Origin of the sequence: Phaeovulum sp., assembly GCF_041596715.1 — a bacterium.
Classification (GTDB): Bacteria; Pseudomonadota; Alphaproteobacteria; order Rhodobacterales; family Rhodobacteraceae; genus UBA6213.
The window spans coordinates 1-50,810 of record NZ_JBFHIA010000001.1 but is presented as its reverse complement, the minus strand read 5'-3'; the positions used below and the strand labels follow the sequence as shown (position 1 = coordinate 50,810).

The following is a 50,810-nucleotide window of genomic DNA, read 5'->3' as shown; positions in this document are numbered from 1 at the left end:
CAGCGGTGGCGCAAAAGCCGGGGCGAAACCTGCGCTTGCCGATCGGGCAGGGCCGCGAAGCTGCAAGCCGCGCCTCGAGCTGCAGCACCAGGTCGAGACGGCCCGGCGCTGGGCGGCAGCGGTGGCGCAAAAGCCGGGGCGGGGTGGTTCACCGAAGTTGAAGCAGGCGCTGAAAAACGCTGTTACCTTTGTAACCTGTAACCATACTTTGTAACTATAAGTTATTAAAAGGTAATATATCCTATGGCAGGTAACAAAAGAGGTAACACGCGCTCGCCGCGCTGTTACCATTTGCCGAAGTAGACGGGCGGGAAAATATGACCTATTCCGCGTTCTGCGTGGCGAAATCTCGTGAAAATCACGATCCCCTACGCGCGGAAAATAGGCCCGAAAACATGGGGTTACAGATAAATAGCGGTGCAGAGAAAAAAACCTCTGCCTGAGAGGGGCGCGGGTCTAGCGGCTCGAGGGCTCGGGACTTTGGACCTACCCCCCCCCCTTGACGCGCCCGAGGCCGATGCGCGCCAAGGTGGTCAGAACGAGGTCCAGAAACGATGCCAAACACCGCCGATTGTGCAATTGAGCACACTTTAACGGCGCGGCGCATTGTTAAGGCTTAGTTAATCGGTAAGCCATTGAAAAAGCATGCGCTTTGCCGCCCCGTATACGCCTTAACACCCGGAAGGACCCACAACGTTGCTAAGCGTCAAGAAGCTTAACCGCGCGCCGCGTTGATACTGTTAAGCCGCCGCCCGATCGCAGCCGCAGAGCCGGGATGCCTCATTCTTTCAAGGCACCGTTAGGTCAAAGGCGAAGCGCTGCGCCCAGTGCAACCCGCGCGACAGGTTCCCTGCCCATGCCGGGGCGCGGGGGCAAACCGCATCAGGCGGCGCCCTGAGCTGCAGGACCAGGGCGAGGTGGCCCAGCGCTGGGTAGTGGTGGCAAGGGGCCAGCACCGCTGCAGGCAGCGCCTCGAGCTGAAGGACTGAGGCGAGGGGGCCAGCGCCGGGCGGAATGGAAAGAGCCCGGCAGCATTGCCGGGCTCTAACGCCGCATGTTTCAACTTGCTCCGCTCTGCCTCAGCGCGCCGTGAGTTCCTCGAGATTCTTCACCTTGTCGTTGATTGCGTCGATCACGCCCATAAGGGCAGACCCAAAGCTTTTTAGGTCAGGTGCGGTAATGCCAAAGCCCGCCAAATCTTCCTCGAAAGACAGAAGCGCGTCGACTCGGTTTCTAAGTAGGCAGGTGCAGTTATAGACCGCGTCCAGGTGATCCTCGATCACTTCGGGCGATGTGGCTACAACTGATCCGTGCATACGGAGCGGGTTTGTGTAGGCGTTCATTTGTTTGTCCTTCCAGGTCATCGTGGGCGGTAGTCAGGCCGCAGCGCGGCGCAGTTCGTCATTCAGCTCGCGCAGCGTGTTCCAATCATTACCGCGCAAAGTATCTTTGCACTCGAAAGAGTAGATTTCGCGGCGGATGGTCTCGGCAGCGCGCGCGGGGCGTGCGAAGCGAGCGGCGACTTCCGATGCCACGCGGGCGGCCACTTTCACATTGTCCCATACGACGCGCAGTGCCCGCGAGAGCACCGACCGCAGGGGCTCGCCATTCCCTTTGAAGCGGCGAACGATTACCCATGCTTCCGTCATGATCTTGGCGCGGTCGATGGCCATAGCAGTTGCCCTTTCTCTTTCGATAGATTATCTATAGCATAGGACAGATCACCTATCAATAGGTTTTCTATCTGTTTGCGTAGATTATCTATGAAAGTGTCTGCAATGAATGGTGAGCAAATACGCGCTGGGCGTGCCCTTCTGGGATGGTCTGCCGCCGATCTGGCCGCAAGCGCGGGAATCAGTTATCCGACCATGCAGCGGATCGACGCAACGCGCGGGCCAGTTACCGGGCGCTACGAAACGATTGAGGCAATCCGCCTGGCCCTTGAAGCCCAAGGCATTCAGTTCCTTGAAGGCGGGCATGTTTCGGCCGGGCCGGGCGTGGCATTTGCTGCGAAGGGCAACACGCCATAGAACCCAACCCGCGCGCCTGGCAAAGTGGCGCATGCTGCAACCTCGCAATGGCGTCCTGCTTTATGGCAGCTTGACCCCATAGGCGGCAAACGCCCGCGCCTCTGCCTCTTCCCGAGTTAGCCCGCCGTCAAACTCCATGATTGCCGCGCGCTCTTCGGCTAGATCGCGTGCAAGTTCCGGGTCATTGCGCCAATCATCGGCACCACGCGGCAGCGGGCCAGCCGCGCTGGGCGGAGCCTCGGGGATCTTTCCCAGGCGCGAAAACACCCGGCCCAGCGCCGCCCAGTCTGGCCCCTGCTTAGCCATCGGCGCTAGCCTCTTCGCCCAAGAGCGCCGCAAGGTTCAATTGGTAGAGACGCAGCGCCGTCTTTTCGCTTGGCACCTTGAAAGGTTTGGTGAGAGCCGAAACCGTGGCCCCCTTCTGACTTATCTCATGGCGAACGATCACGCCCAAATCCGCCAGCCCGGCAAGAACGGACTTGAGATCGAGGCCCGCAAGCAGCTCGCGCATGCCAGAAGCGTGAAGGTAAAACACCGGGGCGGCATCGGGCATTTCTTCGTCGCCGCGCTGCACGTAGCCCAGCGCCTTCGTTATGACGGCCCGGCGCGAGTCTGGCTTCCATGAAACAAACCGGCTGTGCCCGTCAACCTCAACAGCCTGCCTGATCCGCGCCCGCGCGTCTGCCACTTCGCCCGCACCACTGCCGCCGCGTTCGCCCAGATAGTCACCGAAGCAACGCAACACTGCCTCTGCCGCCATGCCTTCTGGCCAGCCAGTGATGCCTATAGACGAAGCCAACTCACCTGCCGCAGCGACAAGCGCAAACCGATCGGCCACGCGCCGCACTTGCCCGTCAGCGCTGGGCGGCAGAGCCGCTGCGACGAAGCCCCGGCGAAGCTCGGCAATGCCGTCTCGAGTTGCGGCAGGGTCCGCTACGATCTGGCGAAGGAAGGCACGGGCAGGCGTTCCAAAGCTTCGCCCGACTGCCGCTTTGAGCGACTGGGCGAAGGCCGCTGCATTCTCCGCGCCGTGAATGTCCTCGAACAAGCCCAAGCCCGCGCCAGCATCGCCCCGAAGGTCGATAACCCGCACTTCCATGCCAGCGGCTATTCGGCCGCCGCTTTCCCTGATCTTGTCAGCAAGCCCCATTTCGCCGCTCGAAAGGAATAACAACCGCCACTCATGGCTCTTCCGCGCCTGCCCCTCGCGCCCAGCGCGCGCCTTTCCAACGCCATTGCCTAGCATGTAGGCGGCAGCTCCTGCCGCCTTCGATTCCACTTGGCTAAGTTCATCCAGGCACAGGCAGGCGTCATCGTGCATCGCCGCCAATGCCTCTAGCGCGTTGTCAGTTGTGCGCCAGCTCTGCACGTAGCCGCGAACACCACCGCCGCCCCATACAGAGCCCGCCACAGCCAGCGCCGTTGATTTGCCAGAGGAAGATCCGCCCCGGAAGTGGAAGCCGCCGCCATCCTCGCCTGTGAGCGCCAGAAGGGGCGCCGCGAAGGCTGCAGACACAGCCAGCACCAGGCGGGAATTGCCCATCGCCAGCGCTGCAACACTGTCGCGCCAGTCAGCTAGCGTTCCGGCAACGTTCAAGGCGTGCTCGAGCTTTTCGACACTCTGCAGGATCACCATTTCGGCGCTGGCCTCAGCACTTATGGTTTCATCGGGGAACACATAGGCCGCACCGTGCCAGCCGATACTTGATACACAGCGGGCGCGGGCGTCAGGCTCTGCCGAAATCAGATATTCAAAGAGCCAGTCGCGCCATTTGCGCCCAGCGCTGGGCACGGGCTCGAAACCCAGCCGCAAAAGCTCAGCCCGGATGCCTTCACCCGATCCGGCAAGCAAGGCAGCGGGCATCGGCCACAGGTGGCGCACCCCGTCGCAGTCAACCACCTCAAGCAACCTGCCGTGATCCTCGCCCTCTGACGTTCTGGTGCGGGCGAGAATGTTGACTTCGGACCCAAACGCCACCCAGCGTTTGCGGGTCGCGCCGTCTTGGCCTTCGGCTTCCACCTCTCGCCAGACTTGCCCACCTTCAACCTTGAACGGAAAGGGCCTGGCACGTTTGCGCTGGGCCTTCCCGGTCTGCCCAGCGCCGCCTTTCTTCGCTTCTGCCGCCTGTTTCGCCTCTGCCACCTGTGCGGCAATTTCGGTTTCGCCGCTCATGCGTCACCCCGCAGAACATCGTTGAAATCGGCGCCCGCCGCTCGAGGGGCGATGATCGAAACCGCCCGGCCTTCGGCCTCAAGTCTGGCCGCAGTTGCCTCAGCGGCAGCAAGCCCGGCATCGTCGTGATCGGCGGCGATTATCACCACCTCTGCCTAAGGCAGCGGGGGCAGGATCACCGCCTTAAGGCCAGAGGTCGAAAGCGTTGCCCATACGGTCAACCGCGACGCGCGTGAAACTGAAAGGCTCGTTTCAACCCCTTCGGCCAAGGCAATCACCCGCCCGTCAGGACCGAAGCGCACGGCACCGCCCGCCGCTGGCCCCAGCATCATCTTTGCCGGGCTCACGTCCGCTTTGCCTGACCCGTCAGGCCGAAGAAACGTGCGGTGCACGCCCAGCGCCTCGCCCTTTGGCCCTCTGATCTGCACCAACATGGCGGGCAGGTGTAGACCGCTAGGTGTGTGTAGCGCACCGGGGTGAAAGCGCAGCGTGTTGCGCATCTTGGCAAAGCGCAGGCCATGTATGCCGCGCGCCTCGAGGTAGCTCTGAGCTGGGGTGCCCTCGCAGCTCACGCCCGCTGCGAATAGGGCATGGGCTGATTGCAGGCGCTGGGCTTCCCTTTGGCGTTCCTCGGCCCGCCGCCGCTCTGCCTCTGCCGGATCGGGCGCGGCTTGGCGCTGGCCGCGGCCCTCGATAAGTCCGAGGCGCTGCAACTCAGGCAGCACCGCACAACCGCTCTTGTGGCAATGCACCAGCAAACGCCCGGCGCTATCGGCAATGGACAAGGCGCGCTGATCGCGCCGCCCCTCGGGCTGGCATATCGGGCAGGGGGCAAGGCCAGAGTTGCCGTGCCAGTCACCACCCAGCGCCCGCGTGATGGTTTCGCCCTCAGTCATGGCGGCGCTCCGCCTTGGAAGTCGCGACGGCTTGCTCTGGGTCCACCGAATCTGGGTCACGCCTCGATTGCTTTGCAGACCGATCGAGCGCCGCCAGAATATTGACGGTATTCCTTAGGACCAAGCCAACTTCGGCAATCAGGTTGTCTAACTTTTCCTCATTGCCCAGCGCCAGCTCGTAAGCATCATGCGCCACACCATCAGCCACCTCGACGTGATACCTCACGGACTTGCCTTCCCATCCCTCTGCCGTCATTGCCGCACCTCTTCCGAGGTGGAGTTGACGCGCCGGGCTGCAATCCAGTCGCGCAGATCGGCCACGCGATAGCGAACCGATCGGCCGATTTTCACCATCGGCGGGCCATCGCCGCGAACGGCCGAAACCTCGAGGAAACGCTGGGTCAGGCCGAAGTGGGTTTGCACCTCGGCGCGGGTCATAAGGCGTTCGTCTGTTAGTGTTTGTTGCATCATGCAAGCTCCGTTTGTGCTTCTGCACTTACGGGCATGCCGCAGCTTTCGCCCCGCGTCATTTCCCTTTAACTGGGCTACTTTCGGGGAAGTTTTGTTAAGCTAGTCGAACACGCTCAAAGGCTCGAGCTGCTCGGGTTCCCAATAAGGCTCTTTCTCATTGATCTCATCGAGAAGTTTGCGAATGCGCTTTTCCGCTCCACCCTCAGAATACTGGCGGATTAGCCCCTTATCCCTCTGCCAAGCAGGCAGACGCCACTCACTTTCTTTCGGGGTTATGACCCTGAAGCAGAGAAGGGATTGCCTTATCGCCTCAGCTTCAGAGAGCTTCTCGCCGTTCAAGTAAGCATCGCGGAGCAAACACCAAGCACGTGTTGTCGCGTCTTGGGCAGCATCCGAATACCCTGATCCTTTAGGGCGCTGGGCAGGTCGCGGAGCTTCGCAGGCAGGCGCTACATAATTCACGAAATGGTAGTGCTCAGGGCGATTCGGCCAGTGATAGGAAAGAGGCCAAGCTTGGTTCCGAAGCTGCTCAGTCGGGGCAGTGTGCCAAGCATACCAGCGCTCAAAGAGGCTTCTGCATTCCTCCAAATCCACACCTTGGTTGAGCGCTATGGGGCACTCTTGGTCTATGGGTGGGGAAAACTGGGCCACGATCGGGATAACATGCCAAGTCACATTGGGGCGAGGGTGAAGATCTTCCGCAAAGTATTGGAAATCTCCGAATCGCGCGTCCCTCGCCGCTTCAATGGCACTTTCTGAGGCCCCCAACACGTCAAGCTGGCTCGCCAGATTCCGTGCGGCAGAGGCCGCATTTACACTGGATGCGCTTGGCTTCAAATCCGGCGCGCGCTCAAAGAGGTCAGCTATCCGCGCCGCAACATGATCTGAATACGGGCCAGCACCGATGGCGAGCCTAGTATAGGCATGATAGAGCGCGCTGCCCCAAGCAATGATGCCCCGAATATCGTCCAAGGGCAGCCGATCGGCCCATTTCTTCGCACTCATTCCGCGCCCCTCGCAAGGCACTCGCACAGGAAAGACGCGCGGCAGCGGGGTGCGAGTTCGCCCGCGTTCGGGGATCAACCTAGCCGCGCGGCACAAGGATAGACCTTGGCACCGCGAAAAAGCAAGGCGCAACACTATATGTTGTGTTCGGAGGTTGCGCGAATGGGGCCGATTTGAGGCGTTCTCTGCAAGGCTTGACCCCGAGGCAGACTTGCACCAGCTTGCGCTGGGCTTCACTCGAATGCATTACCACCGTAAAAAGGTAACAAGCCCGCGTTTTCTGTTACCTGCACACAATCAGATTGTTACCTTAATAAGCGAGCTTTGTCAGTTAGTTGCGCCATTCGGTAACAAGGTAACAGAGGTAACAGCGTTTCAGGGTATAGAGAGAAAGAGCAAACGCGAGAGACCGACAGAGGCACCACAATATGTGGTAGCTGCCCAGCGCCCGGCGGCTTAGCCTTTGCGGTGCAGCGGCACAATTTCCGCGCCGCCTTCCGGTCCTTTCAGGTGCCCGGCCAGAACCCCGCCCACCTGGTCAGCAGCGGCTTTCAATGGATCGGTGGCAAGGTGCGCATAGCGCGCGGTTGTCTTTACATCGCGGTGCCCCAGTAGCGCGCCGATCACCGGAAGGGATGCGCCGCCAGCCACCATGACAGAGGCAAAGGAATGGCGCAGATCATGAGGCCGCACGTCCGGCAGGCCCGCCGCCGTGCGGATCACACCCCAAGGGCTTTTCAGGTTCACTAGCGGCACCTCTGGGTCGCTGTAATCACCGCCCTGGATCACGTAGCCCTTGCCGCTCTCGGGCATATCGAGCCCGCGCAACACCTCGAGCGCAGCCGGGGGCAGCATCAACGGCTTTCGGCCAGTCTTGCTGTCGGGCAGGTTTGCGCGGCCCGCCTGCCAATCTATCCATTCCCAGCGCAGCCCAAGGATTTCGCCGCGCCGCGCGCCCGTGAAGATCAAGAGGCGGATTGCAGCCACGGCTGACTTGCTCACCCGCACGGCCTTGGGCTTGCCGCCCTCTTCAATCACTAGCTCGCCCCGCTCTGCTTTCGCCAGGACTTCGCCCAGCGCGGCAAATTCAGCAGGCGACAAGAACCGCTCACGTGAAGTTTCCCGGTATTTCTCCACCTCGACGCAAGGGTTCGAGTGGCGGTCCCGGTAGCCCCACGTTTCAGCCAGGGCAAATGCCTTGGAAAGCGCGGAACGCGCCCGGTTTGCCGTGGTCGGCGTCTTGGCAAGGCGCGAATGAAAGCGGGCCAAATCCGCTGCGGTCACATCAGACACTTTCAACTTTGCCAGCGCATCTTTGCAGATCACCCGATTCACAAGGTCAATGACAAATGCGGCGGTGCTTGCCTTGTTCCTCACCTTCACATGACTTTCTAGGTATTGCGCCATGAGCTCGGCCACAGTGGGGGCCTTGCGCTTATCGATCTTGTCGCCCGCCGGATCGCCGCCCGCCGCCACTTCTGCGGCCCAGCGCTGGGCGGTTTCGCGCGCTTGATCTGGCGTCACGGCACCGTGGGTTCCGATAACGCCCCAGCGCACTCGGCCTGCCCGACCGCCGCCAACACGATACTTCAAGACATAGGTTCGGCTGCCAGTAGGCCCAACGCGAACGCCAAAGCCCGGCACTTCGGTATCCCAAGCAACGTAGCGGGTGCCCGTAACCTTGAGAGCATCGACCGTGCGCTTGGTGAGCTTCACGCCCTCTGACATATCAACTTCCCCTCGGGCTACCACCGGGCTACCACCGAAACGGAAACTTGGCGCAACCCCATGCAAGGAAGATAGGAGCCTATCAGCAATGAAACAAGGGGAAATGTGGCTTGCTGCTATCCGATGCAATTGCAGGAAATACAGCAACCCCAAGACTACGAATCTGAGGGCCGGGCGTTCGAATCGCTCCGGGTGCGCCATTTACGAACAAAACTGGGCACTCCTGCGGGAGAGGCCCCGCCGCCCATTACCAGCCTTTCCAAAATCGTTCTTCGTCCGTGGATACGGATTTCTGTGTCATCGACGTCGACATTGTCGATCATGGCGCGGAGATAGGAGCGGCGGAACGGGATAGGGCCGTTCTGGATATTATCGCGCATGATGGTCGTGAAGGCGGCGATCTTGTCTTGCGTGATCCGGGCCTCGGGACGCAGTTCTATCAGTGCGCGGTCGAGGGCGACCTGGGCGATGTCGCGCTCGGTCTTGATCGCGGCTATGCGGTCTTTGAGGGTGTCATCGGTGGGGTCGGCGATGCCGTTTTCGATGGCGTCGTAGAGGCGCTTAAGGCGCGCCTCTGTGTCGCTGAGGTTCTTTCTAAGGTTGGTGATGCGGTCGGTATAATCGGCGCTGCGGCTGGTCTGGCGTTCAATCAAGCCAGTCAGGAGCTTTTCGACGCGGTGGGGCCTAAGGAGTTGGTTTGCAATGCGCTCGGTGACGATCGTGTCGAGCTTATCCATTGGGACTGAGCGGCCCTTACAGGCGCTCTTGCCCTTCTGGGCGCATGTGGCACACGCGTAGTAGCGATAGCGACCGGACTTGCCGGTTCTCAGCGTCATGCCGCCATGGCAACTGGCACAGGTCGCAAGGCCGGTCAGCAGAATGGGACCGGTTACAGTGCGCGGTGGGGTAGCTTTGGGGTTTCGGGCCTTGAGTGCAGCCTGCAGATTGTCGAAGGTCTTGGCGTCAATGATCGGCTCCACCGCGACCATGATCTGCTCGGCAGCCGGCTTGTCCTCCTTGGTCTTCCAGATTTTGCGGTTGAAGCGGTATTCGCCCTTATAGACGGTGCTGGTAATTAGCTTATGCAAAGGGCCAATGCCCCATTGCGCGCCTTGGCGCGTGCGGTAGCCATGATCGTTGAGCCAGGTCGCGACGGCTTTGACACCCATGGGGCCGGTCGTGCCGTCGCCGGTGGTGAAGAGTTTGAAAATCAGCCTAATAGTCTCTGCTTCGACGGGGTCGACGACCAGACGCTTTTTGGTCTTCGAGCCGCGTTGCTCGGCGGCGACAACCTTGTAGCCATAAGGGGCTCTCGCGCCGTTCCAGAAGCCCTGGCGGGCATTTTCCTGCATCGCTCGCAACGTATGCTTGGCGTTTTCCTTGGACTGATATTCATCAAAAAGCGCAAAGACCTGCCGCACCATGACGCTCATCGGGTCATCCCCTAAATCCTGGGTGATGCTGACCAGACGCACATTGTGCTTTCGCAAGCGCCGGACATGGTACTCCAGCGCGAAGTGGTCGCGTGCGAAGCGACTGAAGGAGTGGACGAGAACCACATCGAATGGCGCGCCGTCGGTCGTGGCCATATCGAGCATGCGCTGAAGCTCAGGTCGGCGATCATCCGTGCCGCTAGCACCGGGCTCGACATACTCCGCAGCGACCGTCCAACCCCGCGCCTCGCAGTAGGCAATGGCCTGCCGCCGTTGATCGGGAATAGAGAGATCATGCTCGGCCTGCCGCCCCGTCGAGACACGCAAGTACAACGCCACCCGAGTCTGCGCATCGGGAAGATTGTTGTTGAGCGTGTCCAGGGTCATGGCGGGTTATCCGATCATGAAGTTTGCCAGTTATCGTTGGCCGATCTTTGCGGCTCTTTCGAGTCGGTTTTTGAGGCGTACTTTAGCATGGCGGAAAGTTCGCTCATGAGGAACGACTCAAGGACATCCAGTTCGGCATCTGTGACCGGAAAGTCATCGCCGAAATCATCGAGGACGAATTGCTCGCATGCCTCGTCAGGAGTTTGACCGGCTGGCGGTAACAGAGTCCTGCGATCGCTGGACGATTGTCCGCGCATCGATCAAATCCTCAATATATTGGAGAGAAGGAACCGGCGGCAGGTGGTGCCGCCAGTTATTGCTCAGTCATCATTCGCCGGGCGCAGATGATGATGCGGATGCTTGGCGTAACCGCGCTCGCGGCAGACGGCTTCCATCGTGTTGCAGTAGGTCGCGTAGGCGAACTCGTACGACTGCTCCCGCGTGCCGGGGAAAGTCCCGCCTCCCATCATCACGATCCCTACAGCCTGGAACATCGCGTAGATGTCAGTTTCGCTGATGGGCTTGGTGCTGTTGGCGCTCAAATACTCCATCGCCCAAATGACAAACTCCTCTGGCATTCGGACGGGCACAAAAACATCCAGTTCAAGCGGGGGATGGTCCGGTCTATCTTTCATTGCGATCTCCATCATTTGGTGATGGGATCAATATGAAGGCGATGCCGCGCGCTAAGCCGCGTGGAAACCACGAGGTTTGCTTTAGCGGGTTCATGCTGGAGCCTTCGCGTATGGAGCGGAGGTGACAATGTCAGAGACTGACGAGTTCGGGCGACATGAAGTACTGCACATGGCCGCGTTCCTGGCGCGGATAGTTGCCAGCGAACTCGCCGAACATCCGCAGGTCAAAGCCAACCCGGAATGGCTCGCCCTTGCCGATGAAGCCGGGCGATCCCTTGAGACCCTTTATCAGGCCGTCGGTGCCGTTCATCTGGATCAGGACGGGTCCTGACCCGTCTCACACATTTAAGCTTGAGCTCGGCACCGCCGCGCCGGGCCCGGCCTAGAAACGTGGGGCAAGAGCCTGCTGCTTCTGCCGGATCATCCGGCGGATGGCATCCAGGCCTGCAACCGCGTGGCGGTGGGCCTCTGTGCCCGGCTGGGTCTGCGCCAGCGCGCATTGAACGTGATGCTGCATGACGTGCAGGTCAGCCAGAGAGCGACTTTGCAGATCGGCGATGGTGATTAGACGAGACATTGTATTCCTCCTTCGTTCGGAGGCCCCGTCCATCGGGGCCTTGCGGCCCCGGACACACAGCATCATCGGGGGATGGTCCCGGTGGACGGGCTGGAGAAAAGAAGAAGATGAAGGAAAGGCACGGCGTTGCCTAAGGCGGTGGGGATGGTCGTGAATGCTGATTGTTTAGGCATGCGGATCAGTTCATAGCGCTGGAAGCCGCAGACTTCTGCGGTTTTTCCGGGTTTCAAATTTGCGGAATGTGGGCTGAAGACGATATAATGGAACTATATTGAGTACTGTTTTTATTACTGATTTTTATGTGGTGGATATTGGCAATGCAGATCAGATTGCTGGGCGAAGTCAGCTTCGCCGAAATGCGTCAGGCCCTTTTCGAAGCTCTCAATGAAATCGAGGACGAGTTTGCGATCCGCTATTCGCGGGGCGCGGTTCTGTTCATCAACCCCACGGACGGTCTCGACGAAAATGTCGTCGCGCGCCGGCGGGGACGTGTGATTTCCAAGGTGACGAAAAAGGGGCCGTATCGCTCGGCTGCGGACGAATATTGCCCCTGAGCTGATTGATATGGCTGGGAGGGACGGATGAAAATCCCGCATTACATCGGGCTGGAGCAGGCCCGCCAGGTGTTGGCAGAGATGGGCGTTGAGCTGAACGCTCGACAGATGAAGCGGGCGGCAGACAAGGACGCGACAGGGCAGCGCCGACTGCCATTCTTCGTCGACCCGATCGAGGGCACACTGAAGATCGAGAAAGATACGTTAGTCGAAATATACAAGCGACTGCAAAACAAGGCAGAAAATGAGTTCAGAAATAGAGATTGACTTAGCGAATCCGCATTTGCTTAAGTGATTACTTATTAGACTTCTTACAGATTTATGTATTTATGGCAGATATACGCAAGCGCACAGGCAGTAAAGGAACGACGTATCAAGTTCGTTATCCCGACCCCGGCTCGAAAACGGGCTACGCCTACGCGACCTTCGAAACGGCAAAGGAAGCGCGCGCCTTTCGTGAGGATTCCCGCATGAGGACGAGCAGCACGCCCCGGTCGCGTGAAATCGACAGCGTGGCGGATGCGGTTCAGAAATGGCTGGATATCTGTGAGAAGGAAGGGCGCGATGGGCGCGATCCGGTCACTGAGTACACAATGGTGGGCTATCGACACCGGGCGGAGATTATCAAACAATACAGTTGGCCGAAGTCGATCCACGCCCTGACAGCCCCCGATATCATCGCCTTCCGCTCTTGGCTCTTACAGAGCCGCAGCAGGGACCAGGCCCGCAAAGTCCTGTCGTCGTTTCACTCCCTGGTTCTGGAAATGGTAAATCGGGGCGTGCTCGCGCATGACATCGCCTCAGGCGTGGGTATTCGCGGCGGCTCCCGTTATGACGAGCCGGTCACGGTTCCGTCGGAAAAGGAAGTTCGTGATCTGCTAGCGGCGGCGGACGAGCTTGCCAACTCGCGCAATCGACAGACTGCCCGCACCTGGCAGCGTTATCGCCCGATGCTGTACCTTGCTGCAGATACCGGGATGCGCCCACAGGAATATCTCGTGGCGGCGCGGGGGAACCTCAGGGATGGAACGATCGAAGTAGACCGCGCTCTTGACGGCGGCGGTCACAAGATCAGCGTCACGAAGTCAGCCGCAGGCCGGCGCGTGATCGATCTCAGCCCCGAGACCTTCGATATGGTCATGCACTACGCAGACGAACTCGCCGCCACGAACAAACATGATCTGCTGTTCCCCACATCGACAGGGAAATGGCAAAGCGTGAAAAACTGGCGTCAGCGCGGTTTCGCCGCTGCCTGCGAAAAAGCGGGCCTGATGGAAGTGACAGAGAGCGATGACGGTGATGAAATCATCAAGCCAAAGTTCAAGCCGTACGATTTACGTCACTTCTACGCGTCGATGCTGATCGAGCAGCGCGTCAATCTGAAGATGATCCAGTATCTCATGGGGCACCGCGATATTCAGACGACGTTAAGTGTGTATGGACACCTGATTGAGCGTGCAGAAATTCGCGCAGAACGCTCAACGGGGCTAATTGCCAGAATGACCAAAAATCCATGTGGCAAATTTGTGGCAAATCCTCTGTAAGCCGCAGAAACCCTAGGGTTTTAATTGGCTTCCGAAACCAAGGGTCGCAGGTTCGAGTCCTGCCGGGTGCGCCATAAATAAATCAAAGACTTACACGATTCTTATGGGAAGAAAACGGTCCGAAAAGCGAAACTTGCCACAAAATATCAGTCCGCTGTAACCCGCAGAAATCCTCGATTGTCCGGCTTGGTCTTTGTCGGCTTGTGGCGAGTTTGTGGCAAGACCACTTGAAGTTTATGGGTATGTTGAGGCCCGTTTGCTGCCGTTATTACCGTTGCTTCACGATAGCGGCGCGGGCCTGTGCCAGTGCTTTTAGCTCGGACAAATGATCCAGGCTCAGATCTCCCTTGATAACCCGTAGTGCCGTAATTAGCGTCTCTTCAAGATCATTCGAAAACGAGCTCTGTCCCACAAGGTGATTGACCAGCCAGGCGGCAAGGTCATCATCCAGGCTTATCATCACCATCTGTTGGGGTTCCAAGTAGCCTTTGGCGGCCGCTGGCCAGATAGCCTTCTTCCTTGTTGGCAGGTCTTTCCATGTATCAAAGTTCATGGCTGTGCTCCCGTGGCCTGGTTTTGCCGATACTGACGTTTTTCGTTTGGTGACACGAGTCAGTTTGTAGCGCCCCCGCATGCGCGGGTCGGGCTCTACGCTGCGCCATTGGCTTGCCCCGAGCCGCTTGCGCGTCTCGGCCATCCGGTGACGATCCCTGGCGCAGAAGTGGCGCGCGCAGCTTTTCAAAGAAGATAGGGCCTGCGGTCCGCCGCGCACGATGTGCGCAGCACCTAAGAGAGTCGGGGCCTGCGGCCCCACAGCCGTCAAGACCAAGCCCTGCGCTTTGGCTGCGGGCGCTGCCGGGGCGTTCCCCTGCCTTCCGCGCCCCGAAGGGGGCTTGTGCAGGCCGGGTGATCCCCCTTTCCCCGGCAGCGGTCCTGACCGCCGATCCCCCGCTCATTGCCGCTTTGGCTAGTCGGGTTGCATGCGCAACCCGTTTCCAAAGGAGAAAGGCAAATGACTTCCGATATTTATCAACGAGTGACCGACCAGATCGTGGTGGAGCTGGAAAAGGGCGTCTGCCCTTGGCTCAAACCATGGAGCGCCGAACATGCCGCCGGGCGGATCACGCGCCCGCTGCGCTCTAACGGCATCGCTTATCGCGGGATCAATGTTCTGATGCTGTGGGCGTCTGCTGTGGAGAAGGGTTTTGCCGCCCCGTTGTGGCTGACTTACAAACAGGCGCAGGAGCTGGGTGGGCAGGTCCGCAAGGGGGAAAAGGGATCGCCCGTTGTCTATGCGAACACCGTCACCCGGTCCGAAAAAGACGAAAGCACCGGCGAGGAGACCGAGCGCGATATCCCATTCATGAAGGGATACACCGTCTTCAATGCCGAGCAGGTCGAAGGATTGCCCGCGCATTTTTACGCGCTGCAGGAGCCGGTTCTTGATCCGGTGGCACGGATTGAACCGGCGGAGCGGTTCTTTGCCAGCGTTGGCGCGCAGATCACGCATGGCGGGGATCGGGCTTGCTATAGCGTGGCGCTCGACCGGGTGCAGATGCCGCCCTTTGAAGCCTTCCGCGATGCGGAAAGCTATTACGCCACCCTTGCGCATGAACTGACTCACTGGACCCGGCACCCTTCGCGGCTGGACCGTGATTTCGGTCGCAAGCGCTGGGGTGATGAAGGTTACGCCATGGAGGAACTGGTCGCCGAACTGGGCGCGGCGTTTGTTTGTGCCGATCTAGCTTTGACGCCGGAACTGCGCGCCGATCATGCCGCCTATATCGCTTCATGGCTGGAAGTCCTGAAGGGTGACAAGCGCGCGATCTTCAGCGCCGCCGCGCACGCGCAGCGCGCTGCCGATTTTCTGGCGGGCACGCAAGCAGAGTCAGAGAGCACCGCCATGGCAGCCTGAACATAAAACCGCCCGGACTTTCGGTCCGGGCGGTTCCCCTGGCGGCATTTTCCGCACCCGCATAGCGGGCGCTGGACTTAGTGAAGGGTCGAAGACGCGGGAGTCTCCAGGTCGCCGGGCTGATGACCCCACTGATCGGCGGGATCAATCGGCGCACCGCGCCCCTGCCGCAGGCGGGATTCGATGATCTCACCGCAAGCCTGCAGCCGTGCCACCACCGCAGACGCTTCTTTGCGGCTATAGACCGTCACGAGGTCATGGCGCTGGCCGAGATATTCCAGGCAAACGATGAAGGAGTCGCCATAGTAGGGCTTGCGAAACAGCACCTTGCGCTTCATCTGCGCTTTCTGCCGTTCAAACTCGTCCTTCAGCTTCTCCATCGGCGCATAGTCGTGCTGCAGGATGCCGAAACGATGGGGAAGCTTACGGTCGAAACAGACCCAGTGGCCATCCTGCCAGATGGCGATATGCTGCCCGTCGAGGCGCAGCTTTGTCGTCTTGCGCCACATGTCGCGCAAGCCGGGCCGCGCCCCGTAATAGAGGCCAAGGAACAGGGCCGTCGCCGCCCAATGTGCCCAATCTAGGACTGGCGCGTTCAGCGTCAGCCCGATCAGGATTAAAGCCACATAGAGGCTGGTCAGGACGTCCGCAATATCGGCCGCCCACGCCCGCCGTGGCGTCAGAACTTTCACGGTGACATGATATCCTCCCTGTCCATCGGTTGCAGATATTTCGCGGGTCTGCGGTTCACCTTCGAATGGCTGCTTCAAATTCTCCATTGTTCTCATCCTTTCAAATCAGCTTGCGCTTTGACTGTTCTGAAATGAAAGTAAGGCCTGTCGCGCTCGTAAAACCGCGCGCAAACCGCGTCCGTAGAAAGCGCATCTGATGGAGTACACCGATCCGGTCCTGCGGCGGCTACGGGACCGCTTGATCCGCTACCGCAGCGAGGCGCGCACCAATGGGCGCAAGCGCCCTTGGCACCGCGTGGCGATGGATATTCTCGACGCAGAATCCGTCTCTCCCGCCTATAACGAGAAAGAAGGAAGCTCAGAGATACTGGGCGAGGCACTGCGCCGGTTCGCCGCTGGTCTGCAGACGCCGACTGTCGAGCGGCTTGACGCCATCACCGCCTTCCTGACCGAGCAACATTATCTGAGCAAAACCGATCTCGGCGAAGCGCAAGCGCCTCTGGACGCTGCCCGACAGCTCGCGGCTTTCTTCGGGGAGGCTGCGCCGCGCCACCTGCCGGCACGCGACGCGCTATGCGGCCAGTTCCTGGCCGTGCGGACAGACGGCGGGCGCAAGAAATACGTTCTGCTCGACGTTTCGCCGGTCGGGAATAATGCCCTGCAGGTTGAGGAGACAGAGCACAACACCAGTGCGGTCACTCACACTCGCAATCCGGCGGAGTTGCGCCGTTTCTTGAAGGTGGCCAGCACCGCGATGGAAAAGCGCGATGGCTGGATGATTGAAGCCCCGCGCGGCCAGGTCATCATCTTCATTCGTGACCGGCTCAATGGTGAGGCCAACGTCTATACCGTCGTCGCCGATGACAGAGAGGCTGGGGGCGCGAACGCCGCGCATAATATGCATATGCTGCGGCCCGTGCCGATTGCAGGCGGGGCACGGATCGTGCCGTTAGGTCGGCAGGAGAGTGCGGAGGCTGAAACCCCGGTGCCGGGCTTTCTGAGTCAGATGATCTGGCATTTTAGTCGGCAGGAGGAAGCCTGAGATGGCGACACCGCCCGGCCCTAACCTTGTCATGCCGGACTCGTTTCTTGAAGCTGTGCGCCAGGGAAATGCCGAGCGCATCGCCGAGTGGCTGGAGGGTGGCTACAGCAAGATCAACTATCAGGAGGCGGGGACCGGCATGACCGCCCTGCATTACGCCGCCGCCCGTAATGCCGTGCCCATTATCAAACTCCTTTTGCGCACCGGGAACTGCGATGGGCGGATACGCGATCGTATGGGACGCACTGCGGCGACCCTCGCCATCGAGGTTGCCGACAATCCTGTTCTTGGCCGCTATCTCTACGACCTTCAGTTCAAGCAGATACCGGAGAGGCAGCCCGACGAGGATGCAGGGCGGCGCGCGCGCTAGTCCGCATCAAACTTGCAGGCAAACACGGCATGCAGCGGACTGCTCGTATCGAAATATTCGACACGTTGCAGCATCATCGGGTGGTGGCCCGCCCAGATGATTAGCTGCCGCTTAAGCCGGTCACTGCGGGCGAACTGGCGGCTCACCTCTTCGGGGGTCAGTAGCGGGTGCAGCTCGATACTGGTCGAGCGCCCGGCCAGGCCCATAGCGCCTTGTTCTGGGCTGACCTCGCCGTCGCGCGTGACGCTGACGGTGGTCTTGCCGAGCCTGCCGGACACATACTCCATGGTCATCATGTCGTTGTTGCCGAAGAACTGCATGACACCGGCATTGCCGGCAAAGGTCTCCCAACGGTCGCCATACAGCGCCTTGCCCTGACCCCAGTCCTGCAGAAACACCCAGAGCTTTACATCGAAAGAAGCGATCTGACCGGCCGCATCTTCGAGCTGCCGCATATGACCCAATACCGGAAACTCATCGAGACAGACCAGCACGGGTGCCGCCGGTTTCACGCACGTGCGCTCCATCGCGTCAATCAGCTGATTGACGAACAAGCGCAGCCAGCGATTGCACAGACCCATCCGTGTGGCGGGAAGGCAGAGATAGAGGGTCGCGCTGGCAGTGGCAGATTTTAGATCAGAGAGATCGAAATCATGTCCTGACAGCACGCTGCGCATCGCACGGTAGTCCAGAAACTTAGTGTGGCGACGCGTGGTCGACAGAACGCTCGCGCGTTCATTGACCGGCTTCTCGTAAAACTCGCGCGCCGCGCTTTCGATCGCGTTTGCGATGTCAGCTTTATCGGCGTCGTCCTGCAAGCGCTCCGCATTGGCGAACATCGCCAATTCTAGCGTGAAACCGTCTTCCTCACCTTCATCGCCCAATAGCGCGTCGCGCAGCAGGCTGCGCACAGCGATCAGCGTGCGCTCGCCTTCGAACTGCGGCGCAGTGGCCACATGCAGGATAAGACCTTCGAGAAAGTTGCGCGCGCTTTCGTCCCAATGCGGGTCTTTGCCCGCCGGGACGATCAGCGCATCCGCGATCATGCCCGCATCCTCGATGATCGTTTCGCTGTCGGGCTTTAAAACCGCCAGCGGATTATAGCGCTTGCGAAACCTGGCCGCATGCGGTGCACAGGTGTTGAACGGGTCGAGGACAAGGATGGTCTGTCCTAGTTTTGCCCGGCGGCGCGCGGTCAGGTTGGCGAGCTCACCCTTGGGATCGAGCGCCAGAACAGAACCGGGATAGAACATCAAATTGCCGACCAGCGTGACCGACTTGCCGGTGCGCGATCCCGCCACCGTCATCATATGCCGGTTATCTTCGATTCCGATCAGCTTTGAGCCAAGTGCTCCGACCATGATCTTGCGACCAGGATTTGCCGGGTCATAGGCAATGGCCGCATGGTGCGCGAGCTTGGCCGGTTCCAGCCAGCGCGCCTGCGGCACCGTCTGCTGGTGCAGGAAGCGAGTGGACACGCCGCGTGCGATATCGCGGGAGAAGTCGGTAAAGAAGTCGTCCATCGGCGCCATCCTTGTTTGGAGATGCTCCGACTATCGCAGGGCTTCGCGCTTGGATTCCGCGCACAAACCGCGTCCATCGGGACGAGGCCGAGAGGTGGTCGCCGTAATGATCCCAGCGGACGCTGCGGCCACACGACCGGTGGCCGTCTCTACTTCATGTGGCTTTTGCGCAGGAGTGGTGGACAGGGCTTGTCTGCGACCGGGATGAGCATGCCTGAAACGCTTCGACCTTTCGCTTTGGGATTTCCCTCGACTGAACACGCCAAACCTGATCGGGCGCGCACCGGGTTCAAGGCCCTTCGGCCCCTGGGGTGATACGCGGGTGTCCCCGCCTTTCGGCAAACCTGCAAGGCGGGCGATCCCCCTCCCGCGTATCGGCCGTGAACCCGTCGCTTCTCCGCCCGCTCCTAGGTGAGGCGTGTCGAGGAAAACCCAAGCGAAAGGAGCTTACATCATGGCACGCAACAACACCCCGAACCGCAAACCGGCCCGCGAGTCCCGCACCCCGGCGTTTATAGCCTGGCACGTCGACGAGAAAGGCGAGAAGTCCTTCTGGACCCGCATCGGCGCCGCCTGGGATCACAAGGACGGCGAAGGTTACACCCTTCAACTCGATCTGGTCCCCGTCAATGGCGGACGCGTCATCCTCCGGGTTCCGGCCGAGGACAACACCGATCAGGAGGCGGGCGCGTAAGCGCCCCCTCATCTTCCTCACCACCCCAAACCGAGGTCGTCAGACATGTACGATTTGCAATACCAATACGAACCAGGTGCCGAACTGCCTCACTTTTCGATCCACCTTAACGGCGTGCCCATCGCATCAACGAACGGAGAATGGTCCAGAGGCGATCAGGAAAAAGCCGCCCGTCTTTTTGCCGCATCTCATCGTCTCTTTGAGGCACTTGAACATATGCTCGATGCCGATGGTGATCTCTACGCCATGGACTTCGAGGGTGCGCGTGAAGCACTCGTTCTTGCGAAAGGGGATTCAGAAATCGATTGTATGAACGGGAGCGCGTCATGACGCGCTCCCTTGAAACCCACACCATCCTTTGGCGCGGCTTCTCGATCGAAGTGCGCTACGAGCAGAACTGGTTAGGAACCGAGGGTCCTTCAGTACGGCGCATCTACAGGTGAGTACCGTTGAGCCGGAGAATGACCCTCTACCGATAACCGAAACAGGATACCGGTCCCGGTTCATCGACGCGGAAACGATCGCGGAGGCCGGTGGGCCGGTCGCGTTCGTGCGGGGCTGGCTCGACCAAGCCGCTGAGACAAAATCATGGAAGGATCAGCTGGAAAAAGCGCGGCAGATGACGCTTTTCTAGCCGCGTGCTGCGGACATGAAAAAGGGCGCGGACCGGAGGTTCGCGCCCGAGTTTTTGGCTTGGCTGCTTTAGGCGCTGACCAACATGGGTACCATGTGTTCGCCGCAGACAAGCCGGGCATCATGCTTTGCCCAGGCTTTTAGCGCGCAGTCCGGGCAGGTGTAGCGCAGTCGCTTGCCGCTCTTTTGCGTCGCGGCAGCTTCGTCGCCGCCATTGGAATTTGGAAGCAGCGCAGCCGGCGCTTCCTTCCAAGTGATCGCGAAATCCCTCGCCATCAACTTCTGGGCGGCGTTCTCGAACGCGCCGCCGGGAACGATGATATGAGTGACCGTCTCACCGGTCTCTTTCCCACCTTCTTCGCCGGTGTCGGTAGGCTGCAAGCCGACGCTCTTCATTTTGTCGGCCCACTCGCGGTTATGATAGCGCCCGCGTCCTGGGGTCCCTTGATGATGCTGCCAAAGATGCACCATCTCGTGGACCAGCGTGCCGAGGATTTCGATCAGGGAGCGATCACCAAAGCGGGCAGGATTGAGCGCGATCTCATCGGCAGCCCGGCCCTCGTTATTGTTGAATCTATCGCCGGAGAAATAGCCGAACGTACCCTTGCGGCGCTGGAGGGTAATCAGCGCGTTTGGCAACTCGTTGCCAAACAGCGCCTTGTTGAAATGCTCGTATGCCTGCTGGAATCGATCATAGGTGTCGCGGGTGGGTTTGATCGGCAGGAGCGCCGGAGCAGAATGCATGTTCATCGTGAACCATCCTTCTGCACCGCCTTTGTTGGTTTGTGATGTACATTCCAGGAAAGGTCAGGGTGCCATTGCGTGATGGCGATGAATGTCGTGCAATATTGATGGCGCTTTCCTCGTCAAAACCGCGCGCTGTTGTGGCCAGAAATAGTGTGATGTACACTCCAGTCACATCGTCAGATTGAGTGGATGCACATTTCCATTCCGCCTCGCTGCTCTGCTACAATTATAGTATGAGGGGCAATCCCAGATAGAGATGAGTACAAGGTGTGCATGGTACTACCACGCGCACCTTGCTGGGGGGACTCTCCAGTCCCCCGCAGACCCCCCTCAGGGCACCCGTAAGGCTGCGAATCCGCTTGTGGCGTATTCGGTCCAACGGATGCTTTCAGCCGGGCGCTGGCGCTTTTGGGTGTCGAACCCATCCCGGCTGAGCGCAACGATTTCGGCGTTGCATCACGACCATGGAGACTGCCGCTCTCCCTGGACCCATCGCGCAAAGGGCTATCCGCGCCCCTTGCAACCACGGCCAGGACTTTCGTGTCCTGAACCACGACCGGTGTTTCGGCACCGGCTTCGAGCAAAGGCGAGATGTCTGCTCTCCCTTTGCGATCCCATCGACCAGGGGCATGGCTGCGCCCCTGGACCCGGCGGCGGCTGCGACAGGTGTGTCGCCAGTCGAAGACGGATCGGCAAGCGCGGTTTGCGCGCGGTCTGGTGCCGATCAATGCGGCTACGTGTTGATGCATGACGGAGAAAGAGACACGCGCTGCACCGATATCCTATCGCCCGCCCACCGCGTTGCGGGAGGCGTTTCGCGCGCGTGTCGAGGCCTCCGGCCTGTCCGTCAATGCCTTCATCACCCAAGCCGTCTTCGACCAGGATGCGCCGCGCCAGACCCGGCGGGCTCCCGTCGAGCAGCAGACAGTCGCGCGCCTTCTTGCCGAAACCGCGCGCCTGCATGACCGCCTGGGGGCGGTCGGCGTCGATGCTGATCTCGACGCCGCGCTGCTCGAAGAAGCCCTTCGCGACCTTCGCGAAATCCGCGCCGCCTGTCTCGCTGCCTTGGGGCGAAAACCATGATCCCCAAGGCGAGCCAGCGTGCCGGCGGGCAGGATCTCGCCACCCATCTGCTCAACGCGCACGACAATGAATATGTCGAGCTGGCAGAGGTGCGCGGCGCGGTCGCCGACGACCTGCACGGCGCGTTCGCCGAATGGGAGGCGATCGCGCATTCCCTAACCAAGTGCCGGAATTACCTCTACAGCTTGTCGGTCAATCCCGATCTCGGTCAGGGGCAGCTCAGCCGCGATCAGTACCGCGACTATGCCGAGCGCGTTGAAAAAGCCCTCGGCTTGACGGGTCAGCCCCGCGCCCTGGTGTTCCACATCAAGGAGGGGCGCGAGCATTGTCATATCGTCTGGTCCCGCATCGATGCGCAGGCTGGCAAGGCCATCCACCAGCCCTTCGATCATGACAAGCTGATGATGGTCACGCGGGAGTTCGCCCGCGATCATGGGCTGACCCTTCCTGCCGGCTATGAGCACGGCGGTGATGCTAGGCGCAAGAAGTCGCTCTACGAGACGCAGCAGGAGCGCAATTCCGGCCTCACCAAAGAAGATCGCATGGCTGCCGTCACCGCTGCGTGGAAGCGCAGCGACAGTCCGCGCGCGTTTGTGCGGGCGCTGGAAGAAATGGGCTACGTGCTCGCCACTGGGAGCCGGCCCTATGTGCTGGTCGATCTCTACGGCAACATGAATGCGCTGCCGAAACTGATCGATGACCGTAGCATCCGCACGAAAGACATCCGCGCTTTCCTGGAGCGGGATTTCCCGCCGGAGACTTTGCCCACCGTGGATGAGGCCAAGGCTTTGGTGGCATCACACCGCCAGGCGCGGGAGGATTTTGTCAAATCCGGACGCGACGCCGAGAAGCTCGACCTTCTGAAAGCAGCGCAAGCAAGCCGTAGGGAGAAGATCGAGGCGGCGCAGGCCACGATGCAGGCGCGGCATCGGCAGGAGGTTGGCGCGCTTTTGCAAGGGCAGCTGGCGGCGCGGCGACAGTTGCGCACGCGCTATCTGGATGATGCCCGACGGGTGAAACAGGCCCGCGCCGCTGCGAAGCCGACAGGTCTTGCGGCGTTTCTAGGCCGGGTCACGGGCGTCAGTTTCGTCATTAACAAGCTTCACAAACATCGTGATGCGCAACGCCATGCCGTCTTCCAACAGGAGAAAGAGGCGCTCCGAGAGACGCAGGCGGAGGCACGGCGCGTACTGGAGCATCGGCATACCTTGCAGGCGATCGATGCGGCGCGGGAGGTCCGGGCACTGGCGCAAATCGAGGCGCGGGAACTGAAAAGCTATGAGGTGGCGCAGCACAAACAAGAACGCATTCAGCAGCGCCAGGGGCATGACCATATGCCGGCACTCAATCTGGCGCTGAAGCCGAAGGGTCGATCGGCTGTGCCGCACAAAGCAAAGGATCGTTACCGTGCGCGTGATCGTCATGATGATCGTCGTCAGGATCAGGAGAGCAACGTCACAGTCGATCGGCAGGATGCTGATGATCGCGGTGCCTTGCGTAAAGCGTTCGGGGCGGCCGTAACGAATTCTTCAGAGGGGACGATCATTGAGAAGAACGGCAAAGGTGAGAGCACTCGTGGCGGGCGCCGTGGTGGTGACGATACCGTGCGCCGTCGGCAGCGCACCCGACAACGCCAAGCCGAGGTGTCGGCGGATGAGACGACGGCTGCGCGATCCCAGGCAGCGCCCGAACCCCACTGGACGGAATTGCCGCTCGCGGATCAGTTTCGCGAGGCGGCGCGTGATGGGGGTGACGGGGATAACGGCGGAGATGAGGGAACCGTCGAGCCGAAACGCATTTCTCGTGCCGAGCGCAGGAGCGAGCACACGCGCTCGCGGCGACGTGGGCGGGACGATGATTTTGAGCGGGAGCGATGATTGCCGTTGCTCTTGAAGTCCTCTATTTCGGTTCAGGCCATGGCCGGGGGAGAGCCGGTCAAAGATGGACTGACTTGGCGACTTGGAGCCCGATCAGGACCCCACGTGTGACGATCTCCGAGCACTGCCCATGCGACGCTGGTGGATTGTTTGTGCGCCGCTCACACGCAAGCGGAAATCCAGCATCGGCTTGCTAACTCCATAGAGGTTTTGGGCCTGATGATACAGGCCATCGAGCATGATCTTATTGGCGGCTTCATTGGTAATCAGCAACACCCCTGCAAGGAAATTTGCCTCCGCCTCGATGCCACTATCGCGCGAGCGGTCACCGTTCTCGAGAAGAGGGGCCGCATATTCATGGCCCAGAAAGCAATGGGCCAGCTCGTGGCAGATGTTGCTGCGCTGCCGGTACGGGTGATGGCGGTCATTATGGACGATCGCAGTGGCAAGGCCGCGCGGCACGGTGACCGCGGAGAAGGCATCTTGATGCTTACCAAGAAAAGGGCTGTCGGGTTCCAGTTCGCTCAGGTCGATTAGCTCTATCTCGAAATGAGCGCAGACAGCGGCGGGATCAATCGGCGCATGTGCCGCCAAGTCCATCTGTTGACGAACTCGCAGTGCGATGCGGTTTGCTTCCGCCTTGAACCCCCGCCGAAACCCCAATTCAGCTATCCTTCAGTCTGTTGTAAGTGCTAACGACAATATCTTCCATAAGCTTGGCTTTGTCAGAAGTTAGTTTGGGGTCGGCACGTAGTAGCGCTGTAATCCTGGCGATGGGCTCAGATTCGGTCGCGTCGGTGCCCCTGATAAACATCTCGGCCTTTAGATGCGACCACGCCAAAAGCGCCGCGAGCCCGTTCACATCTGGCTTAGCACCCTGACTCATGCGGGTCAGGGTGGATGCATTAATGCCAGCTTCGGCCGCCACCTCCTTCCACGTTTTCTGACGGCTGAGTCGCGCGGCGTTAAGGGCCGCAAAAAAAGCCTCGTTGTCGAACCTGTCGGTCATGTCCCCTCCGTTGAGAGTTCGCAATCAATTGCGAACTTGCAATTCACTTGGTCTCTTGATATTATCAAACCAGTTGCAGATTCGCAATCGGCCTCTCAACCGGCGCTCTAGCCAGAAAGGATCAATGATGGCCAAGCCTGAAGAACACCCCAAGCCCGAACCGAAGACCGTGACGATCGTCGTGAACGGGCGCGAGAAGACGGTTCCCAAGAACGACGACCTGACCTTCGCGGAAGTCATCGCGCTTGCTTTCGAAAACCCGCCCAACGGCGACGGCGTGCAGTTCACCATCCAGTACACGCGCGGCAATGACAATAAACCGGCCGGTTCTCTTGTCGAGGGCCAATCCGTAAAGGCCAAGGAGGGCATGGAGTTCGATGTCACGCCGACCAATCGCTCGTAGCGCGGACTTGCTCCGCCTTCAGAACGAAGGCTACGACCTCGAAATCTGGGGCGGATACCTTCTCATTCGTAACGTGCCCTATGTCACGTCCCAGGCTGTCGTCCGCTATGACGGCATCCTTATCTCCACCCTGGAAATGTCCGACGACGTCACCAGAACGCCCGGCGATCACCGGGCGTTCTGGACTGGAGAACACCCGTGCCACAGCGACGGTCGGAAAATAGCGTCCATCGAAAATGGCGCGGCACCCCAGCAGTTTGGCAGCGGCGTTAAGGCCGACTTCACCTTTTCCGCCAAGGCGAAGTACCGCGACTATCACCATAAGATCACTACCTATCTCGGACGCATCACCGGCGAAGCGACGAAGATTGATCCGAATGCCACGGCGCAGACCTTTCCAACGATTCTCGCGGACGGGGACGGCGAGGTCTTTAAGTATGTCGATACGGCCACGAGCCGGGCCGGCATCGGTGCGGTTAACGAAAAGGTCGCCGGCCAGAAGATCGGAATCATCGGCCTTGGTGGCACTGGAAGCTATGTCCTGGACCTCGTAGCCAAGACGCCCGTGGCGGAGTTACATCTATTCGATGGCGACGTCTTCTCGCAACACAACGCGTTCCGATCCCCGGGCGCGCCGGGGCAGGAAGATCTAGCGACCAAGCCTGCGAAGGTCGCGTACTTCCGGGGTATCTACGAGAAGATGCGGAACGGCATTATCGCCCATGACGTCTATATGGATGAAGATAACCTCCCCCTGCTGGACGGCCTCGACTTTATCTTCCTTTGCGCCGATCGCGGGCCGATCAAGGAGAAGATCGTCGAACGCCTCGTTGCCAACGACACTCCATTTGTCGAGGTAGGGATGGGCGTCGTGCTTGTCGAAGGACGGCTCGGCGGGATCGTCCGTGCGACAACTTGCACAGCGAAGACGCATGAGAAGGCGGCGCCGCATATCTCATACGCGGACGGGGATGGTGGGGCGAACGAGTACGCCAGCAACATCCAGATCGCCGAGTTGAACGCGTTTAATGCGGCAATCGCGGTCATCCAGTGGAAAAAGCTGTTTGGCTTCTATCAGGATACGCGCGAACAACATTACACCGGGTTCAGCATCGCTGCAGGCAGTATAATTTATGAAGGCAGCAAATGACGCGGCTCGGCCAGATAAAACCTGAATTTGTAGAATTCATTCCCGAAAATCTTGCGCCGGGCGTCCTGTACATTTCTAAGCGATATTCGACGGCCTCGCATCTGTGCTGCTGTGGCTGTGGGCTGGAGGTGGTCACGCCCCTGAACCCTGCGAAGTGGCGGCTTATTGAGAGTGACGGAGCCATATCCCTCAGTCCTTCGGTCGGCAGCTGGAGCTTTCCCTGCCGGTCTCACTATTGGATCAGCGGTAACCGCGTGCAGTGGGCGGCAGTAATGTCGGCGGAGCGGATTGCGGCGGTGAAATCTCGCGATCGACGTGACGTCGAGGCGATGGCCCCTCAGCCGCAGGGCTTCTTCGCCCGCATGGTGGGTGCTATTGCGACGAAGATCGGCAGATGGTTCGGTCGATGAGGCACGTCTCTCTGCTCATTCGCTTTGAACAGGAGCGCCCGGGGTCTCTGCGGTGGATTGATTGACGAACCACCACTCGGCCTGGAGCGCGCGACGCAGCGGCGTGTCTACTAGTGCCGGCGCCAGGCAGATATATTTCGCGGCGCCGGTCATTGTCTCGGCTGGCAGCTCTTTAAGATGCCGGACTGCGTTTTCGACGGAGAATGGGCTTCCCACCACCTCCTCGAAGTTGCTGGGCAGGCCTGTCCAAATCACAACGTCAATACCCAGCCGATTGGCCCAAGGCGGAATGGTTGCTGGCACCTCGGGTTCTCCCTCCCGCGTGCCGTCGCGGAAATAGATTCCCATGTGCCGCATCACAGTCGCTTCCCGGGAGCGTAAGTCGGCAATGGCATCGACGGGGTCGCCGCGTTTACTAAGAGCGTAGGCGCAGCGGCAAAGCGCGCCATTCACATTGTCGACGACGAGCGTCAGCGCGCCTTTGCGTGAGGACGAGACACGGCTGAATTCCAGCGGTAGCTCCGGTCCGTCGAGTTGCCAGGGCTCATGGTATTCATCGAAATCGGGCCGTTCGTCCCACAATAACGAACCCCACCCGAGAAGAGCGATTCTGCGTCCCGGATTATGCATTTACAGGCTCCTCAGACAGATCGCCAAGAAGTCGGGTGCGGCTCTTGACTGCTGCCCTGACTGACGTAGCGAGTTGATCGGGAAACCCTGTAGGCAGCGCGTCTAAAACGGCATCGGTTTGTTTTTCGGCGCTCGCGGCAAGGTCTTCGAAGATCATTCGCATCAGCGGTAAGCCGACCCCCGCCAGCTCGGCTGTTTGCATGAAATGACGCGGCACAATGTTGTCGACGGGGTAGTGGCGGTTCTTGCCGACGGACATGGCCAGCTTGAATTGCTTCTGCTGGATTTGGCCGGCGTCGAGACTCGGTTGTGCAGTTAGAACATCGTAGAGAGGAGTCAGGCGAAAGCGTCCGCCAGGGCCCGGGGTGATGCTGAAATTCTTCGCATGCCCATCAGTGGCGCCCAGCATCCAGAACAGAATACAAGCACGCATGAAGGTGGCGATGTCCTGGTCCGGTGTGTCGCTGCCCTTTAAGAGCTGGATGATGTCACGCATCCCCGGTCCGCCATCGGACTGGTATTTGCGCGTGGGCGGCACGGAGAGAGCCTGGCAGATATCTTCCTGCGGCAGGCGCAGCAGGCGGCCGTCATTCGTCCAGCGGCGGTCGAAGCGTTCAACGATGAGGGTCCGGCGGTTGCCAAAATCCGCAATCTCGGTATGCGCGGTCGGCATGCCGAGGGCGGCGAGCAGCTTCAGGCAAAGATACTCGTTCTCAACGCTGTTTGAGAGATCGATGCCGTTCGGCAGCTGGCCGATCTGCGGCTTGAGGATATGGGTGGTGGCGGTGGTGCCTGTAGGTTTGAACCATTGTCCGTCCTTGCGCAGCAGGGCAGTTTTTTCCTGTGCGCCAGCAATCGAGATGCGAAAATCTTGATCCTCACCCATCCCCAGAGGGGCGTTGACGAGGTTGTTGATGATGGCGGCAATCTCGTCGTCGGAGACGGGCTTGCCGTCCGCTGTGCCGGCCTTACTGGGGTTGATGCCTTCCGGGAGAAACTGGAGCGCGCCGACGCAGTCATGACCAAGAGCGGTGAGCAAGCTGTAGGCGTCCGTGCCGCCCGCGCCGACGCGTTCGGCGACGCGCTTGCGGATAGCGTCGCTATCCGGGAGGAGGTTATCGAAGACGTTGATGACGGGCGCGCCGATATAGCGATCTTCGCGCAAAGGCAGAGAGAGCGAAACCGGAAAGGTATTCTCCCAGGCAAGCCATTCGCGTGCATATTGAAAGTCGATCGCGCCGGTGGATTCGCGGCGTAGGGTTCCCACGAGGCGACCGTTCATGAAGACATTGAGGGGCGCGTGCGCCCGACGGCGTGCCATCAGAACATGTCCTCGATGTCGGCAGCGCTGGTTTTGCTGCGCTTGCGGACCACGAGTTCAAGGTCGAGGGCGGACAAGGCCGCCATCAGCGTGCGCAGCTGGACGGCGGGCTCCCCGGCCTCCAGGCGGGAGACTGTACCTTGGCGCAGGTGGATATGGTCGCCGAGCGCGCCTTGTGTAAAGCCGGCTTGTTTGCGGGCACGACGCAGAATAGCGCCGAGCTGTTTTTCGTTGCGGGCAATCTGGTCAGTCATGGCAGCCTCCATGATGCAAATATACGCGAGTGCGTATTAAAGGTCAATATACGTGTTCGCGTATGAAACGAAAATATACGTGAGCGCGTATAAAGGCATGCTATACGCGAGTGCGTATCACGGTCATGTGGTTGGGCGGCTTTGTCGAGAGGCTTGGCGGGCGAGATAAGCAAGTGCCTGAGAGACGGCCGCTTCTCTGTCCAAAGGATTATGGAGCGTAAGGGCGCGGCGGAACTTGACAACGGCGCTCCTGTGACCGTTCCCAGCCAGCCAGTTCAGGGCGGCTTGAGTCTCTTGGCAGGTGCGCAGGTCTTGTTCGACGCAACGCTCGACCGCTGCGCCGCAGATGCGCAGGGCCTCCTTCAGGTAAGAGCGGTCTCGGGCGCTATCGGCCCAGACGCCGAAATAGGCGATTTTGTCCGTTCGATTGCTTGAGAACATATATAGAACATAGCCTATCGTCGGTTAGGGCGCCAAGGAGGACGTATTCCTATCGGTCGCCCCGCCTGCAGAGCGGCGGGTCAGGCTCTAGGCCAAGTCCCGAGCGCCTGCCTCGCCGGGCTTTTCAGAGTCTCGGCCCAAGCGGGTGACGATCCTTCGCGCGGAGTAACTGGATGGGCTTGGCTTCGCCGGCTCCGCCGTCGCCCGTCAGCTGGTGAAGGCGACGGACGGCTCCGGACGAACCAGGCATAGGCAGCTCAACCGCCGTTGATTGTGCTGGAATGAGGTGTATCCATTGGCTACACTCCTCGCCATGAAAGACGCTGGGTTACGAATTCGGATCGATCGGGAGCTGCGCGAGCGCTTCCTTCAGGCCTGTCGCGCCGAGGATAAGCCTGCGGCGCAGGTCCTCCGCGACTTCATGCGCCGCTATGTCGAGGCCCAGGGAACAGGGAAAAAGTTGGAAACCCATGATCCTGGATAATAAGAAAAATGGGAAAGTGGGCGACGAGTTGCGGAAATACCTCACGGACGGCACAAAGCTCTCCGTCGTATCGGCGCTCTTTTCCATCTACGGCTTCGAAACGCTCAAGAAGGAATTGCGGTCCGTCGAGGGTGCGCGCCTCCTTCTCTGTCCCGATCAGGATAATGCAGAAAGCACGCCACGCTTCACGGCGCTAGCGGGTGACGAGTTTGAGCTGCGCTTCAAGAACCAGCTCAATCAGACGCAGGTCGCCAAGGAATGTGCGAAGTGGCTCCGCGAGAAGGCGGATATTCGGCTGGCGCGCAACCCGCGCGCCTTCGGGCAAAATGTGATTCTGGCGCGCGGCTCGAACGGTGCTGCGGTGGGCATTCAGGGCAGCTCATCGTTCACAAGCACGGGGTTGGGGTACTCGGATTCTGACCGACATCACATGAACATGTGCGCGACGGACGCGCCCAGCACGCAGGCAATGCTCGATTGGTTTGAGAGTATCTGGAGCGATCCCGCTGCCACCATAGACGCAAAAGACCTGCTCCTGAAGCAGCTTGACATGCTCGTGGACGATCAATCGCCTGAGTTCATCTATTTTCTGACGCTCTACAACCTATTCAAGGATTTCCTCGAAGATATCGACGAGGAAAATATCATCAAATCCAAGACCGGATTCAAAGACACGACCATCTGGAGCAAGCTTTATAAATTCCAGCGTGACGGCGTCCTCGGCGCTATCGACAAACTCGAAAAATACAATGGGTGCATTATCGCGGACAGCGTGGGTCTTGGGAAAACATTTGAGGCCCTCGCGGTCATAAAATACTACGAGCTCCGCAACGACCGCGTGCTGGTTCTGTGCCCAAAAAAGCTACGTGATAACTGGACAGTCTATACGATCAATGACCGGCGTAACCTGCTCGCATCGGACCGCTTTAATTATGATGTCCTGAACCATACGGACCTCACCCGCCTTCAGGGACGTTCCGGAGAAATCATTCTCGAATCCCTGAACTGGGGCAATTACGACCTCGTTGTCATCGACGAGTCTCACAATTTCCGCAACGCCAGCTCCGCCAAGGAAGGTCTGACCCGTTACTCGCGCCTGATGGATGAGATCATCCGCTCAGGCGTGAAGACGAAAGTGCTGATGCTTTCTGCAACGCCGGTGAACAACCGGATGAACGACCTCAAGAACCAGGTCGCTTTCATTACGGAAGGGATCGATCGTGCCTATGCCGATCAGGGGATCAACAGCATCGAGGAGACGCTGCGCAAGGCCCAAACACGGTTTAACAGCTGGCTGCGCCTCGGCGATGAGGCGCGCACTGTCGATTCGTTGCTCGACAGTATGAACTTCGACTACTTCAAGCTTTTGGACCTTTTAACGATCGCCCGGTCGCGCAAGCATATCGAGAAATATTACGACATCGCCGAGATTGGTTCCTTTCCCGAACGCCTGCGGCCGATCAACATCAAGTCAGATATCGACACAGAAAACCAGTTTCCGGCGCTGCGCGAGATCAACAGGACCATCCGCAAGCTGAACCTCAGCGCTTACGCGCCCCTCAAGTATGTTCGGGCAGACAAGCGCGAGGAGTACAGCCGCAAATACGACATCACCGTGAAGGGCGGCTCCTCCGTCTTCCGCCAGGTGGATCGTGAGCAGAGCCTCATCCACCTGATGCGCGTCAACCTACTGAAACGCATGGAAAGCTCAATCAATTCCTTTGCCATCACGCTTGGCAAGCTTCTCGCCGAGGTCGAGAAGCTTATTGATAAGCTGGAGAACCACAGCGCGTCGGACCTTGAAGAGCTGGGGATCGAGGATATCGAAACCGACGCGCCGGAGTTCGATGACTATCTGATCGGCCGCAAGGTCAAGGTCCTCATCAAGGACATGGATGAGCATCGCTGGCGGCAGGATTTGGAGGACGACCGGGCCAAGCTGCAAATGCTGCTCGACGAGGCCCGCAAGATCGAAGCGCAGCGTGATGCCAAGCTTCATAGGTTGCGGCAGCTCATCGCCGATAAATGCGCTGCGCCCATCAATCAGGGCAACCGTAAGATCATCATCTTCACGGCCTTCTCCGACACGGCGGCCTATCTCTACGACAATATCGCCGCGTGGTCACGGGACGAGCTGGGAATCTACGCCGCGCAAATCACCGGCAGCGGTACCAACAAAACGACCTTGCCGGGCCAGAGCACGCATTTCGACAGTCTGCTCGCTGCATTCTCACCGGTTTCCAAGGAGCGGAACAAGATCGACCCGTCTGCAATAGATCAGATCGACCTCCTGATCGCGACCGACTGCATCTCTGAAGGTCAGAATCTTCAGGATGCCGATTTCCTTGTGAACTACGACATCCACTGGAACCCTGTCCGTATCATCCAGCGCTTTGGCCGCATCGATCGGCTTGGCTCCAAAAACAAGGTGATCCAGCTCGTCAACTTCTGGCCCAATATGGAGCTGGACGAGTACATCAACCTTGAAGCGCGTGTGAGCGGCCGGATGGTCCTGCTCGATATCTCCGCCACAGGCGAGGAGAACGTGATCGAACAGGACGCGGCCGGGGCAATGAATGACCTGGAATACCGTCGCAAGCAGCTTCACCAGCTCCAGAGCACGGTCGTCGATCTTGAGGATTTGTCGGGCGGCGTCTCTATCACAGACCTGACGCTCAACGACTTCCGCATGGACCTGTCCGCCTTCATGAAGGATCATCTCCAGCTGTTGGAGCGGGCACCGACCGGTCTGCATGCCGCAGCCTCACTGGATGCCGCCCTCAAGCTCGACGGCGTGCCGCCCGGCGTGATCTTCTGCCTGAAGAATATCGGCAAGCCCCTAAACCGCGAGGACGGTTACGCGCTCGCCCCGTATTATCTGACCTATGTGGCCGATGACGGTGCCGTGCCGCTTAACTTTGTGCAGTCCAAGAAGATCCTCGACATCCTGAAGAAGCAGGGGCACGGCAAGCGCAGTCCCGATAGCGCGGCCATAGCACGCAAGAACGCCGTGACCAGGAACGGCAAGGACATGAGCCATTACCGCACGCTGCTGGAGGTGGCCGTCGCTAGCATTGTCGGCAAATCGGAGGAAAAGGGCGTCGAAAGCCTGTTCACCCGGGGCGGCACCAACCTGACCAAGGACAGCTTCCAAGGCATGGAGGACTTTGAGGTGGTCAGCTACATGGTGGTGAACGCGCCATGACCGTGATCCGCAGCGTCGAAGATTTCTACGAGAACATGGCCGTGTCTGAGGCCTGCGTCCTCGGCAAGCGCATCTTCAAAAAGCAGTTCTATGAGCACGGCCAACTGGGGGCGGCGGACAAGAAGGCCTTCGTCGAAGACATCGAGAGCATCGAATGGCGCTTCACCCTTAAGCCGTCCACCATCAACATTCCCAAGCTGGAAGACGACACCCACGAGTATCTTGAGATTGCCGTCCTTCAGGTCGTGCTGAGCGCCATCGAACGGCATACGCGGATCGCAACGGTGATCCAGAAAGCTATCCCTTATCCGTTGCTGATCTTTTTCGTCAGCGGGACCCGCCTGGCGCTGAGCGCCGCCGACAAGCGCATCAACCGTGCGGACGCGAACAAGATCGTGGTGGAGACAACCTACGACACGGGCTGGATCGACACGGCTGCAGTATTACCGGTCGAGGCGGCGTTTCTGGCCGACTTCCGAATCACCAATTTCAGCTACCGCAACCTGCATGACTTCTATCAGGACGCGGTGAGCCGCATCATCGCGCTCAACTGCGGTGCCCATTCGGGTCGATACGTGACTGGAGCGGGCGAGAAGCCGAAAGCCGTTAGGCTTGAGGCTTTGCGACAGATGGACAAGCTTCAGCAGGAGCGAGTGGAAACCCGCAACAAGCTGAAGAAGGAGAAGAACCTGGGGACGCAGGTCGGCCTGAACACCCGGATCAAGCAACTGAGTGATCGCATCGAGGCGATCCGCAACGAATTATGAGGGGGCGAGCCATGGACGCACTGAACAAGAAGGACGGCGAGAGCCTGAACATCGTCGAGGAAAACATCGAGGCGTTGAAAGCCGTTTTGCCGGACGCGTTCAGTGAGGATGGGATCGACTTCGAGGCCTTACGTCAGTTGCTAGGAGACGAGGTTGCGGAGGGCAACGAGAAGTATGGCCTCAATTGGCACGGCAAGAAAAAGGCAAGACAGATTGCGCTTACCCCTTCGACGGGAACACTGCGCCCTTGCCCAGAGGAGAGCGTGGATTGGGATACGACAAAAAATCTCTTCATCGAGGGCGACAACCTTGAGGTCCTGAAGCTTTTACAAAAGAGCTACGCGGGAAAAGTAAAACTGATCTACATTGATCCGCCATATAACACTGGAAACGAGTTCATCTATCCGGACAGGTATCAAGAAAACCTTGACACCTACCTCCGATACACCGGTCAACGCGGAGTCGATGGCTTCAAGACGACATCGAATTCGGAGGGCTCCGGGCGCTATCATACGAACTGGCTCAATATGATGCTGCCGCGCTTAAAGGTGGCTCGTACACTTCTGCGCAGCGATGGAATTATCTTTGTCTCAATTGGCGATGACGAGGAGCATAACCTTTCGATACTTATGAATGAAGTTTTCGGCGAAGAAAACTTTTGTGCACGATTTATTTGGAATACCGAAGGAAATACAGACAATCAGTATAAGATTAAAGTAAATCACGAGTATATACTTGCATACTATAAGAATGTCGAACACAGCAATGACGCAGTTGGTCGCGTGATTGATCCCAATACACCTGAAGACAGCAACTTGAGGAAAGGTTATGCTGATAATAATATAAATAAGAACAATCCTGAGAACCCACCCTCGATTGTTGAGCTACCGGTCGGCTTTCCTAGTTCTGAAGAAAGCTTGCAATACAAATCGAAAAAATTGGATCAGAATTTCTTTGACGTTACGCAGAATGAAAAGTTTATTTCTGATGAAATAAAATCTACTTATGGTTTAGAAAATAAATCTGGCTTGCCCGTTAAGCTCGATGATATGGTAGTTAATGACTATAAACTTACTCAACCGTGCAGAATCTATGTTGGCATGGCTAATAAGAATAAACTTCTTGAGTTTATCGCAAATGACTGCAGGCCGGTTATTGAGGATGGCGTTCCTATTTCGTTTTATATTAACTCAAATGCGGCGGTCAGATATCGCAAGCAAAACGAGTTTCCCCGAAATATATTGTCCGTCCTGCGAGGCATGGGGACGACAGAAAAGTCGAAAACATATCTGCGAAGGTTAGGGGTTTTTTACGACTACCCCAAGCCAGTCAACCTGATGAAGTACCTTGTTCAAATAGGATGTGAAAACAAAGACGGACTGATTTTAGACTTTTTTGCTGGTTCCGCTACGATGGCAGAAGCAGTTCTAGAGCTTAATGCTGAAGAAGGTAAGCATCGCAAATTTATGATGGTTCAGCTGCCTGAAAACTTGGAGCCTACGAAGAAGGAACAAAAAGCGGCTTACGAATTTTGTCTTGGCCGAAGACTTCCCGCTAATCTCGCGGAGATTGGTAAAGAGCGAGTTCGTAGAGCCGCTGCAAGGATTTCTCGTGAGAGCGTCAGCTATGCTGGTGACTTTGGCTTCAAAGTCTTCAAACTCGACGGCAGCAACATTCGCGCTTGGAACCCGGATGTTGCTGACCTTGAGAAGAGCCTGCTCGATCATGCGGAGCATGTTGTCGAGGGCCGGAGTGAACAGGATGTACTCTATGAGCTTCTGCTCAAGCGCGGTGTAGATCTGACCGTTCCGATTGAAGAGCGAAAAATCTTGGGCAAATCGGTCCATGCTATCGGCTACGGCGCACTGTTCGCCTGTCTCGACACCTCGATTAGCAAGGACGAGATCGAGGCACTTGGACAGGGAATCGTGGACTGGCACAAGGAGTTGGCACCGGAGGCGGACACGCAGGTCGTGTTCCGCGACAGTGCCTTTGCTGACGATATTGCCAAGACGAACATGGCTGCCATTCTAGAGCAGAACGGCATTGCTCATGTGCGCAGCCTGTAGGAGGAGGCGCACATGAAGCTGCATTTTGAAGACAACCTCGACTATCAGCAGACCGCCATCGAGTCTGTGGTTGACCTGTTCAAAGGCCAGGAGATCAACCGCACCGAATTCACCGTCACCTACCGCTCAGGCGATGACCGGCAGGGGACTTTCGGCGTAACCGAAAGTGAGCTTGGCATCGGCAACAAGCTGGAGCTGTTAGACGATGAGATTTTGGACAACATGCGGGAGATTCAGCTCCGCAACGGTTTGCGCCCTTCGGATTCACTCACAAGTGGCGACTTCACCGTGGAGATGGAGACGGGGACGGGCAAGACCTACGTCTATCTGCGGACCATCTTTGAGCTGAACAAGCGCTACGGTTTCACCAAATTCGTCATTGTCGTGCCGTCGGTTGCGATCAAGGAGGGTACGTACAAAACTCTTGATATCACCCGCGACCACTTTGAAAGTCTGTACCCCATGGCCAAGGGCTATGAGTACTTCCAGTACGATTCCTCGAAGCCTGGTACTGTGCGCAACTTCGCCACCAACCCGAACGTCCAGATAATGGTGGTGACCGTCGGTGCGATCAACAAGAAGGACGTGAACAACCTCTACAAGGAGAGCGAGAAGACCGGTGGCGAAAAACCCATCGACCTGGTGCGCGCCACCCATCCGATCATTATCGTGGACGAGCCGCAAAGCGTTGACGGCGGTCTCAGTGGGAAGGGCAAGGAAGCCCTAGACGCCATGAACCCGCTTTGCACGCTGCGCTATTCGGCGACGCATGTGAACAAACACCACATGCTTTATCGTCTGGATGCCCTGGACGCTTATGAGCGTGAGCTGGTCAAGCAGATCGAGGTCGCATCTCTGGAGGTCGAGGGCGGCAACAACAAGTCCTATGTAAAGCTGATATCAACCCAGAACGTCCGGGGATCGATCAGTGCGAAGATCGAGGCCGATGTGCTGCGCGGTGGCAAGGCGCACCGCGAAGTCTTCACCGTGGAGGATGGCGACGACCTGGAGCAGGAAACAGGGCGCGCCCTCTACGAGAATTTCCGGATTGGGACGATCACCTGCGGCAGAGACAACCAGTCAATGGAACTCAGCATGCCGGGAGGGGAGGTCCTGCTGAGGCCCGGTGAAGAAGTTGGCGGCGTCAATCCTGATGACCTGAAACGACTGATGATCCGCCGGACAATCAAAGAGCACCTGGACAAGGAGATGCGTTTCGCCGCGCAGAAGCGCGAGGTGAAGGTGCTCAGCCTCTTTTTCATCGATAGCGTCGAGTTCTACCGTCAGTATGACAAGAGCGGAAATATCGTGAAGGGCAAATATGCCCTGATGTTCGAGGAGGAGTATCGCAAACTCGCTCGACAGCCCGCTTATCAGACCCTGTTCGAAAAGGTCGATCTGGATGTCGAGGCCGACGAGGTCCACAACGGCTATTTCTCGATCGACAAAAAGGGCGGCTGGACTGAAACCGAGGACGGCAATCAGGCCGGTCGCGACAATGCCGAGCGCGCCTATAATCTGATTATGAAGGAAAAGGAGAAGCTGCTCAGCTTTGATTCGAAGCTGAAATTCATCTTCTCGCATTCGGCGCTCAAGGAGGGGTGGGACAACCCCAACGTATTCCAGATATGCGCCTTGCGCGACATTGGCACCGAACGCGAGCGGCGCCAGACTCTCGGCCGGGGCCTACGTCTTTGCGTCAATCAGAGCGGTCAGCGACTGCGCGGCTTTGATATCAACACGTTGACCGTCATTGCGACGGAGAGCTACGAACAGTTCGCCGAGAACCTTCAAAAAGAAATCGAGGCCGACACCGGCATACGTTTCGGCGTGGTCGAGAAGCACCAGTTTGCCGCCCTCACAGTGACCGCAACCGACGGCACGACATCGCCACTGGGCGTGGAGAAATCGGAAGAGGTCTGGAAATACCTTAAGGACAAAGCTTTCCTCGATGGCAGGGGTAAGGTGATGGATACCCTCCGGACCGCCCTGAAGGAGGACACCTTGGAATTGCCCAAGGAGTTCGCGGAGCAGGAAGACGGCATCAAAGCGATCCTACGCAAACTTGCCGGGAAGCTGGAAATCAAGAACGCCGACGAGCGGATCACGATCCGTACCCGTGAAGCCATTCTGGAGAGTGAGGACTTCAAGGCACTCTGGGAGAGGATCAAGCACAAGACCACCTACCGCGTCGAGTTCGACAACGCGAAACTGATTGAGGATTGCGCCCGGGCGATCACCGATGGGCCGCCGATCACCAAGACGCGCGCGCAGTTCCGTCTGGCGGATATTGCGATCGGCAAGGGGGGCGTCGAAGCACGGGAGACATCGGCTTCCGGATTCACGGCGATCAATGAGACAGACATCCAACTGCCCGACCTGCTCACCGACCTTCAAGACAAAACGCAGCTGACGCGGCACAGTCTGGTCAAGATTCTTACGGAAAGCCGTCGGCTGAACGACTTCAAGAAGAACCCTCAGGAATTCATCGAGCTGGCAGTCGAGGCGATCAACCGCACAAAGCGCCTCGCTCTTGTGGATGGCATTCGTTACCAGCGGATCGGCGACGAACACTATTACGCGCAAGAACTATTCAGGCAGGAAGAGCTGACCGGTTACCTGAAGAATACGGTCAAGACGCAGAAGTCCGTCTACGAGCACGTCGTCTACGATTCGGCCGGCGTGGAGAAGCGCTTCGCCGAAGAGCTTGAAGCCAACGAGGCAATCAAGATTTACGCGAAGCTGCCGGGTTGGTTCAAGGTGCCGACCCCCCTAGGCACTTACAATCCCGACTGGGCTATCCTGGTCGAGATTGATGGCGAAGAAAAGCTGTACTTTGTCGTGGAGACAAAAGGCAGCAGCTGGTGGGACGACCTCCGGCATAAGGAAGGAGCGAAGATCGCGTGCGGGAAAGCCCACTTTGCGGTGCTGTCGCAACAAGAAGGTACGGCGCGGTTTGTTAAAGCCACCTCGGTCGACGATGTCTTGAAGTATGAGCATGCCAAATGATGCAAAGACAGGCCCGTGGGAATCGTCTAAGGGGGCAGCGTGGCACGTCGGCCCGGTAATACCCTTGAGAAATGGGAGGTGGCTCTCGTCAAGACCATGTTGGCCCGGAAGTACATTCCGCAAGACATTCAGTCCTATTTTTCGCGACCCACACGATCAATCAATCATGCCCGCGTCTCCGAAATCCGGGACGGCACGAAGCACAAGGCGGTAAAGCCCGCCACAGACGCCGAACTGGACGCCTTTCTCGCGGCTTGGCCGAACATCGATCCGACGACGGGCCTGCACCTGCAAGGGGACGAGTTGCTGGTCAAGGCACGCGAAGCAATGATCGCCGCCGTTCATACGTTCAACAGTGCCGGGCTGCATTTTCGGGCTGAGCTCTTCATCGTGACTAGTATCATCGCATGGACCTACCTCCTCCATGCTTTCTACAAGCGCGAAGGCATCGACTACCGTTACAAGAAGGGTGGAGCGGTTGAAAAGACACCCACGGGAGCAGACAAATACTGGGAGCTGGGCCAGTGCCTTGCCCACGGCAAGTGCCCGCTAGACAAAGGCGTCATCAACAACCTGAACTTCCTGACCGAGATACGCCACGAAATCGAGCATCGCTCCACGAACCGGATCGACGATGCCCTGAGCGCCAAGCTTCAGGCCTGCTGCATCAACTTCAATGATGCGATCAAGGCGCTTTTCGGCAAGGAATTTGCGCTGGAGAAGCGCCTGCCGATCGCGCTGCAGTTCGTAACCTTCGACGGGGCGCAAAGGGCGGGGCTGGTCGGCGCGGACCTGCCAGGGCATATCGCTGCCGCGATGGACAATTTCCACAACTCGCTTTCTGAGGCGGAGCAACGCGACTTGAAATTCCGCTATCGCGTTGCCTTCGTCCCCAAGGTGTCCGGCAAAGCTTCAAAGTCCGACCTGGCTGTCGAATTCATCAAGCCCGGCTCGCCGGAGGCCGAAGCCGTCGAGCGGGTGCTGCTCAAGGAAGTCGAGCGGCCGAAATACCTGCCGTCCGAGATCGTCACCAAGGTCCAGACCGCCGGGCATGGCGCTTTTAACATGCACGATCACACGTTGCTGGCAAAGCAGCTTGATGCCCGCAAGCCCGCCAAGGGCTACGGCGTGATGGTCGCCAAGACGTGGTACTGGTACGAGCACTGGTACGAAAAGGTGCTGGAGAAGCTGGTGGAAGGATGGACTCGGCGATGACATCCATGTTGCCGGAAGACGTGGTAATGATCCCATTGAACAATCCGAGCCTGTCGGTACGGGTAGTTACTCTGTTTAAGGGAAAGGAGCCCGGCCCCTTCGCATTCCTTCAAGGCATGCGCTCTGGCGTCCTGAAAATACTGAATCCTGATCCCGAGAAGACCGAAGCGGCCATGGGGTATCGCCGTAAAGAAGGCTGTTATCAGAGAATGCTGGCAGACAAGCTGCCGGCGGAATTTGATGCGGTGGTTTCACCGCCAAGCCGTATGGCATGGCAGGCAGAACCGTATCGTCGAGCAATATGTCGGAAAAATCCGTCTGCAATCGATTTGACACCGCAGTTTACGCGCACGGGCAACGCGCTCGCCGGTGAAGAAGCGACACTCGCCCAAATCACCGCGCAGCTGCAATATGTGCAAACCGGGCAAGAGAGAGACATCGGACGCTTGATAATTGTGGATGATACATTCACCAGAGGCACGACCGCAGCCGCGATTACTGGAGTCCTTAGGGAAAACGGACTCCGGGAGGACTGCGAGATCGTCGTCGCGTGTCCCTTGTGGCTCGATACCTTTTCACCAGAATTGGGCGAAGAGACCGACTGAGATTGTAATCGTCTCAAGAATTACAGCTCAGAAACAATCACATACGAGTTCCCAGTTTCATCCTCTCCGGCGCACCAATAAACACAAGGGCTTAGGCGGAAACGCCTGAGCCCTTTGCTTTTTCGTGGCCGAAACCTGCGCTGTTACTCGGGCGATGAGGGCCGGAATGGCCTTGGCGCGTGCAGGCAGCAAGCACGCGAATGATCGCGCGCAGCATGGCGCGCGGCAAATGTTGCCCCTTGCGCTAAGAACTACTGATCGGAAGGGTAAAAGCCGGCGCCGCGGATAGCGCCGGAATCGTTGCCTTGGTGAATCGGCGCACCGCGGGTGCCTGATTCACTCTGTGTTGAAACGGCACGAAGGCACGCGGCAAGCACTATGCCGCGCGCTCAGAAGTTGACCTTGACCCCCGGCAGCCGCAGCGCCTGCATCAGCTCGCGCAGCTCTTGCCGCGCCGCGACGTTGGAGATGTTGAGCGTTTCGACCCCGACATCGCGCAAATCAAGCAGGGTCAAGCCGCGCGGGAACAATTCGCGAAAGATCACGCGTTCGGAAAAACCGGGGGCCACTCTGAAGCCGATGCGCCGTGAAAGCTGTTCCAGCGCCGCGCCGACCTTCTTCTTGTTGTGCATCTGTTGCGCCCCAAGCCGGTTGCGCAGCACCACCCAGTCGATCGGCTTCAAGCCCGCCCGCGCCCGCAATTGCCGCGCAGCCCAAACCATCTCGGAATAGATCGAGGGGCCGGTAACGCGGCTAGTTTCAGGGTCGATTCGGGCCAGCAGATCAAAGTCGATGAAGCTGTCGTTCAACGGCGTCACCAGCGTATCGGCCAGCGAATGGGCCACTTGGCTGAGCCGCGTGTGGCTGCCGGGGCAATCGATGACAATGAAATCGACTTCGGTTTCCAGCGCCGAAACCGCTGCTGAAAGCCGGTGGTCAAAGACGTTTTCGTTTGGGCCAATGCTGGCCGCGTCAATCTCGGGCAACTCGTGAAAGCTCGGGCTGGGAAGATCTAGGTTCTCGCGGGCAAAAAATACGCGGCGGTTCTCTATGTAGCGCGCGAAGCTTTGCTGGCGCAGATCCAGATCAAGCGCACCGACCCGGTGCCCCATGCGCACCAGTGCTGTCGCCACATGCATGCATGTGGTCGATTTGCCGGTGCCGCCCTTTTCATTGCCCATCACGATGATATGCGCCACGGGTCTGCCTCCGGGATGAAACTAAAAAGGCGCGCCGAACGGGGCGCGCCTTGACTATATCTTGTGCGCTTCGATTGCGAAAGCGCAAGCGGATCAGAAACCGAGGCCCGCGTATTTGTTCTTGAACTTCGAGACGCGGCCGCCGGTATCCATCAGCTTGGCCGAGCCGCCGGTCCATGCCGGGTGCACCAACGGATCGATTTCCAGCGACATTTGTTCGCCTTCCTTGCCCCAGGTGGAGCGGGTGCGGAACACGGTGCCGTCGGTCATCTTCACGTCGATGAAGTGGTAGGTCGGGTGAATGTCTTTTTTCATGGCGCCGCTCCTTACGCTTCGTCTTTGGCTTTGTAGTTGCCCAATTCTGCGATACGCGCCGATTTGCCGCGGCGGTCGCGCAGATAGTAGAGCTTGGCGCGGCGCACACGGCCACGACGCACTACTTCAACACTGGCGATGTTGGTCGAATAGAGCGGGAACACGCGTTCGACGCCCTCGCCGAACGAGATCTTGCGCACGGTGAAGCTGGCAGCAAGCGTGTTGCCGCCTTTGCGGGCGATACAGACGCCTTCATAGGCCTGCACACGCGAACGCGTACCTTCGGTCACCTTGTAGCCAACGCGAACGGTGTCGCCGGCTCTGAAATCGGGAATGGTCTTGCCGAGCGCAGCGATCTGCTCGGCTTCGAGTTGCGCGATAATGTCCATCGCATGTCCTTTCTTGTGCCCACGGTTTCCCCGTGAAGATGTGCGCGGCCTCAGAGCTCTTGGTCTTCATTCGGGTCCCTGTTGTGCGCTGCACAATAAGCCCGCCAGAGATCAGGTCGTCTTTCCTTGGTCAGCCTTTCGGCCGTGGTCCGCCGCCAGTCGGCAATTTTCGCGTGATGGCCGGATTGAAGCAGTTCCGGTATCGCGCGGCCTTCCCATTCGGTCGGTCGAGTGTAGTGCGGGTGTTCCAGCAGCCCATGCGAAAAGGATTCCTCCTCGGTGGACGACTGATTCCCAAGCACGCGGGGTATAAGGCGGACGGTTGCATCAATCAAGACCTGTGCAGCGATCTCGCCGCCGGTCAGGACGAAATCGCCAATGCTGACCTCTTCGACCCCGAAATGGTCAAGCACACGCTGATCAACGCCTTCGAAGCGGCCGCAAAGCAGGGTCATGCCATCGGCCTTGGCATAGCTGCGCGCCATGTCTTGGGTAAGGGGCCGCCCGCGCGGTGACAGGTAGATGACCGGCCACTTGGCGCGATCGGGCGGCGTGCCGATGGTGGCCTCGGCCAGCGCTGCGCCTACAACATCGGCGCGCAGCACCATGCCCGCGCCACCACCTGCGGGATTGTCGTCTACGTTGCGGTGCTTGCCGATCCCGAAGGGGCGCAGGTCGATTGTCTCAAGCGCCCAGAGCCCCTCGGCCAGTGCTTTGCCGGTCAGCGAAAGGCCGAGCGTGCCGGGAAAGGCCTCTGGGAACAGCGTCACGATCCGCGCTGTCCACGCACCCGCAAGGCGCGTGGAATCGGCCATCAACTCGCGCGGCTTGAGCGAGGCGGAAATGGCCACGCGGCCATGCGATTTTGTCTTGGCGGTGCCTTCGTCGGTCATTCGACCTCCTCGGGCGGGTTCACCACGATGCGGCGCGTGGCAAGGTCCACAGTCGGCACGATGGCGCGCGTGAAGGGCAGCAGCAATGCCGACCTTGCGCCGGGTACGAACACTTCGAGAATGTCGCCTGCGCCGTGGTTGTGCACGGCGCGCACCTCACCCAACCGTTGCCCGCCGGTATCGACCACCTCAAGGCCGATCAGATCGGCGTGGTAGAACTCATCATCGGGCAGCGAAGGCAGTTTCGACTTTTCGGCCCAGAGCGTGGCACCTTTCAGCGCATCGGCCTGTTCCTTCGTCGCAATCCCACCCAGCCGCGCGCCAAAGCCGCCCGTCACGGGCCGCGTGATCTTGACGCTGAAGGTGCGTGCGCGGTCTTCGCTATATAGCGGAGCGTAGCGCGCGATGTCCTCGGGCCGGGCGCAAAAGCTTTTCAGCCGCACCTCGCCCTGCACGCCAAAGGCGCCCGCAATGGCACCAACGCAGATCAACTCTGGGCTGCTCATCGGCCACGCTCCACGAATGGGGGCCGGGCAAGTGCTGCCCGGCCCGATACTGTCTGCTTAAAGGCGCAGATTACTCGGTGACTGCGGCCTTGGCGGCCTTTTCTTCGGCGCGCTTCTTGGCTTTCTCGCCCGGCACTGCGGCCTTGGGGTTCGACCGCGTGGTTTTTGCGATCAGGCCAGCGGCTTCGAGGAAGCGCGCGACGCGGTCGGTCGGCTGCGCGCCTTGGCTCAGCCAGTATTGCACGCGCTCGACGTTCATCTTGACGCGGTTCTCGTTGTCTTTGGCCAGCAGCGGGTCATAGATGCCCAGCTTTTCGAGGAAGCGGCCATCGCGCGGCATGCGCGAATCCGAAGCCACGATCGAGTAGTGCGGGCGCTTGTTAGAGCCACCACGGGCCAGACGGATTTTCATCGACATTTCAGTATCTCCTTGGGTTTGGTTGTGCGCGGCGGTGCCGCTATTTCTGAAACTGCTCGTGATGCCGGATCACTTCGGAAATCACGAAGGTGAGGAACTTCTTGGCGAATACGGGGTCGAGGTCCGCCTCGCGCGCCAATTCTTCGAGCCGCGTGATCTGTTCGGCCTCGCGGAAGGGGTCGGAAGGCGGCAGATCGTGCTGTGCCTTCAGTTGGCCCACGGCCTGCGTGCGTTTGAAACGCTCGGCCAGGGTGTAGACGAGTATCGCATCCAGCCGGTCGATGCTGTCGCGATGCTCTTTCAAAAGCGCGGCTGCGCGGGCGATCGCATCGGTCATGCGAGGGTCTCCGGTCTTGAGTGGCGAAACACCAGCGTCGGCTCGTCGCCGGGATGCGCCGCGCCGGGTTCAATCACTGCATCAAGGCGTTTAGCCAGCGCGATAGAGCGCGCATTTTCGGGGTCAATGTAGCTGACAGCAGTGGCCCAGCCGAGCACGCCAAAAGCATAGTTGCGTGCGGCTTGGGCAGCTTCGAATGCATAGCCCTTGCCTTCGGCCTCGGGGGACCAAATGCTCCAGGCCAACTCTTGCTCGGGCCAGTTCTCGGGGAACCACGGGCCGGCCATGCCAAAGGCTTCATCCGTGCCCTTTTGCGCTACTGCGAACATGCCGTAGCCGCGCAGCACCCAGTGGCCGACAAGGTGGCCAAAGGCGCGCCATGCGCGCTCGCGCGTGACGGGGCCGCCGACATAGCTCGCGCGATCCGAGGTGAGAAAGGCGGCGAACGCTTCCCAATCGCGCATCGCCGGAACGCGCAGCGTCAGGCGAGCGGTGTGCAGAACCGGGGCTCCGGTGAGCGTGATCATGCGGCACTCCCCTCGGGCGCGGGATGACGGAACACCAGATCGTCGGGGTGCGGCCCGCGTGCGGCGGGGTCCAGCACTGCCCCCAGCCGCTTGGCCAGCGCGGCCGAGCGGGCGTTGTTCGGGTCGATGTAGCTGACTGCGGTGGACCAGCCGAGATCGCGGAACACATGGTCGCGGGTGGCTGCGGCGGCCTCATAGGCAAGGCCCTTGCCCTCGTCCGCGACATCCCAGAGCGCCCAGCCAAGCTCGGCCTCGGGCCAGTCGATCGGGTGATAGGGGCCGATAAGGCCGATCGCTTTATCCACGCCTTTACGCGTAACGATGAAAGAGCCGTAGCCACGCATCACCCAGTGCCCGATGTGGTGGCAAAACGCCCGCCACGCCCGGTCATCCGTCAGCGGGCCGCCCGAAAACTCTGACCGTGCGGTGGCGAAATACGCCAGCCACTGTGGGAAGTCGGCCGGGCAGGGCGCGCGCAGCGTCAGCCGCTCGGTCTGCAAAACCGGGGTGCCGGTCAACGCGATCATTGCGCCACCGCCTGCGCGGGGTGGCGCCAGCAAAGGGTGGAATCGGCGTCCTCGGGGTTTTGCGGGCCTTCACAGACCGCGCCCAGTTTTTCGGCAAGGCGGATCGAGGCGGTGTTCTTTGGGTCGATCAGGCTGACCAGCGGCGCAAGGCCAAGCGTTGCATAGGCCCAGTCGCGCGCGGCAACAGCGCCCTCATAGCCAAAACCTTGCCGTTGATAGGCGGGGTAGACCAGCCACGCGAGTTCCGGCTCGTCGCGCCAGATCGGGTAATAGATGCCAACGCGACCAACCGGCGCGCCGGTTGCGGATTCGGTCATCCAAAACGGACCATATCCCCGAAGCGTCCAAAGCCCTGCAACGATCGCAACACCTTCCCACGCATCGCGTGGCCCAACGGGCCCGCCCAAAAAGCGTGACGCATCGCTGGCGCAAAAGGCGATGAAAGCCTCTGCGTGCGCGGCCGAGGCCGGGCCTAGCGTCAAGCGCGCTGTATGAAGCGTGGGCGCGATCATTTCTTGCGGCCAAGCCCCAGACCTGAAAGCCCGCCCGGAAGCTTCATCCCGCCCGGCGCACCGGGAAAGCCGCCACCCATGCCGCCTGCGGCCTTCATTGCGCGCGCGGCTTCTTCCAGTTGCGCGGGGTCCATGTTCTTCAGGTCGGGCATACCGCCCTTGCCGCCCATCATGCCCTTCATCGCCTGCTTGAGCATTCCGCCCTTGCCCATCTTCTTCATGGTGTCGGCCATCTGGCGATGCATCTTGAGAAGCCGGTTCAACTCGGCCACTTCAAGCCCGGCACCGGCCGCGATGCGCTTTTTGCGGCTGGCTTGCAGCAGATCGGGGTTGGCACGTTCCTTTTTGGTCATCGACCCGATCAACGCGATCTGGCGGCGCAGAATACGGTCGTCGAAACCGGCGGCTTCTGCGGCCTTGGCCATTTTGCCCATGCCCGGCAGCATCCCCATGACACCCTGCATCCCGCCCATCTTCAGCATCTGCTCTAGCTGGCCGCGCAGGTCGTTCATGTTGAACAGACCTTTCTGGAAGCGCCGCATCATCCGCTCGGCCTGCTCGGCTTCGAACGTTTCCTGCGCCTTTTCCACCAGCGCCACGATGTCGCCCATGCCGAGAATACGGCCCGCGATGCGGTCGGCTTCAAAGGTCTCTAGCGCGTCGGTCTTTTCGCCAAGGCCGACAAAGCGGATCGGCTTGCCTGTGACGGCGCGCATCGAAAGTGCGGCACCACCGCGCCCGTCGCCATCCATCCGCGTCAGCACGACGCCGGTGATGCCGACCTTGGCCTCGAACTCGGTTGCGACGTTGACCGCGTCTTGCCCGGTCAGACCATCGACCACCAGCAGCGTCTCGCGCGGGTTCGTGGCATCGCGCACCGCTTGCACTTCGGCCATCAGCACATCGTCGATGTGCAAGCGGCCAGCGGTGTCGAGCAGATAAACGTCGTAGCCGCCCATCGTTGCCTGTTGGCGCGCGCGTTTGGCAATATCGACCGGCTTTTGCCCCGCCACGATCGGTAGCGTATCGACGCCGATCTGCGTGCCAAGGATCGCCAGCTGTTCCATGGCCGCCGGGCGGTTCACGTCAAGCGAGGCCATCAGCACACGCTTGCCCTGCTTTTCCTTCAGGCGGCGGGCGAGCTTGGCGGTGGTGGTGGTTTTACCAGAGCCTTGCAGGCCGACCATCAGAATCGGTGCGGGCGGGTTGTCGATTTTCAGCGCATCGGGCGCGCCGTCGCCTGCCAGCACCCGGATCAGTTCGTCATGGACGATCTTTACGACCTGCTGGCCGGGGGTGATGGATTTCGTAACCGCCTGACCCTTGGCCTTGGCCTCGACCGCCTTGATAAAGTCGCGCGCGACTGGCAGCGAAACGTCTGCTTCCAGCAGCGCCACCCGCACTTCGCGCAGCGCGGTGGCCACATCGGCTTCGCTCAGCGCGCCCTGCTTTGTCAGCCGGTCGAACACGCCGCCAAGGCGTTCAGATAGGTTCTCGAACATCGCGCGCCCTCCGGGCAGCGGCAAAGACCGTTGGCGCCAGTGGGCGCAACGCGCTGACTGACGGCGATCCCTGCAATAAGCAAAGGGACCGGAAGCAAAGTACTTCCGGGAATTGCGCTGGAATTAGTGGCAAAGCGCGCCCGAGTCAACGGGGGCGCGCCTTGCCGCCGCGCCAAACCGCGCCACTGACCGCCCGGCGGCCAAGGCGCAGAGATCAACATTGCGAAAACGAACGGAAACGCGCAATATGGGTGAGGATTGTTTATGGGTGCACAGATGGGCTTTGACAATTGGGATGAAATCCGCACCGCCTATCAGGTGGCGCGCGCCGGCACGGTCAGCGGCGCAGCCGAGGTGCTGGGCGTTCACCATGCAACCGTCATCCGCCATATCGACGCGCTGGAGGGGCGGCTGGGCGCGCGGCTTTTTCAGCGCCACCCGCGCGGCTACACCCCGACCGAGGCTGGGCAGTTGCTGCTGGCGGTAGCGCAGGCGACCGATGACCAGTTTGCCCAACTTGGCGCGCGCATCGCTGGCGTGGGCGAAGATGTCTCGGGCGAGTTGATCATTACGTCGCTGCCGAACCTGTCGCAGATGGTGCTGCCAGCGCTGGCGCAATTGGCGGCCGAGCACCCCGCTGTGCGGCTGCGCTATATCACCGATCTGCGCGTCTACCGGCTGGAATACGGCGAAGCGCATGTGGCTATCCGCGCTGGCGCGCGCCCGACCGAACCCGACAATGTGGTGCAGCTGCTTTGCGCGCGCGAAAGCGCACTCTACGCCACGCCCGCCTATATCGCCGCGCATGGTGTGCCCCGCAGCGACGCCGAACTTGCAGAGCACGTATTTGTGGGGGCCGAGCCGGGCAAATCCCGCGCGCCCTATCATCACTGGCTGGCCGCGCATGTGCCAAGCGAAGCGATGGTGTTTGTGTCCAACGAGTTTGACGCACAACTGGGGGCGGTGCGTGCAGGTATCGGGCTTGGCTTCTTGCCGGTGACCGAGGCGCGCGCTGACGCGGGGCTGGTCGAGGTGATGCCGCCGCGCCCCGAATGGTCGGCTGCACTCTGGCTGGTCACGCATGTCGATCTGCACCGCACCCCCAAGGTGCAGGCCGCAGTTCGGGCGCTGAAGGCTGCGGCCGCTGTCTGCCCGGACGAAGCCTAATCGGCACCCTTTTCCGCAGACCGTTCGAACAGCCCCGCTAGCGCACCGCCGACCAGCGAGCGCACCTTGGGGCGCGGCAGCGCGGTAAAGGGCAGCGGGCGGCACACCTCCATCGCGGCAATTCCGACGCGGGCAGTCAGCGCGCCATTGACCACGCCTTCGCCAAAGCGGCGCGAAAGCTTGGCCATGAGGCCACCGCCAGCCATCGTTTCGACCAGATCATCGCCCGCTGCCACAACCCCGGTGGCCACCAGATGCATCATCACCGCGCGCGCCAGACGCCACGAGCCAAAGGTGCCCGCCCGGCCACCGTATACCTCGGCGATGCGGCGGATCATGCGCAGGTTGGCGGTCAGGGCCGCCACCACATCGGCCAGCGCCAGCGGCACCAGCGCGGTTACGGCCGCCACTTGCCGCGCCGCTGCCTGCACCTCGGCGCGGGCCGCGGCATCAAGGGGTGTCAAAAGCTCGGTTTCGGTCAGCGCTAGAAGGCTTGCACAATCAAGCATTTCCGCCTCGCGCTCTTGCAGGCGGGCGCGCGGCCATGCCAGTTCCTCGCGCGCGGCGTATAGAGTGCGAAGCCGCGCCACCACCTCGCGCGCCGCTGCAAGATCGCCCGAGACGATCGCGGCGGTTGCGGCGCGGTGCACCCGGTCAAGCCGCGCCAGCCGCGCCAACGCGGCCAGTTCGCGCAGCGCCACCAGTGCTGCGGCCAGCAGAAACGCGCCCAAAAGCCCGGTGCCCAGCCACCCCAGAATCGGATGCGCGGCGATCAGCCCGGTCATAAAGTTCCACGCCGCGACCGACACCAGAAACCCCACCAGCGCCATAGCCGCCTGCCAGAAAAACCGTGTCAGCCGCGAGGGTCGCCGCGCCGCAAGACGCGTGGCAATCTGCATGGCGCGCCCCTGTGGCGGGGGCAGCGCGCCAAGATCGGGCACCGGAGGCGCATCGGCGGGCGTGGGTGCAGCCCCTTCGAGTTCGATCAACACGGGGCCGCGGCGGGGGGTGGTCATCGGCGCATCCTCACAGCTTGTCGCCCAAAAGGAATTCGGCAGCGCGGTCTAGCCTGATATGCGGCGGCCCGTCGCCGGGCTTCAGCCGCACTTGCGCCGGGCTGAAAGCCATCATGGCGTAATCGGCATCAAGCCATTTGGCCGCCCCCTGCCGCGCGGGGGTCATCAATTGCGCCGGATCGTCTGGCAGCGCGCCCGGATAAAACGCGGCCTGTCGCCCGCTTGCCAGCGTGCCGCGCACGGCGTCAAGCGGCGCGCCGTTGTGGGACAGCGTTTCTTCGGTGGTGGTGCGCAGCGCGGCAATTGCCAGCGCCTGGGTGCGCGCGCCGGCAAAGTCGGCTCGGTCGCGCGCCTCGCGCAGCATCGCCTGCATGATCGCGGTCAGTTGCGGGTGTTGCGAATGGTGCAGATGGTCGGCCTTGGTGGCGGCAAACAGGATACGGTCGATCCGTTTGAGCCCGATCAGCCGCGCCAGCCGCCCCGAACGCCCCGGCCGGAACGCGGCAAGGATTTCGGCCATT

General features: G+C 59.9%; 59 protein-coding genes. 23 read left to right on the top strand and 36 right to left on the bottom strand.

All coding sequences use genetic code 11. The features are described from left to right. Positions 1-1,079: 1,079 nt before the first annotated feature. A complete protein-coding gene (locus ABY403_RS00295; RefSeq protein WP_372837498.1) occupies positions 1,080-1,343 on the bottom strand; it encodes a hypothetical protein in 264 nt (87 codons plus the stop codon). Positions 1,344-1,376: 33 nt separating this feature from the next. Next, positions 1,377-1,673, bottom strand: a complete 297-nt coding sequence (locus tag ABY403_RS00290; RefSeq protein ID WP_372837497.1) for a hypothetical protein — start codon at positions 1,671-1,673, stop codon at positions 1,377-1,379. A 105-nt stretch (positions 1,674-1,778) separates the two neighbouring features. Between ABY403_RS00290 and ABY403_RS00285 the strand changes: the two genes are divergently transcribed. Next, positions 1,779-2,030 (top strand): helix-turn-helix domain-containing protein, encoded by a 252-nt coding sequence (locus tag ABY403_RS00285; RefSeq protein WP_372837496.1) that lies wholly within the window; start codon positions 1,779-1,781, stop codon positions 2,028-2,030. A gap of 60 nt (positions 2,031-2,090) precedes the next feature. Here ABY403_RS00285 and ABY403_RS00280 read toward each other — a convergent pair whose 3' ends face one another. The 11 genes from ABY403_RS00280 to ABY403_RS00230 all read right to left on the bottom strand — a co-directional run bounded on the left by ABY403_RS00280 (position 2,091) and on the right by ABY403_RS00230 (position 10,758). Then, on the bottom strand, positions 2,091-2,336 hold the full coding sequence (locus ABY403_RS00280) for a hypothetical protein (protein WP_372837495.1): 246 nt from the start codon (positions 2,334-2,336) through the stop codon (positions 2,091-2,093). Then, on the bottom strand, positions 2,329-4,203 hold the full coding sequence (locus tag ABY403_RS00275; RefSeq protein ID WP_372837494.1) for a DUF927 domain-containing protein: 1,875 nt from the start codon (positions 4,201-4,203) through the stop codon (positions 2,329-2,331). The genes ABY403_RS00280 and ABY403_RS00275 overlap by 8 nt, the downstream gene beginning before the upstream one ends. After that, a complete protein-coding gene (locus ABY403_RS00270; RefSeq protein WP_372837493.1) occupies positions 4,200-4,349 on the bottom strand; it encodes a toprim domain-containing protein in 150 nt (49 codons plus the stop codon). The genes ABY403_RS00275 and ABY403_RS00270 overlap by 4 nt, the downstream gene beginning before the upstream one ends. A 9-nt stretch (positions 4,350-4,358) precedes the next feature. Next, on the bottom strand, positions 4,359-5,099 hold the full coding sequence (locus tag ABY403_RS00265) for a hypothetical protein (protein WP_372837492.1): 741 nt from the start codon (positions 5,097-5,099) through the stop codon (positions 4,359-4,361). Beyond that, positions 5,092-5,355: a hypothetical protein gene (locus tag ABY403_RS00260; RefSeq protein ID WP_372837491.1), complete on the bottom strand. Its 264-nt coding sequence runs from the start codon at positions 5,353-5,355 to the stop codon at positions 5,092-5,094. The genes ABY403_RS00265 and ABY403_RS00260 overlap by 8 nt, the downstream gene beginning before the upstream one ends. Further along, positions 5,352-5,570 carry a helix-turn-helix transcriptional regulator gene (locus ABY403_RS00255; protein WP_372837490.1) on the bottom strand — a complete coding sequence of 73 codons (219 nt, stop codon included), beginning with the start codon at positions 5,568-5,570 and terminating at the stop codon, positions 5,352-5,354. The genes ABY403_RS00260 and ABY403_RS00255 overlap by 4 nt, the downstream gene beginning before the upstream one ends. Positions 5,571-5,669: 99 nt before the next feature. Further along, positions 5,670-6,575, bottom strand: a complete 906-nt coding sequence (locus ABY403_RS00250) for a hypothetical protein (protein WP_372837489.1) — start codon at positions 6,573-6,575, stop codon at positions 5,670-5,672. Positions 6,576-7,031: 456 nt separating this feature from the next. Continuing rightward, positions 7,032-8,303 carry a tyrosine-type recombinase/integrase gene (locus ABY403_RS00245; RefSeq protein WP_372837488.1) on the bottom strand — a complete coding sequence of 424 codons (1,272 nt, stop codon included), beginning with the start codon at positions 8,301-8,303 and terminating at the stop codon, positions 7,032-7,034. A gap of 155 nt (positions 8,304-8,458) precedes the next feature. Beyond that, positions 8,459-10,123 carry a recombinase family protein gene (locus ABY403_RS00240; RefSeq protein ID WP_372837487.1) on the bottom strand — a complete coding sequence of 555 codons (1,665 nt, stop codon included), beginning with the start codon at positions 10,121-10,123 and terminating at the stop codon, positions 8,459-8,461. Between the two features lie 14 nt (positions 10,124-10,137). Beyond that, the gene (locus ABY403_RS00235; protein ID WP_372837486.1) at positions 10,138-10,380 is read right to left on the bottom strand and encodes a hypothetical protein; all 243 of its coding nucleotides are present in this window, start codon (positions 10,378-10,380) and stop codon (positions 10,138-10,140) included. A gap of 63 nt (positions 10,381-10,443) precedes the next feature. After that, positions 10,444-10,758 (bottom strand): hypothetical protein, encoded by a 315-nt coding sequence (locus ABY403_RS00230; RefSeq protein WP_372837485.1) that lies wholly within the window; start codon positions 10,756-10,758, stop codon positions 10,444-10,446. Positions 10,759-10,885: 127 nt separating this feature from the next. Here ABY403_RS00230 and ABY403_RS00225 point away from each other — a divergent pair, with 127 nt between their 5' ends. Then, entirely contained in the window at positions 10,886-11,089 is a 204-nt protein-coding gene (locus ABY403_RS00225) for a hypothetical protein (RefSeq protein WP_372837484.1), read from the top strand. Between the two features lie 51 nt (positions 11,090-11,140). On the opposite strand, the gene ABY403_RS00220 is transcribed toward ABY403_RS00225, so the two are convergent. Then, positions 11,141-11,335 (bottom strand): hypothetical protein, encoded by a 195-nt coding sequence (locus tag ABY403_RS00220; protein ID WP_372837483.1) that lies wholly within the window; start codon positions 11,333-11,335, stop codon positions 11,141-11,143. 317 nt (positions 11,336-11,652) lie between these two features. Here ABY403_RS00220 and ABY403_RS00215 point away from each other — a divergent pair, with 317 nt between their 5' ends. The 3 genes from ABY403_RS00215 to ABY403_RS00205 all read left to right on the top strand — a co-directional run bounded on the left by ABY403_RS00215 (position 11,653) and on the right by ABY403_RS00205 (position 13,433). Continuing rightward, positions 11,653-11,889 (top strand): hypothetical protein, encoded by a 237-nt coding sequence (locus tag ABY403_RS00215; protein WP_056240664.1) that lies wholly within the window; start codon positions 11,653-11,655, stop codon positions 11,887-11,889. A gap of 27 nt (positions 11,890-11,916) precedes the next feature. Then, complete coding sequence (locus ABY403_RS00210) at positions 11,917-12,156, top strand: hypothetical protein (protein WP_372837482.1); 240 nt, start codon at positions 11,917-11,919, stop codon at positions 12,154-12,156. A 62-nt stretch (positions 12,157-12,218) separates the two neighbouring features. Beyond that, on the top strand, positions 12,219-13,433 hold the full coding sequence (locus ABY403_RS00205; RefSeq protein WP_372837481.1) for a tyrosine-type recombinase/integrase: 1,215 nt from the start codon (positions 12,219-12,221) through the stop codon (positions 13,431-13,433). A 268-nt stretch (positions 13,434-13,701) separates the two neighbouring features. Here the strand turns inward: ABY403_RS00205 and ABY403_RS00200 are convergent, their stop codons facing one another. Beyond that, positions 13,702-13,986, bottom strand: coding sequence for a hypothetical protein (locus ABY403_RS00200; protein ID WP_372837480.1), 285 nt, complete (start codon positions 13,984-13,986; stop codon positions 13,702-13,704). 459 nt (positions 13,987-14,445) lie between these two features. Between ABY403_RS00200 and ABY403_RS00195 the strand changes: the two genes are divergently transcribed. Next, complete coding sequence (locus ABY403_RS00195) at positions 14,446-15,348, top strand: ArdC family protein (protein ID WP_372837479.1); 903 nt, start codon at positions 14,446-14,448, stop codon at positions 15,346-15,348. Between the two features lie 77 nt (positions 15,349-15,425). On the opposite strand, the gene ABY403_RS00190 is transcribed toward ABY403_RS00195, so the two are convergent. Beyond that, positions 15,426-16,127, bottom strand: coding sequence for a hypothetical protein (locus ABY403_RS00190; RefSeq protein WP_372837478.1), 702 nt, complete (start codon positions 16,125-16,127; stop codon positions 15,426-15,428). A gap of 109 nt (positions 16,128-16,236) precedes the next feature. On the opposite strand from ABY403_RS00190, the gene ABY403_RS00185 reads away from it, so the two are divergent. Both ABY403_RS00185 and ABY403_RS00180 read left to right on the top strand, forming a co-directional pair. Next, a complete protein-coding gene (locus tag ABY403_RS00185; protein ID WP_372837477.1) occupies positions 16,237-17,082 on the top strand; it encodes a hypothetical protein in 846 nt (281 codons plus the stop codon). Position 17,083: 1 nt separating this feature from the next. Beyond that, the gene (locus tag ABY403_RS00180; protein WP_372837476.1) at positions 17,084-17,452 is read left to right on the top strand and encodes an ankyrin repeat domain-containing protein; all 369 of its coding nucleotides are present in this window, start codon (positions 17,084-17,086) and stop codon (positions 17,450-17,452) included. Here ABY403_RS00180 and ABY403_RS00175 read toward each other — a convergent pair. Beyond that, positions 17,449-18,975 (bottom strand): type IV secretory system conjugative DNA transfer family protein, encoded by a 1,527-nt coding sequence (locus ABY403_RS00175; protein WP_372837475.1) that lies wholly within the window; start codon positions 18,973-18,975, stop codon positions 17,449-17,451. The genes ABY403_RS00180 and ABY403_RS00175 overlap by 4 nt on opposite strands. A gap of 454 nt (positions 18,976-19,429) precedes the next feature. Between ABY403_RS00175 and ABY403_RS00170 the strand changes: the two genes are divergently transcribed. Then, complete coding sequence (locus tag ABY403_RS00170; RefSeq protein ID WP_056240717.1) at positions 19,430-19,669, top strand: hypothetical protein; 240 nt, start codon at positions 19,430-19,432, stop codon at positions 19,667-19,669. A gap of 45 nt (positions 19,670-19,714) precedes the next feature. Continuing rightward, the gene (locus ABY403_RS00165; RefSeq protein ID WP_372837474.1) at positions 19,715-19,999 is read left to right on the top strand and encodes a hypothetical protein; all 285 of its coding nucleotides are present in this window, start codon (positions 19,715-19,717) and stop codon (positions 19,997-19,999) included. 372 nt (positions 20,000-20,371) lie between these two features. On the opposite strand, the gene ABY403_RS00160 is transcribed toward ABY403_RS00165, so the two are convergent. Beyond that, on the bottom strand, positions 20,372-21,052 hold the full coding sequence (locus ABY403_RS00160; RefSeq protein ID WP_372837473.1) for a SprT-like domain-containing protein: 681 nt from the start codon (positions 21,050-21,052) through the stop codon (positions 20,372-20,374). Positions 21,053-21,796: 744 nt separating this feature from the next. Here ABY403_RS00160 and ABY403_RS00155 point away from each other — a divergent pair. Further along, the gene (locus tag ABY403_RS00155) at positions 21,797-22,132 is read left to right on the top strand and encodes a hypothetical protein (RefSeq protein WP_372837472.1); all 336 of its coding nucleotides are present in this window, start codon (positions 21,797-21,799) and stop codon (positions 22,130-22,132) included. Beyond that, positions 22,129-24,009, top strand: coding sequence for a relaxase/mobilization nuclease domain-containing protein (locus ABY403_RS00150; RefSeq protein WP_372837471.1), 1,881 nt, complete (start codon positions 22,129-22,131; stop codon positions 24,007-24,009). Before ABY403_RS00155 ends, ABY403_RS00150 begins: the two co-directional genes overlap by 4 nt. A gap of 93 nt (positions 24,010-24,102) precedes the next feature. Here ABY403_RS00150 and ABY403_RS00145 read toward each other — a convergent pair whose 3' ends face one another. Continuing rightward, the gene (locus ABY403_RS00145; protein ID WP_372837470.1) at positions 24,103-24,672 is read right to left on the bottom strand and encodes an ImmA/IrrE family metallo-endopeptidase; all 570 of its coding nucleotides are present in this window, start codon (positions 24,670-24,672) and stop codon (positions 24,103-24,105) included. A gap of 1 nt (position 24,673) precedes the next feature. After that, the gene (locus tag ABY403_RS00140) at positions 24,674-25,018 is read right to left on the bottom strand and encodes a hypothetical protein (protein WP_372837469.1); all 345 of its coding nucleotides are present in this window, start codon (positions 25,016-25,018) and stop codon (positions 24,674-24,676) included. Positions 25,019-25,145: 127 nt separating this feature from the next. Between ABY403_RS00140 and ABY403_RS00135 the strand changes: the two genes are divergently transcribed. The 3 genes from ABY403_RS00135 to ABY403_RS00125 are packed head-to-tail and all read left to right on the top strand — an operon-like array spanning position 25,146 to position 26,981. Further along, positions 25,146-25,421: a multiubiquitin domain-containing protein gene (locus ABY403_RS00135; protein WP_372837468.1), complete on the top strand. Its 276-nt coding sequence runs from the start codon at positions 25,146-25,148 to the stop codon at positions 25,419-25,421. Positions 25,422-25,428: 7 nt separating this feature from the next. Then, positions 25,429-26,571: a ThiF family adenylyltransferase gene (locus tag ABY403_RS00130; RefSeq protein ID WP_372837467.1), complete on the top strand. Its 1,143-nt coding sequence runs from the start codon at positions 25,429-25,431 to the stop codon at positions 26,569-26,571. Continuing rightward, positions 26,568-26,981 carry a DUF6527 family protein gene (locus ABY403_RS00125; RefSeq protein ID WP_372837466.1) on the top strand — a complete coding sequence of 138 codons (414 nt, stop codon included), beginning with the start codon at positions 26,568-26,570 and terminating at the stop codon, positions 26,979-26,981. Before ABY403_RS00130 ends, ABY403_RS00125 begins: the two co-directional genes overlap by 4 nt. 15 nt (positions 26,982-26,996) lie before the next feature. On the opposite strand, the gene ABY403_RS00120 is transcribed toward ABY403_RS00125, so the two are convergent. From ABY403_RS00120 to ABY403_RS00110, 3 genes are read right to left on the bottom strand one after another with little or no spacing between them, the layout of a single operon-like run. Next, the gene (locus ABY403_RS00120; protein WP_372837465.1) at positions 26,997-27,611 is read right to left on the bottom strand and encodes a hypothetical protein; all 615 of its coding nucleotides are present in this window, start codon (positions 27,609-27,611) and stop codon (positions 26,997-26,999) included. Next, positions 27,604-28,932, bottom strand: coding sequence for a type II toxin-antitoxin system HipA family toxin (locus ABY403_RS00115; RefSeq protein ID WP_372837464.1), 1,329 nt, complete (start codon positions 28,930-28,932; stop codon positions 27,604-27,606). Before ABY403_RS00115 ends, ABY403_RS00120 begins: the two co-directional genes overlap by 8 nt. Further along, a complete protein-coding gene (locus ABY403_RS00110; protein WP_372837463.1) occupies positions 28,932-29,186 on the bottom strand; it encodes a helix-turn-helix domain-containing protein in 255 nt (84 codons plus the stop codon). Before ABY403_RS00110 ends, ABY403_RS00115 begins: the two co-directional genes overlap by 1 nt. Before the next feature lie 736 nt (positions 29,187-29,922). Between ABY403_RS00110 and ABY403_RS00105 the strand changes: the two genes are divergently transcribed. The 7 genes from ABY403_RS00105 to ABY403_RS00075 are packed head-to-tail and all read left to right on the top strand — an operon-like array spanning position 29,923 to position 40,981. Next, positions 29,923-30,111: a plasmid-related protein gene (locus tag ABY403_RS00105; protein WP_372837462.1), complete on the top strand. Its 189-nt coding sequence runs from the start codon at positions 29,923-29,925 to the stop codon at positions 30,109-30,111. 16 nt (positions 30,112-30,127) lie between these two features. After that, on the top strand, positions 30,128-33,316 hold the full coding sequence (locus tag ABY403_RS00100; RefSeq protein ID WP_372837461.1) for a helicase-related protein: 3,189 nt from the start codon (positions 30,128-30,130) through the stop codon (positions 33,314-33,316). Beyond that, positions 33,313-34,083, top strand: coding sequence for a DUF4391 domain-containing protein (locus ABY403_RS00095; RefSeq protein ID WP_372837460.1), 771 nt, complete (start codon positions 33,313-33,315; stop codon positions 34,081-34,083). The genes ABY403_RS00100 and ABY403_RS00095 overlap by 4 nt, the downstream gene beginning before the upstream one ends. An 11-nt stretch (positions 34,084-34,094) precedes the next feature. Further along, on the top strand, positions 34,095-36,152 hold the full coding sequence (locus tag ABY403_RS00090) for a site-specific DNA-methyltransferase (RefSeq protein ID WP_372837459.1): 2,058 nt from the start codon (positions 34,095-34,097) through the stop codon (positions 36,150-36,152). 12 nt (positions 36,153-36,164) lie between these two features. Next, complete coding sequence (locus tag ABY403_RS00085; protein WP_372837458.1) at positions 36,165-39,161, top strand: type III restriction-modification system endonuclease; 2,997 nt, start codon at positions 36,165-36,167, stop codon at positions 39,159-39,161. A gap of 39 nt (positions 39,162-39,200) precedes the next feature. Further along, positions 39,201-40,376, top strand: a complete 1,176-nt coding sequence (locus ABY403_RS00080; RefSeq protein ID WP_372837457.1) for a DUF3644 domain-containing protein — start codon at positions 39,201-39,203, stop codon at positions 40,374-40,376. Continuing rightward, entirely contained in the window at positions 40,373-40,981 is a 609-nt protein-coding gene (locus tag ABY403_RS00075; protein ID WP_372837456.1) for a phosphoribosyltransferase, read from the top strand. Before ABY403_RS00080 ends, ABY403_RS00075 begins: the two co-directional genes overlap by 4 nt. A 389-nt stretch (positions 40,982-41,370) precedes the next feature. Here ABY403_RS00075 and ABY403_RS00070 read toward each other — a convergent pair whose 3' ends face one another. From ABY403_RS00070 to ffh, 11 genes are all read right to left on the bottom strand, one after another. Next, positions 41,371-42,180, bottom strand: a complete 810-nt coding sequence (locus ABY403_RS00070; protein ID WP_372837455.1) for a division plane positioning ATPase MipZ — start codon at positions 42,178-42,180, stop codon at positions 41,371-41,373. 93 nt (positions 42,181-42,273) lie between these two features. Beyond that, positions 42,274-42,495 (bottom strand): 50S ribosomal protein L31, encoded by a 222-nt coding sequence (gene rpmE / locus ABY403_RS00065; protein WP_372837454.1) that lies wholly within the window; start codon positions 42,493-42,495, stop codon positions 42,274-42,276. 11 nt (positions 42,496-42,506) lie between these two features. Beyond that, on the bottom strand, positions 42,507-42,884 hold the full coding sequence (gene rplS / locus ABY403_RS00060; RefSeq protein ID WP_372837453.1) for a 50S ribosomal protein L19: 378 nt from the start codon (positions 42,882-42,884) through the stop codon (positions 42,507-42,509). A gap of 50 nt (positions 42,885-42,934) precedes the next feature. Beyond that, positions 42,935-43,777, bottom strand: a complete 843-nt coding sequence (gene trmD, locus ABY403_RS00055) for a tRNA (guanosine(37)-N1)-methyltransferase TrmD (protein WP_372837452.1) — start codon at positions 43,775-43,777, stop codon at positions 42,935-42,937. Further along, positions 43,774-44,283, bottom strand: a complete 510-nt coding sequence (gene rimM, locus ABY403_RS00050) for a ribosome maturation factor RimM (protein ID WP_372837451.1) — start codon at positions 44,281-44,283, stop codon at positions 43,774-43,776. The genes trmD and rimM overlap by 4 nt, the downstream gene beginning before the upstream one ends. Positions 44,284-44,353: 70 nt before the next feature. Continuing rightward, positions 44,354-44,701, bottom strand: a complete 348-nt coding sequence (gene rpsP / locus ABY403_RS00045; protein WP_372837450.1) for a 30S ribosomal protein S16 — start codon at positions 44,699-44,701, stop codon at positions 44,354-44,356. Positions 44,702-44,741: 40 nt separating this feature from the next. Next, the gene (locus tag ABY403_RS00040; RefSeq protein WP_372837449.1) at positions 44,742-45,038 is read right to left on the bottom strand and encodes a chorismate mutase; all 297 of its coding nucleotides are present in this window, start codon (positions 45,036-45,038) and stop codon (positions 44,742-44,744) included. Further along, positions 45,035-45,565 (bottom strand): GNAT family N-acetyltransferase, encoded by a 531-nt coding sequence (locus tag ABY403_RS00035; protein ID WP_372837448.1) that lies wholly within the window; start codon positions 45,563-45,565, stop codon positions 45,035-45,037. Before ABY403_RS00035 ends, ABY403_RS00040 begins: the two co-directional genes overlap by 4 nt. Next, positions 45,562-46,092, bottom strand: coding sequence for a GNAT family N-acetyltransferase (locus ABY403_RS00030; protein ID WP_372837447.1), 531 nt, complete (start codon positions 46,090-46,092; stop codon positions 45,562-45,564). Before ABY403_RS00030 ends, ABY403_RS00035 begins: the two co-directional genes overlap by 4 nt. Next, the gene (locus tag ABY403_RS00025; RefSeq protein WP_372837446.1) at positions 46,089-46,604 is read right to left on the bottom strand and encodes a GNAT family N-acetyltransferase; all 516 of its coding nucleotides are present in this window, start codon (positions 46,602-46,604) and stop codon (positions 46,089-46,091) included. Before ABY403_RS00025 ends, ABY403_RS00030 begins: the two co-directional genes overlap by 4 nt. Further along, positions 46,601-48,106, bottom strand: a complete 1,506-nt coding sequence (gene ffh, locus ABY403_RS00020) for a signal recognition particle protein (protein WP_372837445.1) — start codon at positions 48,104-48,106, stop codon at positions 46,601-46,603. Before ffh ends, ABY403_RS00025 begins: the two co-directional genes overlap by 4 nt. Before the next feature lie 276 nt (positions 48,107-48,382). Here ffh and ABY403_RS00015 point away from each other — a divergent pair, with 276 nt between their 5' ends. Beyond that, the gene (locus tag ABY403_RS00015; RefSeq protein WP_372837499.1) at positions 48,383-49,273 is read left to right on the top strand and encodes a LysR family transcriptional regulator; all 891 of its coding nucleotides are present in this window, start codon (positions 48,383-48,385) and stop codon (positions 49,271-49,273) included. On the opposite strand, the gene ABY403_RS00010 is transcribed toward ABY403_RS00015, so the two are convergent. Both ABY403_RS00010 and ABY403_RS00005 read right to left on the bottom strand, forming a co-directional pair. Further along, positions 49,270-50,289 carry a YcjF family protein gene (locus ABY403_RS00010; protein WP_372837444.1) on the bottom strand — a complete coding sequence of 340 codons (1,020 nt, stop codon included), beginning with the start codon at positions 50,287-50,289 and terminating at the stop codon, positions 49,270-49,272. The two genes, ABY403_RS00015 and ABY403_RS00010, sit on opposite strands and share 4 nt — an antisense overlap. 10 nt (positions 50,290-50,299) lie before the next feature. Further along, positions 50,300-50,810: YcjX family protein (locus tag ABY403_RS00005; RefSeq protein ID WP_372837443.1), on the bottom strand; the 511-nt coding region annotated here is incomplete at its 5' end.

Coding starts and splice junctions, on each gene's coding strand:
- ABY403_RS00295 (WP_372837498.1), bottom strand. CDS start 1,343: ATGAACGCCTACACAAACCCGCTCCGTATGCACGGATCAGTTGTAGCC.
- ABY403_RS00290 (WP_372837497.1), bottom strand. CDS start 1,673: ATGGCCATCGACCGCGCCAAGATCATGACGGAAGCATGGGTAATCGTT.
- ABY403_RS00285 (WP_372837496.1), top strand. CDS start 1,779: ATGAATGGTGAGCAAATACGCGCTGGGCGTGCCCTTCTGGGATGGTCT.
- ABY403_RS00280 (WP_372837495.1), bottom strand. CDS start 2,336: ATGGCTAAGCAGGGGCCAGACTGGGCGGCGCTGGGCCGGGTGTTTTCG.
- ABY403_RS00275 (WP_372837494.1), bottom strand. CDS start 4,203: ATGAGCGGCGAAACCGAAATTGCCGCACAGGTGGCAGAGGCGAAACAG.
- ABY403_RS00265 (WP_372837492.1), bottom strand. CDS start 5,099: ATGACTGAGGGCGAAACCATCACGCGGGCGCTGGGTGGTGACTGGCAC.
- ABY403_RS00260 (WP_372837491.1), bottom strand. CDS start 5,355: ATGACGGCAGAGGGATGGGAAGGCAAGTCCGTGAGGTATCACGTCGAG.
- ABY403_RS00255 (WP_372837490.1), bottom strand. CDS start 5,570: ATGATGCAACAAACACTAACAGACGAACGCCTTATGACCCGCGCCGAG.
- ABY403_RS00250 (WP_372837489.1), bottom strand. CDS start 6,575: ATGAGTGCGAAGAAATGGGCCGATCGGCTGCCCTTGGACGATATTCGG.
- ABY403_RS00245 (WP_372837488.1), bottom strand. CDS start 8,303: ATGTCAGAGGGCGTGAAGCTCACCAAGCGCACGGTCGATGCTCTCAAG.
- ABY403_RS00240 (WP_372837487.1), bottom strand. CDS start 10,123: ATGACCCTGGACACGCTCAACAACAATCTTCCCGATGCGCAGACTCGG.
- ABY403_RS00235 (WP_372837486.1), bottom strand. CDS start 10,380: ATGCGCGGACAATCGTCCAGCGATCGCAGGACTCTGTTACCGCCAGCC.
- ABY403_RS00230 (WP_372837485.1), bottom strand. CDS start 10,758: ATGAAAGATAGACCGGACCATCCCCCGCTTGAACTGGATGTTTTTGTG.
- ABY403_RS00225 (WP_372837484.1), top strand. CDS start 10,886: ATGTCAGAGACTGACGAGTTCGGGCGACATGAAGTACTGCACATGGCC.
- ABY403_RS00220 (WP_372837483.1), bottom strand. CDS start 11,335: ATGTCTCGTCTAATCACCATCGCCGATCTGCAAAGTCGCTCTCTGGCT.
- ABY403_RS00215 (WP_056240664.1), top strand. CDS start 11,653: ATGCAGATCAGATTGCTGGGCGAAGTCAGCTTCGCCGAAATGCGTCAG.
- ABY403_RS00210 (WP_372837482.1), top strand. CDS start 11,917: ATGAAAATCCCGCATTACATCGGGCTGGAGCAGGCCCGCCAGGTGTTG.
- ABY403_RS00205 (WP_372837481.1), top strand. CDS start 12,219: ATGGCAGATATACGCAAGCGCACAGGCAGTAAAGGAACGACGTATCAA.
- ABY403_RS00200 (WP_372837480.1), bottom strand. CDS start 13,986: ATGAACTTTGATACATGGAAAGACCTGCCAACAAGGAAGAAGGCTATC.
- ABY403_RS00195 (WP_372837479.1), top strand. CDS start 14,446: ATGACTTCCGATATTTATCAACGAGTGACCGACCAGATCGTGGTGGAG.
- ABY403_RS00190 (WP_372837478.1), bottom strand. CDS start 16,127: ATGGAGAATTTGAAGCAGCCATTCGAAGGTGAACCGCAGACCCGCGAA.
- ABY403_RS00185 (WP_372837477.1), top strand. CDS start 16,237: ATGGAGTACACCGATCCGGTCCTGCGGCGGCTACGGGACCGCTTGATC.
- ABY403_RS00180 (WP_372837476.1), top strand. CDS start 17,084: ATGGCGACACCGCCCGGCCCTAACCTTGTCATGCCGGACTCGTTTCTT.
- ABY403_RS00175 (WP_372837475.1), bottom strand. CDS start 18,975: ATGGACGACTTCTTTACCGACTTCTCCCGCGATATCGCACGCGGCGTG.
- ABY403_RS00170 (WP_056240717.1), top strand. CDS start 19,430: ATGGCACGCAACAACACCCCGAACCGCAAACCGGCCCGCGAGTCCCGC.
- ABY403_RS00165 (WP_372837474.1), top strand. CDS start 19,715: ATGTACGATTTGCAATACCAATACGAACCAGGTGCCGAACTGCCTCAC.
- ABY403_RS00160 (WP_372837473.1), bottom strand. CDS start 21,052: ATGAACATGCATTCTGCTCCGGCGCTCCTGCCGATCAAACCCACCCGC.
- ABY403_RS00155 (WP_372837472.1), top strand. CDS start 21,797: ATGACGGAGAAAGAGACACGCGCTGCACCGATATCCTATCGCCCGCCC.
- ABY403_RS00150 (WP_372837471.1), top strand. CDS start 22,129: ATGATCCCCAAGGCGAGCCAGCGTGCCGGCGGGCAGGATCTCGCCACC.
- ABY403_RS00140 (WP_372837469.1), bottom strand. CDS start 25,018: ATGACCGACAGGTTCGACAACGAGGCTTTTTTTGCGGCCCTTAACGCC.
- ABY403_RS00135 (WP_372837468.1), top strand. CDS start 25,146: ATGGCCAAGCCTGAAGAACACCCCAAGCCCGAACCGAAGACCGTGACG.
- ABY403_RS00125 (WP_372837466.1), top strand. CDS start 26,568: ATGACGCGGCTCGGCCAGATAAAACCTGAATTTGTAGAATTCATTCCC.
- ABY403_RS00120 (WP_372837465.1), bottom strand. CDS start 27,611: ATGCATAATCCGGGACGCAGAATCGCTCTTCTCGGGTGGGGTTCGTTA.
- ABY403_RS00115 (WP_372837464.1), bottom strand. CDS start 28,932: ATGGCACGCCGTCGGGCGCACGCGCCCCTCAATGTCTTCATGAACGGT.
- ABY403_RS00110 (WP_372837463.1), bottom strand. CDS start 29,186: ATGACTGACCAGATTGCCCGCAACGAAAAACAGCTCGGCGCTATTCTG.
- ABY403_RS00095 (WP_372837460.1), top strand. CDS start 33,313: ATGACCGTGATCCGCAGCGTCGAAGATTTCTACGAGAACATGGCCGTG.
- ABY403_RS00090 (WP_372837459.1), top strand. CDS start 34,095: ATGGACGCACTGAACAAGAAGGACGGCGAGAGCCTGAACATCGTCGAG.
- ABY403_RS00085 (WP_372837458.1), top strand. CDS start 36,165: ATGAAGCTGCATTTTGAAGACAACCTCGACTATCAGCAGACCGCCATC.
- ABY403_RS00075 (WP_372837456.1), top strand. CDS start 40,373: ATGACATCCATGTTGCCGGAAGACGTGGTAATGATCCCATTGAACAAT.
- rpmE (WP_372837454.1), bottom strand. CDS start 42,495: ATGAAAAAAGACATTCACCCGACCTACCACTTCATCGACGTGAAGATG.
- rplS (WP_372837453.1), bottom strand. CDS start 42,884: ATGGACATTATCGCGCAACTCGAAGCCGAGCAGATCGCTGCGCTCGGC.
- trmD (WP_372837452.1), bottom strand. CDS start 43,777: ATGACCGACGAAGGCACCGCCAAGACAAAATCGCATGGCCGCGTGGCC.
- rimM (WP_372837451.1), bottom strand. CDS start 44,283: ATGAGCAGCCCAGAGTTGATCTGCGTTGGTGCCATTGCGGGCGCCTTT.
- rpsP (WP_372837450.1), bottom strand. CDS start 44,701: ATGTCGATGAAAATCCGTCTGGCCCGTGGTGGCTCTAACAAGCGCCCG.
- ABY403_RS00040 (WP_372837449.1), bottom strand. CDS start 45,038: ATGACCGATGCGATCGCCCGCGCAGCCGCGCTTTTGAAAGAGCATCGC.
- ABY403_RS00035 (WP_372837448.1), bottom strand. CDS start 45,565: ATGATCACGCTCACCGGAGCCCCGGTTCTGCACACCGCTCGCCTGACG.
- ABY403_RS00030 (WP_372837447.1), bottom strand. CDS start 46,092: ATGATCGCGTTGACCGGCACCCCGGTTTTGCAGACCGAGCGGCTGACG.
- ABY403_RS00025 (WP_372837446.1), bottom strand. CDS start 46,604: ATGATCGCGCCCACGCTTCATACAGCGCGCTTGACGCTAGGCCCGGCC.
- ffh (WP_372837445.1), bottom strand. CDS start 48,106: ATGTTCGAGAACCTATCTGAACGCCTTGGCGGCGTGTTCGACCGGCTG.
- ABY403_RS00015 (WP_372837499.1), top strand. CDS start 48,383: ATGGGCTTTGACAATTGGGATGAAATCCGCACCGCCTATCAGGTGGCG.
- ABY403_RS00010 (WP_372837444.1), bottom strand. CDS start 50,289: ATGACCACCCCCCGCCGCGGCCCCGTGTTGATCGAACTCGAAGGGGCT.